A 57,671-nucleotide genomic window follows, 5' to 3' on the forward strand; every position below is an offset into this window, starting at 1 on the left:
TAATTCCGTAGGTAACGTAGAGGGAGGCAGTTGCTCGGTTTTGGTGTTTAGCATGGCTGTTTTTTCAACAACAACGAATTCAGAAAGTGAATCTTCTCGTTTTTTAGGCAGGTTGACTAAGTGGTGTAGTTTGCGACGGTTGTTATCAAATGTTTTTGGATGAAGATTGTGCTCTAAACAAAACTGAGCGGCAGACTGCTCACTATTGTAATACTTCTGAACAAGGCGTAGCCATTCTTGCTGAGATCTATGCTGAGACATTTTCGAGTACCTTTAACGATAAAAGTTAAAGGTTACGACGTTTATTAAAAGGATTGAATGAGTCGATTTAAAGACGCTTACTCTTCACCTCTGAAAAATGTCCCAAAAACTCATCATCTTTGAATTGAAATCTAAACATAACTTTTCGGTCTGCTGCTTTTGCTTCATTTTGATTTGCTTCAATGGGTCCACGACCCGAAATTACAGCTTTTTCAAAAAATTGATGCTTATGGTCAAATTTCATTGAATTTACAAATGCAATCACACTGTTTGCACGTAATACACTCAATTCCATATTTCTATCAAAAGCCCCTTCTGAACTTGAATGTCCTTCAATAACAATGCGGCTTACTTCATCGGCTGTAGCATCCGACTGAAAAATAACATTTGAGTAAACAGGGATAAACTTTTCGAGGAACTCTTGTCCTGATAGCTTCAGCTCGTGGTCATTTAGGTCGAAAAGAATCGAATCCGTGATTGATATATCACCCGTTTCTCCATCAGCTTTAACTTCAATACCTGCTGACGTTAACGCATCATTAATGCCTTTGATTATAACTACTCTAGTATTCTGGCTCTCTTCGTATACTTCCGAAATTTGTACTAAAGCACTGATCAATAACAAAGCAAATATCATCAATAGGACAGACATTAGGTCACCAATAGATAACCAAACCCCTGATTCATCAGTGTCACCTGCGTCAGAGGAATTTCTAAGCGCACGCATTATGCTTCAGCCTTATCTTGAACGACTTCTTGACGTACCTCTTGAGCACTGACCAAATAGTTCGCAGCTTGTGCTAAACGGTTATGGATCTTACTCGAGGCATGATCAAAGTCGTTGAAGAATGTTTCAAAGCTTTTAGTCGCACGTGCATAGTAATCGTCCATTGCTTTTGGTAGTTCTTCTGTCACTTGAGTGAATGCTGCCGATGCAGTCGTGTATTCCTTCTTCAACGAACTTATTTCTTGGCTCATTGTCGTGGCTGCATTTTGAAGTTCTGCCATTTTTGACGCATCATTCAGACCAATAGCTTTCGCTACTCGTTCTAATGTCCCTGCTGACTTCTCTAAATTCTGGTACTGAGCCGTTAGTTCTTTAAGTAAGGTGTGGCGAGTTTGATACTCTTCCTCAAATACTTTACGGAAATTATCTACAACGCCGTTTAAACCATCACGCTGCTTGCCTAAGTTACTATCAAGCAGATCATTTTGCTCTTTGAAGTATTTAGTTAAGTTTTGTTGATACTGTTCACGGAACACTTCTAATTCTGATTGGACGGTTCTAGACATAGACAACACTTTATCATCGATATCACCTAACCCTTGTTCTAACTCTTCACGAGCTGAAATCATTAGTTTACTTGCTTCAGCGCCAGTCTCTTTTAAAGTAGTTGTTTGCTGTTGGAAAATACCTTGAGACTCCGTCAGTAGCTGTGAGATTCGATTCTCCATTTCAGTGAATAGTTGTTTTTCACCTTCACGACGGCTTTCAACTGACTTCTCAAAATCGGATTGGGCTTTGCTCATTAATTGTTGAGCAGACTCACCGACTTCTTTGATAGTATCTGACTGTTGTGTAAATGCAGTTTGAGTACTCTCAAGCAAATTGCCTATTCTCATCTCTACTTCGCTAAACAACTGCTTTTCACCTTCGCGGCGGCTTTCAACTGACTTCTCAAAATCGGATTGAGCTTGGCTCATTAATTGCTGAGCAGACTCACCAACTTCTTTGATTGTGTCTGACTGTTGTGTAAATGCAGTTTGAGTACTCTCAAGCAAATTGCCTATTCTCATCTCTACTTCGCTAAACAACTGCTTTTCACCTTCACGGCGGCTTTCAACTGACTTCTCGAAATCGTTCTGAGCTTGTGTCATTAAACCACTAGCTACTTCACCCGTTTTAGTGATGACTTGCGTTTGATTATCGAAAGAATCTGAAACTTCACTTAGCAGTGTATTGATTCGACTAGTCACACTCTCAAACATGGTCTTTTCAGCCGATTGACGTTCGCTCAGCGCACCGTCCATTGACTCTTTAATGCCCTGGAATGCTGAAGCTGCTGTTTGAGAGCTTTGCTCAAAGGCAATTCTCTGCTTTTCCATACCGTCTGTTGCATCACCAAGCATCCCTTTTACTTCCGAGGCGATTGTTCCCATAGCTCCTTGGGTTTCTTCACTGAAGCTCGTTAAGATTGTTTTTAATGACTCAGCAAATTCTTGAAGCTTCACCATAGTTTCTTTTTGGAAATCGTTAATCGTACTGACAGTGGCAGCCGTACTTGTTACGACTTTTTCTACATTGCGGTTCAATTCTGCGGTCACTTCATTACTTTCTAGCACCGCCTCACTTGTTTTTTGAAGTTCAACTGTAACAGGTTCGATTAGTTCAGATTTCATCTCTTTCACAAGTAAACTTACTAGCTCTTGCTGAGACTGTTCCTTGATATCTTTTAAGGTACTTAGCTCGGATTTAATTGCATCTAGCGCTGGAACCATTTGGGTTTCAATTGCTCCAGTCATGGCTTCTGATACTTTACTCGCGATTACATCACCATTGAATGAGTCACCAACACCCCCAAAACTAGATAAGGCATCAGCGATATTTGCCCCCATCAACTCAATGGTATCCGCGGAGCGCAACTGTGCATTAATAGCATCTCGCTGACTTTCGCTTCCCATGTCTTTCAGGTAATAGACGGCGCTAGCCTCAAAGTACTCTTTTGATATATTAACTAGAAAACGTTGCTGAGCATTTGAAATAGAGCTTGATGACCACTTTAGTAATGCCATGAAAATAGCTGATGTGCTTAAGCCAGCTAACGAGGTATAAAATGCCGTTTTTAATCCTTCAAGTAACTCTGCCGCAGAGGATAATAATGCTTTCGAGTCACCTGCCATACTAAAGTGACTCAGACCGATAGTAATACCTAAGAAAGTACCAGTTATACCGATACTCGTTAGTAATGCTGGCACCAACTTATATCGATTAGTGTCACAGCTAGGAACCATGAGTGAAATTGGCGATTTGCTTAACCATTGCTTGCCATCGGCTTCAATTTTAAAACCATCGTCCACTTGTGAATAAATCAGATGCTCGGTCACCCAGGTCAACTGCACTGGCGTTAGCTGTTCTGGTTTAAGTACTAATGCATCGCTCAATTCCTTGATTTTAATAATGCTTCGTAACTTTGCTTTCGTGCTGTAGGTAGACACAAGTGCTCGAATGAAGAAAAAAGCAAACAAAATGAGGGTTGCAGTAATGATTAGATCGGTTATCCAATCTCCAGAAATATAAGCAAAATGATCAAACATGGGTAACCTTTAAGTTCTTAAGTATTTTGTAATTTCTTGTTCAGTAAAAATTTGTTGCGCAATTTTGGCGGGTAAGTGTTCAGCATCGATTCTTGGAACACCATTAATCTGCACCTCGCGATTTAGCCGCACACTATACATAGTCTCATCGTGCTGTTCTGAATCGCTCGCAATTTTCAAATAGACTTCGTCAGGAAAATCACGAATGAGCGTGGCTTGTAAAGAGGATTTAGTATCACGAAATGAATTGGTCGCAGCAAAATCGCGCCCAAACTCGTCTCGTGATAGTTTCCACGCATGATTGACGGCAATAATCCTTTCCAGGATAGTCTCTAGTGTAATTTCCATCGATTATGCTCTTAAATGATGTGCTCGCGTACGATAATTTTGCAAGAAGTCATTGACCGATACGACCTCCCACCCGGCTTCTTGTGCGTCTTCAATATCATTCTCTGAAATCGCAATTCCAAATTTGTTTTCAGGCCAAGCTAATTCAAGTCTTGCAGCAAAATCACCAAATCTATCAATTATGAAGTGATTTATCTCAGGGCGATTCAAATAGGCTTTTTTACATGCGTGAAGCACACCATGGACCCCTGGATCCGAATAATCAAATAGTTCTTGCCAACCACTTAGATCATCTAGTAACCCTTGTTCTTGACGTAAATTGTTGATCAACTGCCTTTCGGCGTGGCTAAGAGCCATGTGGGAATGCATAGGTTGTTTGCTATGACAATCAATACAGAGCGCTTTTAGATTTTTGGGGCGGTTGTCAGATTTAACTCCGCTAATATGGTGGACATGTAACAAATTTCGGTGTGCTCTAAGTTTCAAATGACACTGCTGACAAGTAAAATCTCGCTCGACACGATAGTGTGAAGATACTTTCGCCCAATCTTCTGTATAACCGGTTTCTGCGGTTTCAGCTTGCCTAGAAGGTAGATGGGGAAAGAATGAACTGTAGGTTGCAAAAAATTGAGCCATGTCGAATTGTTGAACAATCGAACTTATCAGTGTGCCTGTATTGCACCCTTTGTAATTCAACTGTCTTAAACAGTTCTGACAGACTTTAAGCTTAGCCTTCGTCTCTCCATAGCCAGAAGCTACTATAAACTCACCGGATGTATCATTAGTAACGACATAGCGTTCAAAGCGACCGTTCGCTCTCATACTCTGTAACGTTTTACAATCAGCCACGTGGAAACGAGCACTGCTGCCGTTTGCTTTAATATAGAGAGAAACATTTCGCCCTTTGTAACTCAATAATCCCGAATCTACATCAACGTCTTTTAATTCAACGTCTTTACCTTCAGCAAGCTCTATATCGAGCTTTTCCATTTGCGTCTCTTGTAACTCAAGCTTGAATTCGCCTTTTTGATCAGGCTCCATCAAGTTAATCGCATTTTTCAAACTGCCAAAACTTATACTCAACTTCATGAAGCACCCAAAATCTTACGGATCTGTTCTTCAGCATTAGTGATGACACGGAAAGACACGCGCCTAGAACGATCTTCGTCTTCAAGGCCTTCTTCATTTGTTGCCAACTTAGAAGATGAATAACCTACTGCTGCTACGTTAGCTTTTACCCAGCTATAATGCTGTTCAGCAACGTTAGGCAACAACATTACATAACCTAAAACTGCGCGGGTTCGCGATTGAGACAAGCGCATGTTATTGAAATAGGCTTCATAGTCCGTAGAATCATGATTCCACTTACTTGATGTATGCCCTTCAATTTTTATCTCTTGAATAATAGGCTTGTAGCTGTCGAGCACTTTCAAATAGCGTGGAAAGAAATCATCTAAGATAGTTTGAAAGTTACCTGTAAGGTTCGCTTTACCATTAGCAAACAAAACGTCAGGAGCTGTGAAGTTGACGCTCAATGTATCGCGGTCAATCTCAGCCCCCCACTTTTTTAAATCAACCTCGAACTCTTTAAAAAGAGCAACATAGATAGCTTCTTGTGTTTGCTGATAAGTCTCTGCGACCTCTTTAATCTTATCGCGCTCAACCATCGCGTCTCGCATAAGCGCAACAGAGATGAAAAGAAAGACCATCATTAAGCCAGCCATCAAATCTGAAACTGACATCCAATGTTCACCGCTATCACTAGGGCGTTTTGAAGAACCAAATAGCTTTTCCATAATTACGCTACTCGACTGCTAACTACGTTATTCATTTCACGCACAAGATCTTTGTAATCGCGAGTGAACTGTTGAGTAACAGTCGCTAGAGCTTCGCCCATTTCGCTTATTGTACGGTTCAGTTCTTGTTGCATCTGTAAATCAAGAACTTCCACCTGCTTCTCTACAGCGCTGCCAGTCTTACCTACCGACTCTGTGATTTGATCTTCTAAGCTATCGAATGTACGTCTTACAGCTTGGGCTTGAACTTGGAAAACATCCTCTAATGTGGTTTCCAATCGGTCATGCAGCTTGGAGATAGCTGAAGTCGTTTCTACCTGAAGTTCTTTAGTACTTGAAATTAGCTCTTGATTAGCCTCCTTAAGTACGCGGCCTGTTTCTTTTGAATCATCTTTAATATCTGCGACTAAAACTCGTAACTGACCATTCAATTCTGTAATCGAATCTTCAAGGTGTTGGCGGATTTGTTCTGTTGTATCAGTTAAGTGACTTGTTACATTACTTAAACCACCAGTCGCCGTGCCTACTTGCTCCTGAATATCAGATGAAGCTTCTGCAAGTTTGCCGCCGATATCTTGAGCGCTTTCTCTTAACTGAGTAGAGATATCCTGAGCACCCGATTCCAGATTAGTTCTCATGGTGTTCATACTTTCTTCAGTCGTTGCCGTAAACTGCTGAGAAGAAGCGCTTAGTGTCGTTGAGATTTCTTTCGTTGTTGTATCTAAGTCTTCAGCAATTTTCTTCACGCCAGCTTCAAAGCTCACTTTAATGTCTTCAACGCCTTCTTCAGTTACCTGTGTAAAGTCTTCGCTAGCATCTGCTAACTGGGTACTAATTTTCTCTGCGCTTGTTGTGAGTTCCTGAGCTAGTTTGGTTGCGCCCTCTTCCAAGTTAGTACGCATAGCATCAACACTTTGGTTTGCGGTAGAGCTAAAGTTGTCGATGATTGTCTGTGATTCATTAAACATTGATTCATAATGTGTTGAAGCCGCTTTAACTGAATCACCAATAACATTCATTGTAGTATCCATTTGCTCACGGATTTGTGGCATAGCTTCAACTGCTTTATCACGTAGATCTTTGAACGCTTCCAAACGCTGTTCAAGCTCAGTCACTTGACCATGGCCAAGCTCCATTACCTGGTGCAGTTTTTCCATAGTTACCGGGATTGCCTCCGCTCGCTCATTTATATGAGCAACAGATTTCTCAGTAGATGAAATAGCATCAACTCCCAGCTGGTACTTAGTCGCCATATCTTCAAGCTGATGACGATAGTTCTCTTGCCAATCGACTAGTTTCTTAACTGATTCATCCAAACGCTTAAAGTTCTCACCAAATTGCTCCGTCAACTTCTCGTTGAAATCAACAATTACTTCTTTTAGCGCATTGATTACTTGTTCTGTTGCTGACTTAGACAGAAGTTCACCGAACTCATCCATTTTCTTCCATAGTGTGCTCTGGAATTCAGCATTGCGCTCTGTCGTTTGCTTAAACTGTTCATTTAATGTTCTTTGACCATCATTAATGTCAGTTCTTAGGTTCTTAATTTGGGAGGTCAATGATGAGTCTTCATCACCTTTAATCGCCGATAGCAACTCGTTTGAAGCGTTCAGCTGTTCGGTCGATGCCTGAAGCTGTTGAGACATAACAGAAAATATTTCTTCTGGGCCCACTGCTTTTGATTCTTCTAGTTCTTTTTGAGGGATCAAACCTAATGCAGCTTTGTAAAAAATAGAGCCTGCCATACCCGCTAAACTTGTCAAGAACGCCGTTTTTAGACCACCAAGTAGTGATTCGATACTGCCATCAATGTTTTGTGGATCGAAGTCCATAAGACCAACCACGATGCCCGCAAACGTACCAAGGATACCTAACGATGTTAAAATATTAGTCGTGCTTGCCGTAAATCTAGGAGCCTTCCCCAATACAGCCAATAAAATCGAACTAACCAATAACAATAAGATTAGGTAGATAAAGCTATTTGAAATGGACTCTGCAGAAAATGAAGCAATAAATGAAGCTAATAGTCCGGTCATATAAGTAGTTCAGTAGTATGTAATAAGACGACGGCATTCTAACTTAACAGAACGCCATTCACAAACCTCCAAATAGAAGTTTGATAAATTATTTACTTGAGCAATGATTCAAATCAAATTTATAAATACTAGATTTACAGTGGTTATTGATTTGTGCGTGCTGCGTAATTTGCGTGTAAAATAGCCGATACCAACCATGATTCAACTGATCATTTGTCAAAAACTATTAATGAGATTGATATCAAAAAACATAAGGTCCTTGGTTCAAGTCCTTTTTATCAGACTAACTAATTCCTCAAACATCGACTCTGGAACGCCAGGCATCGCAGCCTTAAAAAACTCTTTCTCAGCAACTGCGTAGCAAACTAAATATCGCTCTGTTTTTTTATCTAATGAATTCAATCTATTATTGAAGGTATTTTGATCAATGGCTTTATTTAGCCATTGGCTCATTAAGCCACTTTTAGTTTTCTCTACATCTCTTTGTAGCTTCTGCGGTTCATGCTTTAAGTTGCTTCTAAATGTTAAGTAACCCTCCCTGATGGAGTCGAGGTTATCAACAACATAACGACAACTCATAATGTTACAAAATATCGAATCAAGGTCTTTATCATTTAACGCCAAACTTTTTGATACATGATCACTTGAGTTAACTGGAAGATCTTCAATATCGATGGTTTTCTCAAGTGGATAACATGAAGGCACTGTAAACCGAAATGTTTTAAGATCAGTTAGCTCTAAGTGCCCAACATGTACTTGATCTGCTTCATCCAAAAAAGATACTTCATAGAACTGATAGCGACGTCTAGTAACCCAAAGTAAAAACTCAGAAATATCCAACTTATGGATATAACAAGTTTGGTAACTTAAAACTAACCAGCGCAAACCTAGTGCCGTCGGTCTAACCGTGTTGATAACCTCCTCCCCTGTTTGCTCATGAAAAATCAGATTCGAGCGAACCAAAAAGTCCATGTTGATATCATACTGAAGACAAACTTGCTCAAACTGTAGATATTGCTCAGCTTCTTTTTCGGCTTTATCTTTTTCTAGGTTCATCGCGGATTAGCGGGAACTAAAAACAAAAACGGTAGTAAGTGATATGGTTTAGTCGCCAAACAAAAATCATACACAAACTACCGTTTTCATGCCGAATCATACTTTCCTATCTTCATTCTGGGAAGGCTTTAAAATAGTAAAGTCTCACCAGACAGCATCACTTATTACACTGACTCTTAAACCGAACTCTGAGGCTAAATGCCTTTGCGGTCTTGAAGCCGAGGCTATCCATGAGTATCAATGGCGTCATGTGAAAGAGGCCATGTTGTTCAATGTTCCTGTTGAACTTTCCGTTCAAACTCGAAGGATTAAATGCCATGACTGCGGCATAAAAACAGAGTCTCTATCTTGGTTGGAGCCTTATGCTCGTATAACGAAGCGCCTAAAAAGCTATATAGAACAACTACTGCCTCTTCTTCCCATTAAGCATATCTCCCAGTTAACGAGCGTTCATTGGCACACCATTAAAGAGATAGATAAACGTCGACTTCGCCATCTTTAAAGGGCACCGATATGCCACAGTTATCGCTGATGCTAAGACTCACCAAGTCATTTGGATAGGGTTAGGCCGTAGCCGCAAGGACATACGACCGTTCTTCGAGCAGTTAGGCAAGCATGGCAACAATATCGAAGCGGTCGCGATGGACATGAATACGGCTTTTGACCTTGAAGTTCAAGCACACTGCCCGAACGCAAAAATCGTTTACGACTTATTCCATGTTGTTGCTAAGTTCGGTCGTGAGGTGATGGATAGAGTCAGAGTCGACCAAGCCAACAAACTCAAGCAGGATAAAAAAACGAGGCAATGGGTCAAGCGCTCACGCTGGGTATTGTTGAAAAATAGAAGCAACTTAAATCCACGGCAAGATAGCTACCTTACCGAAATATTGAATATCAATAAGGACTTAATGACCACTTATATACTCGGTTCACAACTCAAAGAGCTTTGGTATTGTGAATCAGAAGCACATGCTAAGGGGCTCTGGGAGGTATGGTGGGCACAAGTGCAAGAGAGTGGAATTAAGCCATTGAAAGAGTTCGCACGAAAACTGAGGCCTTATCTTCACGGTATTATCGCATCGGCAAGTTATCCGCTCAACACCTGCACATTGGAAGGGATAAACAACAAAATAAAGTTAATCAAGCGAATGGGGTATGGGTATCGAGATACAGACTACTTCTTCTTGAAGATAAAAGCGGCTTTCCCCGGAAAGCCGCGATGAACCTTTTTCTAGCGCACCAAAATAATCTTGGGTCAAACACACAATGTAGTTCTCTTATATTTAAGGTAAACGATAAGCAACAGCTCACCGTCTAAGTTCTTACCGCTAATACCAAGCAGCTAACAGTAATAAGTTAATTGGGTTCCGCTCTAAGCTGCTTCCAAACGAGAAATGATCGCTTCTAGAGGTAAGTCTTTATTACGAATTAACTCAACGACGGCTTCGATGTCTCGTTCGCGGTTCAAAGCTAACGCATGATTTAAGTCATCTATGAGTGTTAGCGCCTGCGCTTTGGTCAGATTTCGTAACAAGCTAACTCGATTATCCGTAGACATAATCATCAACTCTGAAGCGGAATCTTTGGTTTGTTTAACCGAATGAGCTATGTCATGCTTTTGTCGCTCTTTAGAAGTAGTCAAGCGTTCACCTTTCTCAACCTCTCTTGAGGATGAATCTATGTTCACTACAGTCGTAGCTCGAAACTCTTGAACATCAGACTCGTTCATCACTGTTTCTGCTGGTAAAGGTTCAAGACTTTTCTGACTATATTTGTTTTTATTTACTAGAAGTTCAGAGTAATAAGCCATTGTTGGTAGCATGAAATTTAAATGTTTTAAAATTGCTTGCTCAATCCCTTTCATCTCATTTCGTTTTATATAGACCCCGTCTTTGCGCGCTTGCAGCGCGAATGAGATGGAATGCTTTACCGCTTCTAAGCGATTCGGGTTGATACCGCCTAGCTCTTGAGTCTCTAAAACAAGAGACTCTTCTTGAGATTTCAACAGGGGCAGGTTTCGAATCATCCACTTCAGCTTTACTTGATCTAAGTTCACGCTTTACTTCCGCCATAAAGTTGTTGATTGATTTACAATCAGATGGCGTCGACCCTGTAAAAATGGGCTTAGGAACACCATCGATAAGCACTTTAAGGTGATTCGTCTGTGTTCTTTCATAAGAGAAAGGCGAATCTGTACCAAGTTGGTCATTTAAAAATTTGATTACACGTTTTTGGTATTTGCTGTAACTAGATTGTTTACACATGGTAGGCCTCTCAAACTAAGTCGTTTCGTTGAGAAGCATAATATTTGAAGGGGTTTCGAAATGAGGTTTATAAGCTTGTGAAAAACGTGTCTACTAAAAGGAGGTTCATAAATGTGGCTAAAACCGAAGCCTTAGTTAGCTTTGATTATCGTGGTATTCAATATCCACTTTCATAACTAAACCTTTTACCATCGCATCCCATAACGCAGGAGCATATGTTTTAAGAATAACTACAGCTGAGTTTCGCTGATTACTGGAATCAGAGGCTCTATCAATTTCCAACCATTCTTCAATAGAATATACGTCTGCACCTTGATAAAGCCAATCTCCAACGTTGCGTCGAATAGAGTCTTCAGTTCCGGTTTTTATATAGATATGTCGACCTGCTCCTGTCGCTATATAATCGATCACTCCAACTTTAAGCATATTAACCCCTTTTAAATCTCATTTATTTTTAGTGACAACCGCAACGAACATTCGTGCATAAGTAACAATAATATTTTAGCCCCTAGATTCGAGCGAACATCGACGTTCTAGGAGCTATGAGCAATAAAGCTAAGCATTCAATTTACATATCGTTTTATTGACTTATCAATTGATGCTTCAATAACTTCAAGTACCCAATCAGAATCCCGCTTTATAGGCTCATTCAAGCAGTGATGAAGCACCGTTACTACAACTTCCGCCACCTCACTCACAAACCTATGCTCTCTTACATAATGCATTGGGTATAATGACGTTCTTTCTCTTACCAAACAATAGACTTCTTGATAGCTTTCATCGATATCCTGATGTGACATGGCTTTGAAATGTTGCCCTTGAATCACATCGAAGCACAAACTAGTGCAATGGATTGTCAAAGGAGAATACTTCATTTATCACCTCCTAACCCACCACTATTAGCTTTTTTCAATAGACGTTCAAATGCACTTCCATCATTCCGCGTTAAATTAGGAACGAAACGGCTGTATGTCTGAAAAAGCATCTTGGTCGTCGTATGCCCCATTTGCCTAGCTATCCACTCAGGGGCTTCACCAGCGGCCAGCATCAGAGTGGCATAAGTATGGCGCGTTTCGTATGGACGACGATACTTTAACCCCATATCTTTTAACGCAGGCTTCCAAATTCGATCACGGACATTCCCTTTATCCAAAGGGTTCCCTGAAGCATTAGTAAAAACGAACTCTCCTTTCCCTGTTAACTTGAATTGCTTTTCCAAAGCCTCATAAACATGAGAGTTCATTTGAATATCTCTAGCAGAACCTGTCGTCTTAACTGTATCCATTCGCCCATGCACATAAGTTTCACGAACAGAAATTGTTTTCAAATTAAAATCTACGTATTGCCACTTCAAACCATCAATCTCTGAAGTCCGCATACCAGTGAAGAAGCGTGTGGTGAAATACGTCTTGTAGTCATCCCTAATTTTATCGAGAAAATGCATTACTTCCTCAATACTAAACGGCTGAACGTCTCTTCTATCAATTCTCAACGCTTTAATATTTTCAAAAGGAGTTCTAAATTCATAACGATCTGCAGCTTCTGACAGCATCATCCTTAATGGCGTCATCACGTGATTAATAAACTCTGCTGACAGTTTCTTACCCGATTTTGGTTTAGCTAATTCGGCTCTGAACTTCAAAATATCTGGCCTAGAAATCTGATCAATAGAAGTACTTCCAAAGTGTGGAACAAGGTATCTGTAAAGGTATAAACGAATACTCTCCTTATAGCTTTCTTTCCATCGACTCTCGTTTTCTTCATACCACTCAGCGGCAAAGTCTTCTAATGAAATAAGAGAAGTACCTTGTGCTTCGTGTATTGCACTTTTATAACTCCCCAACATTTCTTGCTTTACCTTTTCGGCCTTACAGTCCTCCTCAAGAAATCGAGCCGCTCTACTTGAGCTTGGAAAGTAATCCCTGTAGACGAAAGACCCCAGTCTTATGTCTGCATCTATCTGATTGAGCAGCTTTTGCAACTTCCTGATATTTTGAATGGTATTAGGTAAGGCTGTCTGTTCTCTGCATCGGATATCGTTGTACCTAAAATCCAGAAATAGTTTTCCATTTCGTTCTCGTACTTTACCCATAACAGATACGCCCTCCTGCCATTGGAATTATATTTTGATTTCGAGATGCAGATTGATACAAATCCCGCTCAATAGCTTCCCAAATGTAGAGAATTTTGCGACCATTGAAAGGTCGGATGTAATGCTTACCTTCGATGAAAAGAGAGTCTCGCAATGTCGCGTTAATATAGTTGGCGCTAAATTTGATTCGACTTGCGAGCTCTTTTGCAGTCAATAATGTTTGGTCCATAATGACCTCCTTATTTGCTAGCCAAGAATAACTTTCGTCCTGACAAGACAAACTATAGAGTCATTAATTCGTCCCATCAAGACGATTTATATACCAAATAATTATAAATAAATGATTAAATATAAGATTAAAGAATTAGTAGAGATTAAATCGTTACGCGAAAAACGTAAGGTTACTTTATCTGAAGTTGCCGAAGCCGTTGGAGTTCAAAGCTCCGCGATGTCAAAGCTTGCTAATAACAAAGGTTATACAACCACAACGACCACTTTGAATGAATTGTGTAAATTCTTCGACTGCAAGATCGAAGAGCTTATAGAGTACATACCAGAATAAGAGCCAGTTAGATAGGTATCTAGATCATAGCGTTCTCTCAACTATCCCACTTCAATTTCCCCTTCCAGATGATCTATTTTTTGGAATGGGCCCCTGCTCTAAAAGTACAGTTGCTGCTAGTTTATTGAGTACAGCAAGTCGCTAGCTTAGCTTTGCCCCAAAACAAGTTAGAATAAGGTGATCAAAGAAATAGTAAATGAGTTGTCTGCCTTACCATTTCTAATATGTGTTATGTATGAAAACATTACTCAGCTATGCCAACAAAATCGTGCAACATAGGTCTTAACTCTTCATCTCCCATGATGCACCAACTTATAAATGCACTGTATGGAGAAGTAGCTTGATGCGCTCAACGGCACTTGCTTTTTCTTCCGGTAAAGCAACAGGGTCATAGTAATTGTTTAATTGCTTTAAGAACAGATTGTATTGATCAAACACTCTCTTTCTTAGGAACGAAGCTGAAACCGCTTTGTTAGGTGTGTGCTCACTGTTAAAAACTTTGTCCAAGAGTTCCGCTGTTAGCTTAGTTTTATAGTCATCATGTTGAGCTTCAATTTGAAGCTGTTTTACGTATGGAGTTGATGGTGGTAAATGTTTAACAGCGCGAACAACATCAGTATCTGGATCACAGCAGTCGAGAAGATCATCATACTTAGCAAGTTTTATGTTGTTACAACGTCCACACGAGAAGTAAAAGTTATTCCAATTGAACTTTAAATCTTGTTACCTGTTAATATTGTTATCGCACTGATATGCTCAACGGACATAATGCAGGCCATCGCCAGCCTGAAAAGAGAATATGAATCTAACAGCCAAGAACCATGCACTTTCTGCAGGGCAGAGAGATGTTTATCAAAAGTATCATGATGAACTCATTGCCAAATACACACTAGGAAACGAAAATTTCGAGCAAATAATCTTCAAATTCGTTTCCCAGTGCTCAATCGAGGAACACCTAGAGGGCAAAACTCCCGCCTGCGTACAGGAGACCCCCCCTTACAATAACCGGGGTGCTAAAGGACAGTCCACAGATGAGCTATGCGATAACTGGCTCAACAAAATGAGGGTTATCAAACTCCTAACCGCAGTTAGACTAGAGATTCTAGGTAGCCGGGCTCCTAAGGGTTTTCGTCCGTTCCGAGTCTGCCCAGCGATTAGAAAAGATAGAGGTGTTGAGCTAAACCTCCTAGAGATTGAACCTGAGAAATTTATTGCTCTATTCGATGCTCAAACCCAACTAGTCGAAATACTGAAACTAAATAGTCCTAACCCTCCAATTCATTTTCAACAAGTTTTTGATTCACTTACAGGAAAAACCAATTCGGGCAGAATCAGTAAAGAGCAGTTCAGCAAATGGGCTAACTGGGCTAAAAAAGTTGATGATGAAATCGCCTTCGGGGACTGGTTCGAAAAGCATTGCCAATCCGCACGCGGCCAACGCGTCATTGAATTGATTTATCGTCTAGTTGGACGGTCTCTTAAATTGAATCACCAGAACCGAAATACAGACAACGACCACCGGTTAGAAGAGCTTAAACAACGCTCAAAATTCCATGAGTTCAAAGGGGCACCCGTGGAATTGGCACTGGTTATTCCAGATCACAGTACGTACATTATAAAAAATCGACGGCAAATTGCCAATGCGCTCAATCTAGCTACCGGCATAACCAACAAATTCACTCCTGATGTCATATATGATTCAATGCCAGAGGCAAGGCTCCTTCCCCTAGCCAAGAAATTGATCGACCTGTATATCGAAAAACACAGCCTCAAAGTTGAATTCCAATCCGCTATGTCTTACCGGGATCTGATTAAGTCATTAACATCTGATCATACAAATAATAGGCTAGGAACATGTGGTAAATTCATAACGGATGGGGCGATCATAATTAATAATAAGGGGCAAATTAACTGCAGGCTGTTGGAGATCTTTATGTGCCGCAGTGCCATTGCAGGTGACTCTATTACGGAGGGTTACATGGCATCTCGTAATCGAAAATTTGACGCTATAAATAAAATTGAAGCCTTTTGCCGCGATATAAATATTCAACTAAGTCTGATGTCAATCGAACTCCAGCCAACGGATCAGCCGATAAAAAAAGAGCTGAATATCAACGACACCAAAATCATTTGGACCAAGCAAATGCTCCCTCTAATTCAGGATACTCTCCCTGCGCCCACCCTGAGCTTACAAACTGCTGATGTGGACAAGATTCTGGCTGCAGCAACATATGCAAAAATCCCAGACGTCGTCGAGCAAACTGAGCAAGCAAAAAAGGTTTTCCCAGAAGTCAATGACAAAATACTAGCCAAGATCTCAGAAGCTGTCCTGCAGCCCGACTTACCAGCGATTAAGCGGGAGCTTCAGAATATCAGAAAAGAGCTAAAATCTTCTGCACCACATTCGCGCAAGCATCTACTCACCAGAGTCTGGCGTCATAGCCGTACAACCTGGGGAACTCAATTTATCGACGGCTCAAGAAAACTAGTCAATGATGCACAGCATAATTATTACTGGGCAGATTCACTGAAAGAACTCAGGAATATGATTGATCAAGACAAAATTAACATGAGCATTATCCCCATTCCATCAACAACTGATCTTGGGATAGTGCATCTGGATTTTAATCAGGATTGCACAACAATAAAAAGTACCGCAAATATAAAATTCCCGAATAGTTGTAGCGACGGGACTCGCCGTCAGCTCCGCGATGGGAATGGACTGACCATGAGCCTGAAATCTCGTCTAATGCAGCTTCTGGAGATCATCCAGAAAGAAATTGGTAAAATCCTCACCAGCCACCGAGAACAGTATGGTAAAACCCGATATTGCTCAGAATCGGGTCTACATGAACTGATAATCACCAACACAGGCGATCTTGACAGGTTAGCCACACTTCTGGCTCGTGACGCATTACTAAAACTCAAGATTGATCCATTTCCCAATGTTCGTCTGCCTGGAAAAATCGATTTACTACCTGGCGGATTGGTCGCTGGTGTAAGTTTCAACAAAAAATCTAGGGATAGGTTCCTAGCTGAACCACAGGATATTAAGGACGAAATCCTGAATGCAAAACTAAAAATCAATGAGGATAACCAAGGGTGGAAAGTTTCTGAACTCCTGAATAACGAATTACGAAAAAGCAGTCCTGAACGGTATGAGGAGTATTTCACAACTTTCGATATATCAATATCGGCAAAAAACGGTGGCCCCAGAACCGTCCACCGAAAATTCATCTTGTTACTAAAAAATAGAGATATAAAATATGTCGAGACAGCAGCAGAATTTATTGCGACTACTTGCTGGCAACTCCTGAGCGAGAGGTATAAAAATGAACACTAACCGAATCAATGTACTGTCGCTTTTGCTGATGTTCGACTCTTATGATCCACCTCTTGCTACAGAGTGAAACTCTGAACATGAAGCTGCAAGACAAATATATGAAAACTCAACTCCCGTAAATGTAGAGTGCGTAAGTATGGTTGTTGAAGCCTGCGTCATTATAGAATTTAACTTTGGTGTGCTTAACTAGTTCCTGTCTAGCTTCGTGCTGGCTATATGGCTAGCTCAGGTTTGCCCCAAAGTGAGTTAGAACAAATAATCCGAATTAATTATTAATAATTAATTCGGATTAACTTAATCTATGTGATTTATGCAAAAAGGTAGTCTAAATGACTGCCCTTGTCGGGTGGGCATTTGGGTGATAATAGCGTTTTCACCAAACTAGGCTGTTTAACTTAGCCTGATTTTGTAAAGGCTATATGCCCGTTTAATTTACGTTAAAATTTCAGTGCCAACCTATATCGATACACAGTTTAATATCACTTATCTTAATGACCATTTTATTTAAAGTTCTACTATGCATCAGCCCATATCCCCAGCCTTGAATAAGGTTTAACCGAATTAATTCTCCACCATCAGACGAGCTAACTTAGCAAAAATCGAACTCTTACTGCTGTCACTGCTTTTCAGCATATCAAGCGTGAAAGAGTTGAGGTAGACACCGGTTAGTGGGTTGCTGAACACATCCAAAGGTTCGCCCTTAGCATCCCAAATAAGTAGGTTCTCTACCAGGTTGGGGCGCGCCATTGACGGGTTTGCTGGTTGAGAGTCGCTTACCAAGACATAGAGTCCGTAGTCATGCGGCTGCAGGTACGTATGGTGATGCTTCATCTTCTGCGACTTAGTCAGCGGATCGTGAATCGAGCGACCAGGCGACATCAGGTAGGGCAGCACGTTCAACTCCACCTTGGCCGAGCGTGTGATAGTGTAATCGCTGAACTTACCCCCATCGCGTTCGGTCTGCTTCTTTTCCTGCTCCTGAAAGGAGTACAAGTCCACCACGTCTAGGTGGCTTGGGCCTATCAGGCGCGGCACCCGCACACTGTTGTAGGTGGTGAGCAGCACATCCACAGCGTGGTCATAAAGGTAGAAACTATTGTTGAATAGTTTCTTCAACCTCGCCAGTGCCGGATGCTCGACAGCCAGCCACTCCAGATCACCCTCTGTGACCCCAGTATTTGCCACTCTCAGCTGGTTACCATCTGACATCAACTCGACGTGCCCAAGCAACTTGGTGCCGTTATCCGTCGAGCGCACTGCAAACGCTGTATAGCGCCCTGCCGCGATGTTCGGCAACTGGATATGGCACTGTGTGAGCAGGCTCTCTTTGAACCACAGTTCAGTCTTGGTGCGACAGATCTTGCTATTTACCAAGTTAACCGCAGACTTCAGGCGGCTTCTGGGCTTTGCCAGGTCGGCACTGTATTGCTCTGGGTTGGCTTTGGACAGCTCATCGATATAGTTGATAGCTTCAAGCAGCTTGCTATCGATGTTCATGCCTTGCAGGGCCACGTGTAGTGGTTCTTGTTGCAACCACCCATGCAGACGATCTAGTTTGAGCTGGGTGTAAGTGTCCCAACGTAAACCAGATTGCTTCCGGTCTGTGTCATACGCTGCAAAGAAGTTGCCATGTTCAGCAGTACCATCACAGAGCTGGCGAATACTGTTACTGGTATCATCTTCCACCGGGTTAAGCACCATTACCGAGGTATTTGACGGCAATTCGGAGAATCGGGTTTTCTTCGCCTGCTCCAACGAGTCTACGGGCCACAGCTGATACCCAGGCAGCTGCGTGGCCAGAGCGTTGAAGAAGTAGGCCTCTTGCGTGGCGCTAAAATCTACGCCGTTGTTCACTACCAGTAGAGTATTGGCCAGTTGCTGATCTAGGTCGGTTACAAATTGATTGACCTCGTGGGTAGCCTGAAATGGGATTGGCGCGTGGGGGATCTCTAGTTCGATGAGACGTTCGACCACAGCATTCATCACTACGTTGTAGGTGTAGGCCTGACAATCACCATAGCCGCTGCGCTCGCGGAAAAACTCCAGCTTAGTGTCACGGGCATCGAGCTTGCGTCGGGCTTTTACCCGACCACTATCGGTGTTGAACCATACCTTGTCGTCATTCAGAGCCAAGTGCAGCTCTTCAGCGGGCTCGACCAGGAATTTGCGCTTGTACAAGGTGAACGCGAGCTCACGCTCCTCTGAGGCAAACACATCAAGTTCGAAAGCCTCCATCACCCCAGTACCATTTTTCTTGGTGACCGGTTGGCTCAGGCGGGCGTTAAGGTACATTACCGCGTTGAAGTAGACGGGACACACTGGGAAACGGTCAGCTGCTTGTTCCAGAAGTATCATCTTCAAGTGCAGACCGAACAATCCCTGGATCAAGCGTGCCAGGCTCTGCTCGTTGGCAGTCAGTTGATGGCATACTTGTTCAATACGCGTCGATAGCGACTGGTGAGCCGGCGTGTGTCGTGCCGCGGAAGGTGCCAGGTAAAAATAGACGTGCTGGCCGCTGGGCAGGCGGTGCAACTCATACTTCACGTCGTCTTTGGCATCTAGCCCCAGCGTCTGCCGCAGTTGCACCTTGACCTCACGATGAACGCGTGCGTGATAGTCTCGGCTCTTCTCTTTTCGCTCCTTGTTGAAACGCTGCAATCCAAAATCGATCACGTACAGATCAGAGACAGGCGCTAGCAAGCGGCGAATGGTGGCCAACGGCGCCTCTTCAAGCTGGATCAGGTTAGTGCGAGCAATCGGGGTATCGGTCAGTTTTTGTAGATTGGGGAACATTATTATCCTCAAGGCGGCCCGCAGGCCGCCGGTTATTTGTAGGTTACCGTCCGAGCAAGGTGTCCAGCATCGGGTTGATGTGCAGAGTAGTGTCCAGCTTGGACTTGTCCTGACGTCGTAGACGCTCGCGATCCAGCGGCTGATAATATTGGTGGTCGGCCTGAAGCAGATTTAGATAGTGGATGGTATGATCCACATTATCTTGCCACATCAGGTTGTTCGGGTTCTGGCTGTAGGCCGCGTTCAGGTAGACAAATTTGATGCGCTGGTAGCGACCGGCCAACGCCGCCCGCACTTGCTCTTGACCATCTAGGTCTGCAGCTTGGCTGGCGATGTCACGGATCTGACGGATCTTGTTATCGCTCTTCTCTAGGGTGTCTTCCGCCCGCGTCAAATCGTCCAGCTTGGTTGCCCAACGCTTGACGTCAACACAGACCAGATCATCACCTACCTCGATAAAGCGGTCGAAGAATTCGTACACCAACGGCTCTAGTCTCTCAAAGACTTGCATGTCGTCGAGCGGCAGCACCCCGTAATGAGCCAACACCCTGTCAAACAAGTATTCGCCAACATTGCCTTTGAGTAGTGGCACCAGCTTAGGGTGCGGTACCACCTTGGCAAACGCCGTTTTCTGGATGTCGGCACATTCTCGCATCAGCTCTCCCACCAGGTTTCCTGGGGTGAAGTCGACGTCCTTGCTGTACTGCGGGAAGATGGTCAGCTCAGGGCGGTACTCACGAGCTCCGCCGGCAAAGTCGGACAAGGCCGAGTAGTCAGGATGGGCCAGTCCATCAGGGCCGCGCTTATGACACAACAAGATAGGCTGATTGCCCTGGCGGCGCGAGATGAACAGCTTGTCATGGATCGACTGCATTTGACGGTTGACGGCATACTGGGGATGGGCTTGCAACTTCTCCAGCCAGCGCTCAGGGTTGGCGAAAGAGTCACGATCACGGAACAGGTTGCACAGATCTAGGTATTCAAAGCCACCATCACGCACACGGTTCATCCAATCGGTCTTCAGGACACGTTTGTGGACAGCGTCGATCCGGCGGCCATCGTTCAATACTGACTGTTCAAACGTACGGCGCAACTCCGCGCTGTCGAAAGAATGATTTCGGCTAAGCTCTTCACAGAACTCCTTGAGACGGTAGTTGAGCAGGGACATGCTCTCCAGCACCACCTCGTTGCCAGCGTCCTCGTTTAATCCCGCAAACTGGAACGCCACGTTGTGCATAACGTCACTGGGAAGGAAGATCTTAGTGTTCAGCAAGGTATCACGGCGCTCGACCCGCCCCACCGCCTGGACAATCACCTTGAACAAGCTCATGCCATGCTCGGCCATCAGCAGGCGATAGTTGTCTCCTTGCGCAAAGTTGACACTAAAGTCGGCCATCTGGTGACCGGCGATGTCATCGGCCAGGTGCTTTAGCACGCTGACGTAGTTGGGCAGACTGTTGAGGTTGGCACCGTTGCCCATCACCTCGCTGTAGAACGATGAGTTGATCAGCACTAGGTGCTGGAAGTCGACGTCCAGGCGCGGCACATTTGCATCTTCGATGTCGCCATCATGGTACTTGACGAAGTAGTTGAGGCCGGTACCCGCGCTGTTGTAGGTGCTCATGAACACCAGCACGCTATTGTCGTCCCTGACATAGGTTTCCCGCTTGATATCCTCTACATTGGCCAGCGGCGAGTCAAAGAATACCAGATGGATCGTGTGACGTCCCTGAAACGGGGTAAAGGTCAGGATCTGGTCATGTTGCTTCTCATGCTTTTCATCGCACTTGGAACTCATGCCGTACTGCTTGCGCCATGCGGCCTGATGCTGGCGGTAGGCGCGAGCGAAAGCGTTTTTGAAACCGCCGGAGAGCGACAGGATTAGGCTGTTTTTGCCTTCGTAGGCGGCGAGAAGCAGCGCTTCCAGTTCACGGCAGTGCTGGCGCCGCTTGTAGGGGTTGCTCAGAGCGTACTCCAGTGGTTCACGCAGAGCGCTGAAGATGTCGTCGTACACCGCTCGGAAGGTCTCGCAGCACTGGTAAGTATCGGTCAGTACCGGTAGCTCGGCATCAAACACCTTGAAGTGAGCATCGCGAATACGGGCTCGCAGTTCGCGAAGCTCCTTGAGCATGCTGATGTCTGCCGGCTCGCGCTCGACCACACTATAGCCCAGGTCGCGGGCGTAACGCTGCAGGAAGTGACGGCTGAAATTACCGTTTTTGGTGTGGCTAAAGCCACTGGTGGCACTCAGGCCGATCACCTTATTCTCAGTGCCAGTCAGTAGGCGTAGCAGCATCGCTTCAGGTAACTCTTTCACCAGATCCATCTCGAAGGCCAGGATCACGGTGCGCTCTGCCCCCTTGTTCACGTAGTTCAGCTCGGTCACCGGAGTCATGGTGAACACAGTCTTCGGCTGCAGATAGGTGTAGAAATGGTCAATCAGCAAGTTTTCATCGGTAGTGCGGTCAAAGATGTGGCGCACTTCACCGGCAACGTTGTTGGCGGCATCGACAAACTGGCCCAGAGGGGTGTTCTGGCTACTAGCGTTATCCTGGCCACCGTTCTTCACCCAGCGCTTGAAATGGCGGTTAGTGATCTGGGCGCAGGCAGCCAAGATAGCTGAGATCAGCTGGAACAGATCGTGCAGTGTGGGGTTAGCGTCGGTGGTGTCGCCCTCGATCTCGTAATACAGCTCCGTGCGGGTGACGTCGTCTTCGCTGTTGCGCATTCGGATGCGCTTTAGCCCCTCTTCGTTGACGTACATCTTGGCATTGAAGCTGAAGACATTGCGGGTGATTGAGATTATGCGCTCCGCAGCGTCACCATTAACTTCAAACGCACCCAGCTGGTCACGGAACATTTCCAGTACAGAGCCCAGAGTCGTTCCTGGTGACAGCTCGCACTTGTCGGCAAGCAGCTCGCGCAAGGCCGTGATGAACTTGACCTTCTCCTGCTCGAAGGTAGTTTGCTCTTCGTGAGGTTTTTCCCGGCGATCCAAACTAAGAACCGCGTTGTAGATGCGCCCGGTGACCGAGAGCACATGCGCCAGATTGTTTTCCTGTTTGACTAGTTTGACATGGCAGCTGTCTTCGAGACGGGTATAGGCTTCGTGCAGTTCGTCTACCACCACGGTGAAGCGAATGTTGTTGCGGCGGAACGGGCAATCCGGATTGCTCTTGAAGTGTTCGTTGCGCAGATAGTCGACCTGCACCGCGTGACTTTCAGCAGCGACGGTGCTGATCTGTGGCTTTTCCGGCTTCACCTTGCCACCAATCAGCAGGTCGAAGCCCACCGACTCAAAGCGCATTCCTTCACCCCGCTGACGCGGCGCCAGACGGTAGGTCGATGTGTCGAACTTGTTGGTGGTCATTAGCAGTACAGAAGGGCGGAACTTACAGACCTCGAACGGCAATACTTGCTTGATCAGCTCGAAGTAGACTTCGTGCACGCTCATCTTCGGTTGATTCTTGCCCTCGGCCTCAACTTGTTCGGTTTTGTGCAGGCGTTCGCGGCGAGCCTGAATGCCGCGGCCAACGTAGTCACGGATTGGATTTTCCGAACTGCTTGCATCAAACAGCGCCTTGCAGGCGGACTCGATAGTGGAACGAAGGCTGTTACGGTAGCTCTTGAGCTGATCTTCCGCCATCTCTTTGTCTTGGATCGCGTCTAACGTGCCGAAGGCAGAAAGTCTCTCGATCTGCTCTTCACAACGGTCGATTTGGATCATTAGGTAGTTGAGTGTGCGCATCGCGGACTTGATGTAAGAGCTATCCTTCGCTCCCTCGTACCACTGGTTATAGCGTTTGCGGTTTTTCTTGCCAGAGGCCCAGTCCACGAAGTCGAGGTCAGCGATGTCCTTGCGTGCCAGCACGCAGATGAACTCACCGCCGGCGGTCAGAATTTTGTTTTTTTGACTACGTTCGAGGTCGATTTGCGACTTCTGTGGCGACATGAACAGCAGATTGGTGAAGCCACCCTCTGGGAACAGGTAGTCAGAAGCCTGGGTTTCTGCGAAGCGTTCGATGTACTCAACGTAACCCTGGATCACGCCGTAGCTCTTACCAAATCCGGTGCCGTCAGAGCTGAAGAGCACCTCTGCGCCGTCACGCTCGTGCACATGGTATAGCTTTGAGGCTCGAGCGCGACATTTATTGATGTCGTCGACGAGCTTGGCGGCCGGAGTCTGTTTGATGATCAGGTCGCTAAGGCCGAGGCTAGCTCGCGCAGCTTCAGCTCGCTCACACTGGCGATAGCGATTAATGACCAGCTGGTTGTGCTCGATAAGCACTTTTTCCACCTGCATCGGCACCAAGAATAAGGTTGCAGAGATCTCTCCGATCGTATCGGAAAGCGGCTGATGCGGGTCGCTCACAGAAAAGTGGTGTAGTACCGCATTAACAGTCTGAGGGTTCAGCGCCCGCTTCAGCGTAGGCAGTGTGACGCTGTAGTCATACAGCGCCAGGTCGTCCGCGAGCAGGCAGCGAAAGCGTTGTTTGTTGGCGTCACCCGTTGGGCGGCTAGCCTTGGCCAGGATCTTGGCACCCTCAAGGCGAAATAACAGCGCTGCTGCATCGCGGTGTGGCGAATTGAAGTCGATATTCAACTGTTGGCTAAAGGCCATGCCTGCATCCAGTCGGGTGTGCTTGACCAACTCCGGAAAGCGTTGGCGAACAATGGTTAGGAGTTTTAAATCTTCTTCAATCGTCCACTTCATGGGTAAACCTGCTCAATTTTAGTACGGTACCAACATTTTATTCGAATCATTTGATACTGTAAACCATTGAAGATGAGTGTCATTTGGAATATGATGCAATTATTTCAAGAATTTATGGAGAACCAGATGTCGACTAGCATGGAAAGAAATCTGCGCTGTGTTGATTTCTACTTGGCGTTCTGCGGGCAGGTTAGCCGGAATGACCTGATGGAGTTTGCACAAATCAGTGTGGCTACCGCATCGCGCACTTTTGGCGAGTATGTCCGCCGCTGGCCTCACAATCTGACTTACAAGCACTCAGAAAAGCTCTATATCGCCGAATCTTGCTATATTCCGGTGTTCTCGCATGATCCCCTGGCGGGCTTGGACTTAATCTCAACCGGTCTAATAACACGATACATATCGTCGCCGCTTGTTCCTGCCAACTTACCCGCAGGAATTGCACCTGCGTTGGATCCGGAACAAGTACGTACGCTGACATCGGCTGCATGCCGTAGCTCTGCGGTTACCGTTCAGTACTTATCGCTGAGCTCAGGTGCGTGTGAGCGCCTTTTAGCCCCAACCCACTTTTTCAACAGTTTGGGTAATTGGTACTGCCGAGCCTTTGACTTTTCAGCCGGTGAGTCAGGTGAGTTCCGTGTGTTTAGGCTCAGCAGGTTCAAACAGGTAGTTGACACTGTTCCGATCCCGTCGCCACTTCCTGTGGACAGTGAGTGGCTTACCGAAGTGGTTCTAACTTTGGTCCCTCACCCGAATCATCATCAGCCAGAGGCTATCCGGCTGGATCTCGGCTTGGAAAACAAACCAGTTTTGAATCTACGTATCAGCGCAGCTATGGCCGGGTATTGCCTGCAAGAATGGCGTGTCGATTGTTCGGCCGAAGCTGCACTACCTGCGGTGCAGTTTCCACTGCACCTAGCTAATCGCTATGAGCTGGCCAGTCTGACGTCCATGTGCTTAGCGCCAGGCTTTGACACTTCAGATAAAAATACGCATATCAGCCTGAAACCTGTCTAACACATAAGAGAGTTTCGATTTTTGTAGACGTTAATAAACATTATCTAGGTCTACGTATGGCTAACAGTGAGCCGAAAAGTACTGGAGCTATCTAAATATAATGCTGCTAACCACTCGTCACATTAGTTACTTGATTAATTATTTCGTTTGCTGCTGGAAAAAGTGTAGTGGATAAGGGGGTATCTCCAACTACATGTAGGCGGAGCGAATGATGCAATACTAGAAGTAATCCGAAAAATCAGAGTACTCTCTAGTTCGTAACTCACTTTTGTCCAAGAGTATGCTGAGATTTAAGTTCTTAGTGGTGAGAGCGTAGCGGCAGCCTAAACTAGCCGTGTTAGTTGAACGTGGGCACTGCATGGGCACGAAAGGAACTAATTGTGCCTAACCAGACAAGAGTCAGCTGAAACAAAACCATTGAGGCTGATACGAAATGAATAACTATGTAAATGTGACAGGTACAAAAAATCCCACACTAGGTGGGCTTTTTTGCTTGTTCATAAAGAACGAATTTGGTGCCCGCTACTGGACTCGAACCAGTGACACCTTGCATGTCATGCAAGTACTCTAACCAACTGAGCTAAGCGGGCGATGTTCTAATTTTTTATTACTACCATTGTGACAAACTCAATAGTTATGCAATAAAAACTAAATAAGGAATGGTGCGTCCGAGTGAACTCGAATCACCGACCCCCGCCATGTCAAGGCGGTACTCTAACCAACTGAGCTACGGACGCATTCCTTTAGAACGAGAAAGATATTAACGACTGATTTATCGTGGTGCAAGTTAAAATTACACTTGAATCAACCGTTTGCTCTTATTCGCATCAATACGTTGCTTTTTTAGACGCAAAACGTAAATAAAGTTGAGTTGCATCACACTCAATGTGCGCCCTACTTTGCTTTATTCGTCATCCACATCGAACACCACATTGTAGTTCTCGGTATACGTACAGTTTGGCTGGCGGCTACAAGTGAAAAAGCGTCGACCTTTATGGTCGCCTTGACTTGCTAACTTGATGATCATCGGGCTGCCACATTTTTTACAGAATCGAACTTCTTTTGATGGTTCAATTAAATCAATGTGTGCTGCCAGTAACCTCTTCAAACGGCTCACTTGATAGCTGTGTTTAATAGATGCACCAATCAGTGGTAAGCCTGCCGATTTACACACGTGAATCAGTAGTTTTTCTCGATCGGCCTTTCCCTTGTTGAGCTCTTTGCCGTTATCAAGTTCAATGATCACGCGGGGCTCTAACGTCCGCGGGTCGCAGACGACAAAATCAAAGTAGCTACGTGAGATTTTGTTGTTGGCGATAAACCAATTCTTCTTGTTATTAGCCTTAGCGGGCACAAGAACATTCGACATGCTGACCTTGGCAAACACTTCACCATGGTTGCCCACAGCGGATTTAAGTGCGTTATAAAATGTCGCCTGTTGCGCCGACATCAACGACCCTTTTTTCTGATAAGCATGATCTTTGGTATCATCATGCTTCACTAGATACTTTTGGATAAAGTAAAAGAACACAACCAGAACAATTACAACGATAAAGATATTAGTCATTTTCCAACACAATCACGTCTGTATAGGGATTAAGATAGTGGCTAGCGTATGTAGAAAAGCATCACGTGGCAAGCAAAAGAGCGAGAGTTGCCAACCAGAATCACGACCTTTGAACTCTGTAATCACCAAGAGGTCGCTCTTACGCTAAACACATCTCTCCTATTTGCTAATCAAATCATCAATCACACTTTTAGATTAATTCAGATCAACGAATCTAAACTTGTGATTAACCAGCATAAAGTGCTCCATAAATCATTCTTACCTCAAGAAAATCAGAATGACTTTTTGCTTCCTAATAAGCGATCAGCTTTCAGCGATGATGACTTGATTCCTACCCGACTCTTTCGCTTGATACAATGCATCATCCGCGGCTTTGAGGTACTTCTTGTAAGTATCTTGATTGAGTTGCTCATGAGCAATACCAATCGACGCCCCTATCGATGTGGTGAGGTCTAAAGAGCCGGATTGCGTAGCAATGGGGGTTTCGGAAATGGCTAAACGGATAACGTTCAACTGTTGCTCAGGATCAATGGAACCAGACAGCAGTATAACGAATTCTTCACCACCCCAACGAGACACTACGTCATTTGGGAATAAGTGTTGATTTACTCGCCTTGCGACTTCCACTAAAACCTCATCACCAACATCATGTCCAAAGGTGTCATTAACGCGTTTAAAGTGGTCAAGGTCTAGAATGACGAGACTGATCCCAAACCGTGAAGTATTAAATGGCATTGGCTGAGTTAACAACTGCTCCAGATAGCGTCGGTTGTATAAACCCGTTAGCGCACACGTTGTAGATTGAGTGACCAGCGCTTTATTTTTACTTTGTATGCTGCGAAGCCTAATCGCCAGTAATCCAGCACTAATACTGACCATTATAATCAATGTCACCACGATTCTGTTTCTCAGCTGTTCCTTTTGAAGCAGCAACTCATTGAGGTCTTTTTCTGTATTGAGTAAGTCATTTTCGTTAGCGAGTGCCTCATTTGCATAGTCTTGTTCTAGTAGAAAAATGTCACTCTGCCTTTTATCAAACAATAGTGCTTTGTTGCCATGATAATATTGTTTGTAGTAACTCAGTGCACTATCAAAGTCGCTCTGAGATTCGTAATATTCAGCCAGTGTTTTTAAGCCTAACACCTTCCAACTTCTGCTCCCTACCACTTCAAAGATTGCAAGTGCTCGTTCAAGATCATCCAATATATCGTCATCTTGATCTAGTCCAATGTTTGCTAACGCGCGGCTTAGATAACACTGCCCGTTTTGAAGTGTGTACTTCTTAATATTCGGCGCTTGAAGACATTGATTAGCCACTTGCAATGCTTTGCTGAAATTGCCCTCTGATAGCAGTACGTCACTGTAGGTTCTCAGTAATAAGATTTTGTATCGAGCACTGACTCTTTTGCTATCGAGTGCTTTTGCTTTCTCATAAGCAATTCGGCCATTCGTCACATCACCACTGCTTAAGTACACAAATGACTCGTTTATGTAGAGGATGCCAATCGCGTCATCTTCAAGTAAGCCACTTTTAAAATAGAGCTTTTTTGCTTTATCAATAATACGCAGGGCTTTAGGCCAATCCTCTAAATAGATGTAGAGTAACGCCATGTTCGACATCAGCTTGCTATTATAAATGTGCGTTGGATACTGCTTGCCAAGTTGCAGTCCTTTATAAAGAAAGTACTGAGCGTCTCGCAAGTCGTTTCGCACGTTATTGATTGCTCCCGCGGTGTTATACGCTTTAACCAATAACTGCTCGTAACGAATAGATTCAGCAATCCCTATCGCGGATCTAATTTCAATTTCAGCGATTGCAAGTTCCCCTTCCTTAAGGTATTCAACCGCAGATTCAACCAATAATTCTGACTTCAACCACAACATATCTTCATGCTCAGACAACGCTTTTATTTGTTCGACGTAGTCCATCAGGGCGTCGGCATCTCGTTGATGTTGAGCCACATTCGACAAAATCATAAGTCGATAAGCTTGGTATATTGCTTTGTCATTAACGCCTGTGGGCGGTCGAAGTAGATCAAGTTGATGTTTTGCAACAGATGGGGAACTGCGTGACAAACCGAGAATATGAATTAACTTTTTTCCATATTCAGTTTGAGAGAGTTCTTTTTCTGGAGTGTAGACAGAAGTACTGTCGGCTTGAGGAGGGCTCAAGTCCACATCACTGAGCGGATACAGTAAATAAAGTCCGAGTACGACACTGATGGTCACAACGAGCAGAAACGAACCTAAAACGTTGTTTTTATTCATGTATTAAGAACGTTACAAATTGAATGATCATAGCACTGTTGTTTATCCATATTAGAAACTTATTATACCCGAGCCCTACACAGATTAAAATGTTATCAGTTCGACGAACTGAACAAGGTTACTCTCACTAATTAGAATAATCAGGCAACTTTCTTGATTTAACTCAGGCATTCATCTGGCACATTGGCGTTATAGTGATTTTCCTGTTCCTTAGCCGTGACTTCTGACGAATGAGCGGAAACATAATGAGAATTAACAATGACCCAAATTAATGAACAACGTCTTGTCGACCATTTCTGCGATCTTGTGAAAATCGATAGTGAATCACGCAACGAAAAAGCCATCGCGGAAGCACTGGCTGAGCAGCTAGGCGAACTCGGCTTTGACGTACATAAGCTGGCCGTTCCGGCAGAAGTGTCGAATGGTTTCAATATCTATGCTCGTTTAGATGGCACACTTCCAGGTAGCACAGTATTCAGCTGCCACATGGATACAGTAACGCCAGGTATCGGCATTGAGCCAATCATTGAAGACGGCGTTATCCGCTCTAAAGGCAACACGATTCTAGGTGGCGACGATAAATCGGGCATCGCGGCTATCATGGAAGCAATACGTTGCATTCAAGCTGAAGATCAAGCGCACAAAACCATCGAAATCGCATTCACCGTATTCGAAGAAGGCGGTTTATTCGGTTCTCTAAACTTCGATATGTCTTACATTCAATCTGAGCACGCTATCGTTCTAGATACAGGTGGCCCGATTGGTACGATCGTAAACGCTGCACCAGGTCAACAGAAGGTAACCGCGACAATCAAAGGCCGCCCGGCTCATGCTGGCTTAGCACCAGAAGAAGGCATCAGCGCAATTCAAGTGGCTGCAGACGCAATCACCAAGATGAACCTACTTCGTGTCGATGAAGAAACAACAGCAAACGTGGGTATTGTTGAAGGTGGTCAAGCGACTAACATCGTAATGCCAGAACTTAAAGTAGTGGCTGAAGCTCGCTCACTAAACGGTGACAAGCTAACAGCACAAGTTGAACACATGATCTCGACATTCGAAGCAAGCGCGAAGCCATTCGGCGCTGAAGTAGAAATCGAATCAACTCGTGCTTACGATGCATTCGTGATTGCAGATGATCACCCGCATATTCTTTCTATCAAATCGGCATTCGAGAAACTTGGCGTAACGGCAAACACCAAACGTACAGGTGGCGGTAGCGATGCAAACAACTTTAATGCTAAAGGTCTAACAACCGTTAACCTTTCTACAGGGATGGCAAAAGTTCACACCACTGAAGAGTACATCGCGGTTAAAGACATGGTCGCAATCACTGAGTTTGTTATAGCTTACGTAACACAATAATCTTACTTGTGAGCTAGATGGTGAACATCATCTAGCTGATATCAAAAAGCCGAGTCTAGTTTGGACTCGGCTTTTTTGTGTTTCAACATAGCTAGAATTTTGAGCTTAGAAACCCCTACGCTTCCAAAACTGTCCTTCATCTTTTGCCACTAGGTCGAATGTCTTGTCGGCGATGATGTTACCTTTTAGCTCGACTGTCATGCGCCATTTACCGAGCTTGTTTGAGACTGGAGCCCAAATGGTATCGCCTAAATAGAAATCCCAATCGTTGTTGCCGACATACTCTTCACCATCGAATGGTTCTAGCACTTCGCCTTTGTCTGTGGTGATGTTCGGGTGATAAATACAGTAGTGGACCTTTTCGCCTTTGGCTTTTTTAATATTCAGAATATAACCAAACTCTACGTCAATTTCGGCATCAACGATGGTGGTGAACTCTTGGATTTTGGGAAGATCTTTAGATTTAGAATCCCACGTCGTGTAGATGCCGTAAGATGTCATGTCGACGATAGCCGATCGCTTTGCCATGTGTATTACCTAATAATTGTGTATTACCTAATTTTTCTTCGTTCTTTGCATTAACTCATTAGCCAGAAAGAGAGCGTTATTCTTGCCAATCTTTTGCCATGCGCTTAATCACGGATGGTTCAATGTCGTGAATGCTGCCAAATTGCTCTCTACACACTTCTATAATCAAATCTGCTTTATATTTAAGTGCGAGTTGGCGGTAAGCCTTCATTTCCCACTGCTTGATAAAGGTATTTGATACAACAACATCTAGCCCTTGTTTCAGGCCTTTTTCCACTGTGTTCTGACACCACTCATGAGCCTGTTGTAATCGCCTAGGATCAAACTGATACACTCCTTGACCATTCACAAAATACATATCAGCTTCGACATGCAGTGCATCGTAGGTTTGCGCTTTTGTTGACTTGCCGGAACCGGGCAGCCCTCGAATGAGTATTAACTTCATCTATCACTTTGCAGGCTAATTTGAAAACGTAAGTTTATCTTAAATGTTCGTCGCTTGCTCTGATAACTACCTTGCGTCACTTACAAAAATCACCCCCTATATCCGACTCGGATAGTCGTTCGACATGATGGTAAGCGACTTGAAATCGACGGATTGTTTCTGATAGAAGACACAAATAATTTACAACTATCCATTTTGTATATCGACAAGCGTGTCAAACTATTATAAATTTAGATGTATAGACGTCTACATATCTAGCTTAGGGAGAAAGCTGTGCCTATTCGTATTCCAGACCAATTGCCCGCATCCGATGTTCTTCGTGAAGAAAAAATTTTTGTTATGCCGCTATCAAGAGCATCGACACAGGAAATTCGTCCACTTCGAGTCTTGATCCTCAACCTAATGCCTAAGAAAATTGAAACCGAAACTCAGTTCTTACGCCTACTATCAAACAGTCCATTGCAAGTAGATGTAGAACTACTGCGCATCGACGACCGACCAAGTAAGAATACACCCACGGAACACCTTGATAACTTTTATCGTCAATTTGAGATGGTAAAAAGTCGTAATTTTGATGGGCTGATCATCACTGGTGCGCCGCTTGGTTTAGTTCAATTTGAAGATGTTATCTATTGGGAACATCTACAAACCATCATGGAATGGGCAAACAAACACGTTACGTCGACTCTATATGTATGTTGGGCAGCTCAAGCTGGTTTGAAATTGCTGTATGATTTGCCAAAGCGCACTCGTAAAGACAAGCTGTCTGGTGTTTACAGTCACGAAATACATAACCCATTTCACCCTATTTTACGTGGCTTTGATGATACGTTCTTAGCGCCTCATTCACGCTATGCCGACTTCTCTCAAGAATACTTAGCCGAGCATACCGACCTTGATGTACTTGCGACTTCCGATGCGGCTGGTGTGTATCTGGCGGCAACCAAAGACAAGCGGAACGTGTTTGTAACAGGTCACCCGGAATATGATGCTCATACACTTCATAATGAGTATATTCGTGACTTAGGTGAAGGCATGGAGCCGGTTATCCCTATCAACTATTACCCAAACAACAATCCAGACAATAAGCCTATTGCAAGCTGGCGTAGTCATGGTCACTTATTATTTTCAAATTGGCTAAACTACTGCGTTTACCAACAGACACCTTACGATTTGGATCACTTCAGCGAAGACAATTTCACCAAAGACGATTAAACGGCAAGTTATTTTTGTCAGCCATAGAGATCTGTATTCAATAGGTTGTTGATAATAAAGCCAATTGGATGCGGATTTTTTATGGTAAGTGGCTCGCATTCCATAGCAGATTTAATACTTCGACTTATTCGATTCCATATGATGGGCTGGTGTTCATAAGGAGCTGCACATGCCTGCCAAGTCACTTTTATCAAATTTCATATTATTCACATCTCTTTCACTAATAGGCTGCGTCTCTGTCACTGAAGGCCCACCTAAAATAGAAAGTGACCCAATTGCGATGTCTGAGTCCCGCATTGAGTTAGGCTTAGGTTACATGGGTCAAGACAATATGGTTAGAGCTCGTGAAAACCTAGAGTTAGCGATCAAGCATGCGCCTAGTTATTACAGAGCACGACTCTCTATGGCGCATTACTATGAAAAAGTTGGCGAAGTAGACGAAGCAAGATCCACATATCAAAAGGCGCTAAGTTTAGATTCAAGAAACGGAAATGTATTGAATAACTACGGTACGTTTTTGTGTAAACAAGGCGAGTATGAGCAGGCCGATAAGTACTTCAACCGAGCCATCGACCAACCCTATTATTATTTAGTCTCTGCCAGTTATGAGAATGCGGCCTTTTGCGCATTTAAAGCCGGTAATACTGACCAAGCAAAGTATTACTTCACACGTGCTATTGACCACGATCCGAATCGAGCAAAGTCGATATTACAGCTATCAAAGATTGAAGTAAGTGAAGCAGATTATAATAACGCGCGGCTTCGTCTGTTCAAGTTCCACCAGCGCTATGGCTATCAAATTCCATCCCTTCAAATATTGGTCGAACTGGAAAACAAAGCCGGAAACAGTGCGCTTGAGAAGAAGTACCAAACCAAATTAGACGAGTTGCTCTCCACTTAGACTCGCTGGAATATAAAAACGGGCTTGTTGAATGAACAACAAGCCCTTTTCTTATGTAATCTATTAGATACTTTCTGGTATTGAAGTGTTATTTAAGCGCAATCCACTCTTGTCTCTGCTCATCATCCATAAAGCTCCACGCAACAAAGCGGCTCACCTTTTGGCCTTGCGACATCTCTATTACTTTCACTTGTTTTGCTCTTAACTTACCAAGCTCTGAACGAATCATATCAACGTTGTCTTTCTTAGAAATCAACGTAGTAAACCACAGTACTTGCGTAGCAAACAGTTGGCTCTCTCTCGCCATTTTCATAATGAAAGCCGCTTCACCACCCGGACACCATAACTCTGCTTTTTGACCACCAAAGTTCAACGTTGGCTTATCTTTTTTCGTCTGCGATTTTTTAGATTCAGGCTTGAGTGACTTACCTGCTTTCTTAGCTCGGTTTGCCGCTAGATTATCGAGCTTACGTTGCGACCCTTTTTCCGCTTCTTCTAAAGAGCCGTGGAATGGAGGGTTACAAATAGTGACATCGTAACGTTCATTGTCTTTAATGACACCTTTAAAAATAGCTTCAGAGTCTGCTTGCAATCTCGCTCGGATCTTACCTTTTAGGTTCGCGTTACTTTCTGCAATGAAGTTAGCCGTTTTGATGGATACAGGATCAACATCTGTACCCGTACAACGCCATTTGTATTCTGTCGTGCCAACAATTGGGTAGATACAGTTTGCGCCAACACCAATATCTAATGCTTTCACAGACGCGTGGTTATATGGTTCGCCTTGGCCATCGCTGTTAAGGATGTCTGCCACTCTATGAATGTAATCTGCTCGGCCTGGAATTGGCGGACATAGGTAACCCGCGGGAATATCCCAGTGCTTAACGCCATAGTGATATGCTAGTAGCGCCTTGTTAAGTAACTTAACGGCCAATGGATCAGAAAAATTGATTGTATCTTCACCGACAGGGTTCTTAATCAAGTGCTCTTTCAGCTCAGGTAACGCAGCAACCAATAACTCGAAGTCGTAGCGACCTGTGTGTTGATTTTTTGGGTGCAGTCCACCCGCAGGCTTAGCCGTATTCTTGTTACGTTGTAAACCGCCCGTTCGTTTCGGGCCTGAAGGCTTTTGCGAACCGCTCGATCTTTTTGGTGCGCTCTTATTCGAAGTGCCTTTTTTAAGCGGTGCTTTACCCGCTCCGCCTTTATTATTGGTTGGTTTACTAGAAACTTGCTTGGCTTTATTCTGTCCCGCCGCTTTTGAATCCGTATTGTTACGGTTTTTATCAGAGGCGCTGTTTTTCGACAGGCTTAGCGTGGTTCTATTTTGTGATTGGCTCATTAGGCTACTTCTTTAAATCTAAATACATCATGAATAAACGGGCATCCAACTCAAGTTGGTGATATTCCGGTTCCATGTGACAACATAGTTGGTAAAAGGCTTTGTCGTGCTCTTTCTCTTTGATGTGCGCCAGTTCATGCACTACCAGCATTCTAAGCAAAGGTTCTGGTGCATTTCTAAAGACACTGGCGATACGAATCTCATTCTTCGATTTGATCTTGCCACCGTGATTCTTCGCAACATAAGAGTGGAGGCCTAATGCATTATTGATTAGGTGTATCTTCCCGTCGTAAATCACTTTTCTGATGGGTGGTGTTTTCTTCATGTAGCGATTTTTAATCTCAATCGCATAATCAAACAGGGCCTTCTCGCTTTTTATTTCATGATTATTTGGATAGCGAGCTTCAAACCAAGGCACTAATTTACCTGACTCTACAAGTTGAGTCACAGGGTCGATAATGTGCTTAGGATAGCCTTGGATATAGCGTAAAGAAGGATGCATTCTGAAAGACCGTACAAGTTACGCCACGACAATACGTTGTGGTCTTGAAGTTTGAGCCGCATAGTGTAACTGATCACACTTTTCTAATCACCTAGGATTCGTTACACTTTAACGAGATTCACCAAGAGCTAGATTCAGCAAGAGAATGTAAAAATGAAACGTGTTGTATTGTACGTCGCAGACAAATGCCCGCACTGCAAAGATGCCCAGCGCTATTTGGACTCTAAAAAAATTGAATACCGCCTAACGAACGCAAAGATGCAGCGTGGCCGTAAAGAATTACAGGCAATGGGTGCTCGCTCTATCCCTGTACTGAAAATCGGCGACCAAGTGATGGTCGGATGGAATCAGAAGAACTTCGATAAGATGTATAACTCAAAGAACACATAACGAGCTTTGAGCTAGTCATACTTCCATACAACAAAGCCCGCAGATCCAAACCAGGATCTGCGGGCTTTGTTCTGTCTATGACATTCTAAATCACACATACTGCTTCACAAAATTGATAAAGGTTCGGTCTGCTTTCGACAGGTAACCTTCTTTTCTCCAAGCCAACGATAGGTTGAGTTTTACAGGCTCTTTAAATGGAACACCTACCACGTCTTCTTCATACTCAGTGACTAAACTGAGTAGCGCAGTGATGGCAAATTCTCGCTTTACAATGGAAAGAATCATCGGTAGCAAGTTGGTCTCGAACGCAATGGTCATATCCAAATTGTATTTTTTGCAAGTAGCGTCGATGAAATCGCGGTGGAAGTAACCCGACTTAAACATGATCAGCTCTTGAGCGAAAAACTCTTCAAAAGTGATGGATGGCTGTGATGCTAATGGGTGCTCTTTGCCTACAACGGCTAACATCTCTGAACTTAGCAGATGGTCGGTTTCAAGATCGTCAGGCACATTTTCATGATTGATAACGCCGATATCGAGTTCACCGTTTAATAGCATCTGGCGTATCGAGGCTGTACCCGCATCAATTAGTGTCAATTTTAGGTTTGGGTATTGGCTTTTAAAGGCCATCACCACTTGTGGGAAAAAGTAACTCCCCATCATGCTTGGCGCCCCTAAGCGCACCTCTCCTTTCTCTAACCCCTTTAACTCGTTCATCGCAAGCTGAGCGTCATCAAACTGCTGAGAAATCCTCCTGGCATGCTCGAACAACACCTTGCCCTCTTCCGTTAACGTCACGGATTTGTCTCCGCGCCGAAACAGAATTAACTCCAGTGTTTGTTCAAGTTTCTTAATGGAAATACTCAATGCAGGCTGTGCAATATGCAGCGCTTTAGCCGCCTGAGTGAAGCTACCAAACTGAGCAACGGCCAGAAAATGTCGAAGGGGTTTTGATTCAAGCATATCAATATATTAAATATATGGAGGTGATATTTTTAATATATTTCTTTAATCACCTTCGTACTGATAACTTGTTCACAAATAGATTACTTGTTCAAAAATAACTTAATTAATCGCACAGGCGTATGCAAATGTTTGATAAAGGCAGTACTCAATACAAACGAATCACCCAATCATTAGCGATTGGCTCGTTTATCATTTTCTGTAACCTCTACCTTTTTCAACCTATTTTGCCGCACATGGCGGAGCATTTCCAAGTATCAGAAACCCAAATCAACTGGCTGTTTGCCGCTACGACACTCGGGCTATCCATTAGTTTGGTGCCTTGGGCTATCGCATCTGAAACCTTTGGTCGAAAACCCATTATTCTATTCAGCCTGTTTGCTATCCCATTGATAGGGCTAAGCATGGTGTTCACAACGACCTTGTTGCAACTCGTGATAGCCCGCGCATTCATGGGCGTTGCTGTCGCGGCTTTCGCTGGTGTGGCAGTTGCCTACATGGTCGAAGAGTTAACCCCCAAAGCCTTTGCCGTCGCCATTGGTGGTTACATTGCGGCTAACTCGCTTGGCGGAATCTTTGGGCGTGTACTTGGCGGCTTAATCACAGACTATTTCGATTGGCACGCAACTGTTCTATTTTTCGTGGTCGGTTCATTGCTAGGTGCGCTCTTTATCGCCTACCGTTTACCTGAACAACAGAACTTCAAACCTCAAAAAGGGCTGTTCTTTCACCACAATCGCTCGGTAGTCATGCACTTAAGAAACCGTACCTTGTGGCTCGCGATGTTGATTGGTGGTGCTAACTTTGCGCTGTTTGTTAACCTGTATTCTGTAATGGGTTTCCGGTTGGTATCTGAGCCACACTCCGTGCCCGTTGGTTTAGCGTCACTCATATTCCTATGCTATTTAGCTGGTACTGTCAGTTCTAAGCTATCCAACAAATGGACACAGCGCTTTGAACCTCTGAATGGCATCTTAATGGGTGTATGTATCAGCTTAATCGGGATGTTGATTTCTGCTGTTGATAAGGTCCCGTTCATGCTAGCAGGGTTGTTGTTGATTAGCGGCGGCGCGTTCTTCGCTCATACCCTTGCCTACTCTTGGGTCAGTCAAAAAGCATCGAGTGCAAAAGCTACAGCAACCGCGTTGTACCTTGTACACTATTACATTGGCGGAAGCTTGGGCGGGTTCTTACTCTTGTATTTCTGGCAACTGTTCGGTTGGAATGGTGTGATTGCAGGCGGTTCTATCTTCTATATCGCAATATTTGCTTGGGTTTATCAGTTAAAACAGCTTCAAGTCTCGACTTCTAAACTAGCCGAAGCTTAGCTAGACAAGGTATCCAGTGAATTATTGCTTTTGATTAACGTCCGTTCTGATATCCTACGCAAAATTTCATTTCGGAACCTGCTATGTCGAACACTCAAAGCACAGATCTTCAAACCATCCACGACCAAGTCAAACAATGGTTAGATGATGTCGTTATTGGCCTAAACCTGTGTCCATTCGCAGCCAAGCCACAACGTAATAAACAGATTAAGATCTTTGTGAGTGAAGCGAATACGGAAGAAGCGTTGTTGGAAGACATCATGACGCATTGCGTAGAGTTAGATAACACGCCAGTTTCTGAATTAGAGACGACATTGGTAGTTGTACCCAACATGCTGCAAGACTTCTTCGACTACAACATGTTCATTGATTGGATTGAAGCGCTGATCAAACAGGAAGACTGGGAAGGTGTTTACCAAGTGGCGACGTTCCACCCTGACTATTGCTTTGGTGGTGCGGATCCAGAAGACGATGAAAACCTAACGAACCGTTCTCCGTATCCGGTTTACCACTTGATTCGTGAAGCAAGTATGGAAAAAGTGTTGAAGCACTACCCTAACCCTGAAGCGATTCCTGATACTAACATTGCAAGAGTTGAATCTTTAACGCCCGCGGAACGTCGTCAATTGTTCCCTTATCTATTCAGCTAATTGCAAACAGTTGAACACTGAGAACGAACCAGTTTCGGCTTACGAACCGGAGTGTTCTTGATGATATGGACGAGAAATAAACTGATCTCGTCCATTTTGTTTAGCAATGTACAGGCATTCATCGGCAACTTTGATTAGCTTATCTAACGCCGACATCCTTTGCCCTTTAGTATCCCCTGTGCTCAACTCAAAATGACAGGCACCAATTGATATGGTGACTGGCTTTCGATCCAGTGTGATCTTCTTTATCTCTTGTAAAAGAGCTATTAACTTATCTTCAACACCATTTTGTGTACTATTAGGGTACCAAAGAATGAACTCCTCGCCGCCAAAACGCGCCACAAATTCACCTTCTTGGGTATTCTTGCTCAGCAGATTCGCCACTTTTTTTAATACCGCATCACCCATTTGGTGACCATAAGTGTCGTTGACCTGCTTAAAGAAATCGATATCCACAACAGCCAAGGTCCCTTTCCCTAGAGAACCTTTTAACTGTTCCACTTCTGCATTCAACGTTTTGAACAAGCAACGCCTATTCGGCAAGTGTGTTAAAGGGTCGTACAGAGCTTGGTACTCTAGTTTCTCATTCAGATCTTTGAGTTTTCGTTCTTGTTGTCTTCTAACGAGCTCCACTTCGATCCATGAGGCCATAAGTCTCATCACATCAATATCGAACTCTTTGAACTCACGATGATAGGCCGCTGGGCTTGAAAAGTTTAAGGTGCCATAAAGCTCATCATTAACGAAAATGGGGATACCAATGTAAGACTCTAGGCCAAAAGACTGATACGCAGGATGCGTCGCATACTGATCGTGTTTACCACAATGCTCAATACAGGTAGGGCCAATAGATTTGCAAGTAATCTCGCAATAGGTCGAACAATATTCGAAGGTATCACCGCGATGGAGATCAACATCTTCAGGTTTAACACAGTGTTCAACAAAGTAAGTGTTACCATCAATTTTAGATAAGATACCAATATCTAAGTTGAAGCGTTCAAGGCCCATATTAAGCAACTGAACAATCTGATTATCGAAGCCCTTTCGATAATCGTTGGTGATTTGATACAAGCGGCGTATAACAACTTCGCTTTCACTAGCTTGGTGCATAATGATATCCCACTGCTGCCGAAGTTAGTGACAACATTAACATTTCTAATATAAACAAGAGTAAAAGGGAGAAAAGTATAATAATCAATGGATTTGTGTACAAAATGCCTCATTGATCCAATGAATAAAGGTCGAGTTCTTCGACTTTGCGTTAGCACCCTATTCCTAGCTTTGGTAAAATACTCTATTAACGAAACAGAATGGATAGGAATATGACCCTTTCTCAACTAAGCCAAGAAATCTACGATCACCTTTACCGCGATATTAAAGAGTTCCGCAGTACTTTTGATCTGCCTGTTGCTGCTCCTGAAACCATGGATGAAAAAGGCGATACGCTACATACCTCTCTAGCGATCGAAGAACTGACAGAACTTGCAGAAGCTGACTCTAAAATCGAGCAAGCAGACGCTATCGTAGACAGCGTTTACGTTTTGATGGGACGTTTGGTTCACCTTGGCCAAGCTAAGGTAGAAGACAACCTAGCAATCAGTTATCTGATCGACTTGCTGCTGAATGTTTCTAAGAACCGTTCAATCGACTTTCTGCCTTGTTGGGACGAAGTACATTCAAGCAACATGAGCAAAGTATGTCGTAACGAAGCAGAATACGCTGAAACAGAGGCCTTCTACGCTAAACAAAACATCAAGCTGATGGCGGTTCAAAAAGGCGAATACATCATCGCGAAGTGTGCGGAAGATTTCGTATCTGAAGGCAAGACAATTCGCCAAGGTAAAGTACTTAAATCAGTACACTACCGTCCTGCGAACCTTGAGCCACTAACGGCTTAAGTACGGCTACGACTGAAGCTGTTTAAAGCACCGCGAGCTAAAATAGCAAACGCCACGTTTAAATAACGTGGCGTTTTATTATCTGCCAATGATTTTTAGCGGCGTGCCTATATCAATCGCGCCATGTGATAAGCCGCGACATAATTACCATTTCTAAAAGCAAAACTCGCAGACTCCCCTTCAATAACAAAACCGAACTTCTTATACAGGCTAATCGCTCTTTCGTTATCGGTATAGACCGTTAACTCCATTCGCTTGATGTTAATCCAGTTATCACACAAGTCGATCGCGGTCGCGAGTAACTGACTACCGACGCCTTTGCCTAATACATCGTCTTTAACACCCATACCAAATGAAGCAACATGACGCCTTCTCGGGTTTATACACACTTCCATTCCCAAGTTACCGACAATTTCCCCATCGATCAGCGCGACATAGGAGTATACGTTATCAGGCATATTAGAAATTCGTTTTTGCCAGCTTTCCAGAGATGGATTTGGGAGTTGCAGCGTACCAGTATAAGCATTAGTGCATTCGTAGATTTCTTTGATTCCCTTCGCATCTGACGGTTCAGACCGTCTCACTATAATACTCATCGCAACTCCTACTATTATTCTTCACTAATTGTGATGCACATCCTCAATGTGCACCTAAACACACTAACAAATAGTGAATATTAAACAATAGGTTAATTAAGAATGTTTTTGTTAGAGCTACAGGTTGAATAGGTCATGATCCGAAGAGGACATGAGTTTGAGGAACAAAAACCAGAAACGCATATTTCTGGTCTTCTTTTTTATTATTGTGCAAGCGACTAGGACTCTGTTTCCGAATCACTTTTCTCTAAACTCATAACGTTCAAAACAGCGAAGGAAGCAGCCAAAAATAGACCTAATATCCAAACAAAATACCACATGAAAAACTCCTTAATACAGTGAATGGCCATTACGTTCGACATACTCGCTATCGAGTCGCCCAAACATGGTGCGGTAGCTAAAAGCGGTGTAACACAAAATGATGGGCACCATCACAAATGCTACGCCTGTCATTATGTTCAAGGTTAGTTCGCTCGATGTTGAATCCCACAACGTTAAGCTATGGCTTGGGTTAATACTCGATGGAATAATGAATGGGAACATCGAAAAGCCAGCCGTTAAAACAATGCACGCATTAGTAAAACTTGAGCTGATGAAAGCCAGCGCATCCCACTTTAATCTCGCACTCACCAGCGCCAACAGCGGAATGAGCACACTGCCAATCGGCGCAAACCACATCCAAGGGTAAGTCTCGAAGTTGGTTAACCAAGCACCTGTTTCTTCTATCGCTTGTTTGTTTAACGGGTTTGAAACAGCGCTATGGTTCAACTCATTGACAATCAAATAACCATCAATTTGGCTTATCGCTAAACCGCCAATGGCCATAAGACTGGCCACAAATACTGCACTTACCTGCGCCACCAATCTTGCCTTGTTGTATAGCGCATCGGTGGTTTTCATCATCAGCCAAGCGCTGCCTTGCAACAACGCCATCAATAACCCAACAAAGCCACATAACAGAGCAAACGGATTAAGCAAATCAACAAACGATCCGTGGTATTCAACCATGAGCAAACTATTAAGCGAGAAAGGAAGCCCCTGCATCAAATTGCCAAACGCGACACCAAATAAAATCGGCGGAAAGAAGCCTGAAAACGAAATCGCCATATCACATACTTTTCGCCATTGGTCGTTATCTATCTTGGCTCGGTATTCAAGCGCAAGAGGACGTAGCCACAATGAAATAAGAGCCAAGTACATCGCAACATATAAACTTGAAAACGATGTCGCATACACTAACGGCCAAGCCGCAAACAAAGCGCCGCCTGCGGTAATTAACCACACTTGGTTGCCATCCCAATGGGGTGCGATGGAGTTAATCATCACGCGCCTTTCTGAATTGATTTTACCGATGATCGGTAACAACGCTCCGACTCCCATATCGAAGCCATCGGTGATCATAAAACCAATCAGTAAAATGCCAATCAGAACCCACCAAATTAAACGTAATGTGTCATATTCGAACATGAGTCAGTCACCTTATTGTTGAACTTGTTGTGCCAATTTGGCTTCAAGTGATGTTGTTGTTTGTTCATAGTGATAACGCCCTGTTTTCAAACTGCTTGGGCCTTTTTTAGCGACGGTAATCATTAGGTAGCTTTCTACGATAATGAACACGGTATAGAGGCTAAGAATAAGCGCGAGAGACGTAAGTAGGTTCTCGACGGTTTGCGAAGATGCCGCTACGGTTACAGGAAGGATTTCGCCGACTGCCCATGGTTGACGACCATATTCAGCAACAAACCAACCCGCTTCGATTGCTATCCAAGGTAATGGGATTGACCAAAGTGCCGCCTTCAATAACCAAGGCTTTTGAGTGATGTTTTTACGATAGGTTTGTAAGAAAGCCGCACCAAAGACAAACAACATAATGAAGCCACAGCCCACCATGATTCGAAATGACCAGAACAGAGTCCACACAGTTGGAATTGAATCGTCGGCAGCTTGTTGAATTTGCTGTTCAGTAGCATCAGTTACCGTATCTGTGTATCGCTTGAGCAATAAGCCATAGCCTAGGTCATGCTTGGTTTGATCGAAAGCTTGCTCTGTCTCATGTGAGGTATCGCCAGCTCGCAAACGCTCTAGTAATTCATAGGCGATAATGCCGTTTCGAATACGCACTAAATGTTGATCACGCAAGTCATGAAGACCCGTCACTTGCTCGTCCAAAGATCGCGTGGCAATAATCCCCATCACATATGGAATTTTCACAGCGAAGTCGGTTTTCCCTTCCTCTTGGTTGGGTAATCCAAACAAGGTAAACGCTGCAGGAGCAGGTTCGGTGTGCCACTCGGCTTCAATCGCCGCGAGTTTCACTTTTTGAACGTCGCCCAGTTCATAACCAGACTCATCACCCAATACAATAACCGAGATAATGGCAGCCATGCCGAAAGATGCGGCCACAGCGAAAGAACGCTTTGCAAACGCTACGTCTCGACCTTTCAACAAGTAGTAAGAACTCACGCCTAGGATAAACATCGCCCCGCAGGTGTAAGCAGAAGCAACCGTGTGTAAGAACTTAACCTGAGCCACAGGGTTGAGCACCACTTCGGCAAAGCTGGTCATTTCCATACGCATGGTTTGGTAATTGAACTCGGAGCCAATCGGGTTTTGCATCCAACCGTTAGCAACCAGAATCCAAAGTGCAGAGAAGCTAGAGCCCAACGCCACCAGCCAAGTCACAACAAGATGTTGGCGTTTGGATAGCCTTTCCCAACCAATTCGAAAGCCCGGCGACAATGACTTGGAAAACGAACCACAAAGCATAATCTGTTCGCCAGTATCATAGGCTTTGGCGGGCAATGATGTTTGATTACCAACGTGAAGTTCACGATACACATCGTCTTCGATCATCGGGATCTGATGTTGATTCACCAACTCGGCCAGTCGTTGCTTGTTGCTGTCACTCATCGAATAACCGACTGGGTTTTGTGATTCCGTCATGAACCAGCACGCTTTAATGTCCATTGACGCGAACACCGACTCCAACACATCAAGATCGATTCCGGTTTCAGGGTCTGTTGGTATCTCCACTGCCGTTAGGTTTAGCCTTTCAATGGTCTGCAACACACCATAAAACGCTGGATACTCGATAGCGACCAAGTCACCCGGTTCTGTGCAAGATTGCAAACAGAGATTAAGCGCTTCCATCGCACCAGAGGTAATCACGATGTCATCCGGTAGTACATTTAAACCATGCATTTGGTAACGCTGAGCAATTTGTCTGCGAAGTGTTTCACTGCCCGGAGGTAAATTGGTGAGCATGCTGTTATCCGGCATTTGACGGCTAGCGTTGGCTAAGCTGCGCGACAATGCTTGATGCGGGAACAAAGCGGGATCTGGAAACGCCGAGCTAAGCGGAATAATGCTAGGGTCTTTCGCTCGTTGAAGTACATCGTAAAGCAGATCACTGATTTTAACGGAATACGGCTTGATGGCTTTGTGTTGCGCGTTTTTTAAAGTGAATACATTTCTGCGAGGTAACACGAAATAGCCTGACTTCGGCTTTGAGCGTACATAGCCTTGGTCTTCGAGCTGTTGATATGCTTGCAATACCGTCTCGATACTAAGTTTGTACCGCTTACACGCATCTCTAATTGATGGGATCTTCTCGCCACTCAGCCAAATGTTTTGCTCTATCTGATTCTTGATTGTATTGGCGAGTATCTGTGATTTTTTCATCAATAAATTCTTTTCTATCTAATGCGCTTAAAGATTACCAAACTCTGGATACTCGGGGTATTCAGACATTCAAGTTAAACCAAAACCCTACCCTAAACTCAATTACCTCCGTGGTCGACTTGTTTATTTCCCCCATAAGAAAAGGCACCACACTCATCAATCGAGTGCGGTGCCTTAATAACTTAGCTACTTAGTTACTTTAGTTTGGGTTAACTAGCTGACTAGTTAGCTGGACGCCAAACGCCCCATTTGTCATTCTCGTAGGTCGCTTGAGGGTTTTTACCACCTTGAACCCACCATTGTGCTTTCCATGACTGGTTCGAGTAAGTCACGACTTCACCACCAAGGTAAACCTTGGACGAGTCCCACGTGCCTAGGTCTGGGTCAGGAGTCGGATCTGGATCCGGCGTTGGATCTGGATCTGGTGTTACGCCAATGTCATCAGCAATCACTTCGAACGTAAAGGTTTCAACACTGTCGCTTTCAATTGAGCTAGCCATAAACGACAAAGTTTCGTTCGCTGTAATCGCAGTCGTGTCAACCACAATTGAAGCTGTACCGTTGTTTTGAATGCTAACTGCAGAACCTTGAGTTTGAGTTAATGTCGCCGCTTCGCTTGTTGCAATCACAACTTTGTCGCCAGCATTCACTACGTTGTCACTCTTCACTAGCTCATAGATATCGCCTTTCAATGGTTCAACACCACCGTCGCCACCTTCAATCAATGTAAGCTGACCTGAAGCACGGCCATCCTTTGAGTTAAAGAAGTTGCGTGTAGGATCGTTTTGGAAGTACATGTAATGCTGCATTTCATCATGCCAATCACCAATGAACACCGCGCCATCTTTAAACTCTTCATGCCAACCGTTGATTTCAGAAGCCAGCAAACGAGCCCAGTCATTAACGTTTGAAGCGTCGATAGCAATATCAAAACTACGCGCGACTTCACCGTACTTGTTGATGATGTCGTAGTTAACGGTGTCACCGACTTGTGGAGTACCAAATTGTTCTGAAACAAATAGGTCACCACGCACTAGATCAGGCTCAGGTCCTGGCTCTGGTGGAGGGGTTGTATCACCCGCGATAGTGATGTCTGAGCAGTTGTAGAAGCCTTCACCCGCGGCATCGTCACGTTGCCAACGTACGTATAAGATTGCATCGCCAGAACGGTCAGAAGGAATCGTCACGTTGATACGGTATTTGCCACCGCTAACAGGAACATTGCCCACTTCTTGGATAAGCTCTAAGTCTCCCCACTCTAGGCCTTTGCTAAGGTCTGCATTTGGTTTCGTTAGGTAGAACTCCCAGAATGAAGGGTTGTGCGGTGCCGTCGCGTTGAATACATATTCAAATGTACCTGTACTTAGCTCGGTGCGAGTCCAACCAGTGTGAGGCGCACCCATGCCGCGTTTTTGCGAATCATTGGCATAACATAAAGTGCCGTCAGGAATCGCCGCTTTTACAGCATTGATGTTGTTGAAATCTTGAATGTTTTTTGCGTATTCATTACGTTGAACGAACGGGTATGAGCCAGAAATATCTTTCGCTTGAGCACATGCCGCATTTGGGGGTGTACCCGACCAAATACCACCTTGCTCATAACACGTGTTCTGACGCGCGCTTGGAAATTCAGACCAACCATGAGCATTTGCCACTGATGGCACACTCGATAGCATAGCCACACCCACTGCTATTTTTAGAATATTGTTATTTATTGCTGTCACTTTCCCACCCTCTATTAGTTTAACTCTACACACAGCACTAACATTGGCTAACCAACCACCAATACTGTTAGAAGATTTATAGTTTTGACTTGAAGAACAACAAAAAATATATACATCAACACCGTCTATAACAGCGGGGGTTATATTAATAGGAATCGGAATCACACAACTCAAGTAAATGTGTTGTCGATAAATGATGTTGCTTCGAATTATCGATTTTTACCGATACCAAATAATCTTTCTAGCCAAACAAAAGATAACTTTGGTTTTTGACGGAGATGCTTGTTACTTGCGTGTTGAACACAGACTCAAGTTGCTCTGGAGCCAGCACTTGTGCCGCAGAACCAGAAGCTTGTAAAACGCCCTTGTCGAGCAGTAGCACTTGGTCAGCATGTCTCAAGGTCCGGTTCAGATCGTGGTTTGCCATGATCACCGCAATGCCTTTTTGGGCAACTCGTTCAATGAGTTTGTAGAGCAAAGCTTCTTGTGCAATATCCAACGGTGCCGCTGGCTCATCGAGAATCAATAACTTTGCGTATGGGTTAAGTGTCGGCCAAATCTGTAAACACATACCCGCCAAGCGAACACGTTGCCATTCGCCACCAGATAAAGCTTGGATTGAACGATGAAGCTTATCTGCAATGTCTAGCATCTGGCTGATCTCAGCCAAAGCAACATTAATTTCAGCATCAAGGCCATGTGATGAGCTTGGCAGAGACAACGCAAGATATTGGAACACTTCTAAGTTGAAGGCGGGTCTTGCGCTTTGGCACAAGTAGGCACGATGCAGTGATAAGTCTTGCAGCGACAACTCTGATAAGTCTTGCTCATCGAGCTTGATATCGCCTTTGTGCCCATCACCAATGCCCGAGATAGCCTCAAGTAAGGTACTTTTCCCGCTGCCATTGGGGCCGATAACGTGAGTCACCTGCCCCTGTTTGAGCTCAAATGAGAGCGGTAATAAACGAGCGCCGACGCTCAGGCTCTTAATTTGAATCATGATTTTTAATTAACATCCAAATGAAGATAGGCGCACCGACACTGGTGGTCATCACACCCAAAGGTAATTCTGCAGAATCTAATAAAGTACGCGCGCAAATATCAGCAAACACCAACAATGCAGCACCCGCAACAGCAGACAAAGGAAGCAGGTATTTGTTGTCAGTACCAATCGCTAAACGAAGTAAGTGTGGCACAACTAAGCCCACAAAGCTGATCACGCCGCCTAATGCCACGGCACAGCCGACCAAAATAGACACAGCGAAGATTAAGCGCCAACGTAACTTAGGTACATTCACGCCCAACTGAGCAGCGTGTGTCTCCCCTATCATCATTTTGTCTAGCTTACTGCCTTGCAAGCACAACCAAATGATCACGGGAATCATCATTAACGTCAGCGAGTGCTGGTACCAAGTCACGCCACCTAAGCTGCCCATTAGCCAGTACATCAATAAACGAAGGCTGAGGTCGTCACTAAAATAGAACGCCCATGTCACCATCGCACCAGAAAGAATGCCTAATGCGACCCCCACCAACAGCAGCTTGGCCGTGGTGAGCCGCATCACTTTAACCATGCTCACCAGAATGACGGTGAAACAGAGCGAGCCTAAAACGGCGGCAATCATGAAGAGTTCTGGAGTCGGAGCAAACGGTAAGAAGAACAGTACTATCACCATGGCTAGGCTTGCACCGCCAGAAATGCCGAGCACACCTGGTTCTGCCAATACGTTGCCTAATAACACTTGTAAGCTTGCGCCAGATACCGCTAACCCTGCCCCGATAGCAATAGCGGCCAATAATCGAGGTAAGCGTAAATCAATCAGTAGTTTTTGTTCTAACGTGGACAAGGTGCCCAGAGGGGAAATGAAGAGATCGCCAACCATTAAGTAAATGGCACTCAGCGCGACAAGCAGTGCTGCCATCAGATAAATGGCTCTAGTCCATTTGCGCTGTTTTTGGTGAAGAAGTTGTTGGAAATCCATATCAAGCTACTTTGAAAATGTTCGCGTAACCTTACCTGTATCCCCAAATAAACTCAAGGCTCACACCGTAATGTGAACCTTGATATTTCAACCAGTTGAGCGGTTGTTTTCGTCGTTTAAACCCGTGTCGATATTAATCGTACACAAGCTGACCGTGGTCGAATCGTGTTTCAACTTCACACACCATTAGGGCCGCTCGTTGACCAATAGCAACATTACGGTTAGGGAACACCACGGCTTCGTTTTCATTCTTCGCCATTAACGGTTTATCACCATCATGGCCGAAGACTTCACCGTGCTTGAACGCGGTAAAGTTCTCTACAGAATCTGAGAACATGAAATCGAAATCATCATGCAAACGAACAATGGTTCGGCTCACACGATAAGTAATCGTTCGCTTGGGTAAATGCTCTGGCTCAACTTCAGCAATCAAGTTACGCATCGCCAAGTCAAAAGCCGTTAGTTTATCAAGTTGGTTCTCACCAATTCTCGCGACCTGCCCTAGCTCCATTGTCAGAGCTTGCGCTTCGAAGTTTTCAGCGCTGTACCAACTGAACGTGCTGGTTGGTGCATTCGACAACAACACCGCTTCAACGTGAGCACTGTTAATGAAATCAAACAGCGCTTTGCTGCGGACTTCGTGGCGAACCTTAGGGCTCACTGCGAATGAGTAATGCTTAGATAAACGGATTGCACAGTGCAAATCTAGATGCCAGCGAGTGGCAGGTTCCGTATTCTTGTAAAACTCAGTCACCAAGAACTTCAAGTTCTTCGCGATATCCACTTCTCGATTACTCTCGTGCTGTTTTTCATCAAACAGGCGATTCATGTTCACATCAAGAAAACGAGTATGTGCGTTGGTTGCTTCTGGGTGAGCAATGATGAACAAACATCTTGCTGCCACTACTTGGAAGCCTGTTTCAATATCCTCAATGAGCTTATCGATCAGCTCCATTGGTGAAGTTTCGTCACCATGAACACCGGTTGAAAAAATGATGTTCTTGGTTTCAGAATTAAAATCCGCGGGAATCACTTCCAAGACACCGCGTTGATGAAGCTTAATTTGAACACCGTTACTCAGTACGGTCTGTCCTGCAAACACTTCTTGCTCAAGATCTAGGCTGTCAAAAAGAAATGATTGGCGAAAGAGGGTCTTCGTCATGCGCTACTCCTTAATTGCACGGCCGTATGTTAATAAATTGTACATAGAAATTGTGTTGCTAGGATCGCACTTATCAACAGAGACTCCGTTTTCACTCACAAATACTACCCATATATTTTTATATTACCTGATGATCTTTACTCACCGACATCTGTTCCAAATAACTTTCTCTATTTAGAGTCACTTTTAGCTATCTCAGCAAGATAAGAGCCACGTAAGCTAACACAGCTCTTACCTGCTATGAACAGATTGAGATCAATTAATCTTCCTGATTGAGCAATCTTTCAAATTCATCAATTTGAACTTTGACCATGTCGATGCTTTGTTGCCAGAAATCGGCCTGAGTCAGGTCCATTCCCAAATGTTTTTGAACCACTTCTTCCGCCATCATGCTGCCAGTATCACGAAGTAAAGAGACATAATCTTCGTAGAACTGTTCACCTTTTGCATCTCGCTGCGCGTAAACACCTTTGCTGAACAGGTAACCGAACAGATATGGATAGTTATAGAAACTCACTTGAGAAATGCTGAAGTGCAATTTGCTCGCCCAGAAGTAAGGATCAGCTTCTGTCATTGCATCGCCGTACCACTCTTTCCAAGTGGTTTCCATCAAGTCGCACAACTGTTTAGCTGTCAGTTCGCCTTTCTCACGTTGCTCGTAAAACGCTTTTTCAAACTCGAAACGCACTGGAATGTTCACCATCAAAGCGAGTGAAGAAGAAAGCTCTTCCCACAACATTTCGAGCTTCTCATTGCGTGTTTGTGCTTGTTGTAACAAGTGGTCACGAACGATATTCTCAGCAAAGATAGAAGCGGTTTCTGCCAGCGTCATTGGGTAGCGAGTCTTACACAAAGGCATGTCACGCATTACCCAATTGTGAAAAGCATGGCCGAGTTCATGCGCTAAAGTCATTAGATTTGAGCGGCTACCACCCCAAGTCATGAAAACGAGCGGCGTACGTGTAGCAGCAAATTTAGTGCAGTAAGCCCCTAAACGCTTGTTGGCAGCAGGTGCAGCATCAATCCAACCATTCTCAACCATCAAACCCACAAACTCAGCCATCTCTGGATTGACTTCATCAAAAGCAGTTTTGATTACTTCAATCGCCTCATCAAAAGAATAAAGCGTAGACTCGCTGTCACCGAGCGGTGGCATTGCCGCTAAATGGTTCCAAGGTTTCATTTCATCTAATCCGTGAACTTGTGCCATTAACAGACCGGCTTTCTGTCCAATGTTACGATTAGCTTTTGCCACCGACATCATGGTGTCTAGTGTTTCTGGCACGATGCGGCTGCCGTGTAGGCTTGGATCAAGAAAATGCACATCACTAATTTTCGAGCGCTTTTTGTTTTCTGTCAGTCGCCATCCCGCCAATGCATTTAGAATCGAAGCAAAAGATTCTTCGTGCGTCTTCATTGCGCTTTGAACCGCTCGCCATGCCGGTTCTTGTTTCTCGAATTCACTGCCATACAGTAAACTAACCGCTTGGGAAAAACCGAGAGCTTCTTCTTCACCTTGAACCTTTAAAGACAACTTCAAAGAACCCGTTAGGTTGTCGTATAAACGACCCCACGCGTCACGACCATCAACCTTCATTGCTGCTAATAGCTGCTCTTCAGCCACACTAAGTCTGCTGCTCGATAATTTTCGTGAACTTTCAATCGCAAAACGTTGGCCTGCGACATCCACACTTTCATGCTCTAGAACGGCATCAATAAATTCTGGTTCAGCGTGAATCAATGTGTCTTCATACGGGCTAAACGCTTGAGACATTTCAGAGTTCAACTTCGCGACACGGCCAAGCAATGCTTTGGCTTCTGTGTGTGTTGCATCTACCGATGCGTGGCAGTTGGCGAAAGTATTGATGGTGCTCAGTAACGTGCCAGCCGCTTCTGAAGTCTGAATGGCGTTTTGCATTGCTAGAATGACATGGCGTATTTCAACATGCTGGTACAACAGCTCAATACACTGTTGAATGAGTTCAATATCCTGTTCGATTTTTGCATCATCTAGATCGCGATAAGCAATACTGAGATCCCAACTTGGTGTGGTCATGACTAAATTCCTTTCACGTGGGTAACGGCTAAAACCACCGTCTTACACTTTTAATATATTAAAAAATTGATATCACTGTGTATTTTTGATTGCTTACAGAACAGGCAGCCCTATCGCTTTAACGCTGATAAAGCTTTGTGCAAACTGAGTGACTTGAATATGGGTAATTGAGGCATTCTCAATCGATAATTTCGAGTACAAACTTGGATTTTTCCAATCAATATCAAGGCAGTGCGCTAGCAGAACTCGAATCACACCACCATGAGTAATCAACAATAAATTATCACTTGGATCGCTAAAAAGTTGCGCCCAAGCTTGAGTTACTCTGTCGTGGAAGCTCTGTAAACTTTCGGCACCAGTCAGTTGATGGTTTGCAGGGTCTTGCCAAAACGTTTCTAGCATCAACCATTTATCTTTAATCTCATCAAATGCGACACCATCAACCTCCCCGAAATTCATTTCTTGAAAGCCTGATGCCGTCGACAGAGGTACAGACATGCGCTGTGCATACAGGTTTGCTAGATCACTGCATCGTCTTAATGGCGAGGTAACCACACCATCAAAAGAGACATCGTGTTGCACCAAGGCTTCACAAATCTGCTGTTGAAGGTTTGGGTTAACCAATACGTCAGATACACCGTTCAGAGCCGTTTTACCTTCTACTTTTCCATGCCTCAGCAAGTAGATATTTTTGGTTGTTCCATTTTCCATGTGTGTACCTAAACTTAGGAATGAGTCTAACAATTCGACGATTTCAAGATCAATGGCAACCCTGCGGCGACCAATGTGACTCGTTCAACCACGCGAGCTAATGCTTGGTTCATGCGCCCCGCATTATCAACAAACAAGCGCGATACTTTTCCTAGCGGAACCACACCAAGCCCAACTTCGTTAGACACGATGATAATTTGCGCCGGACTTTGCCCTACGACTTGCACCAAGTCTTCGACCATTACTTCAACCTGTTGATTGGTTGCGTCATCGCCCAATTCAAAGATGATGTTGTTAAGCCATAGTGTTAAGCAATCAATCAGCACCACATCACCTTGATTAAATGACAGCAGTTTCGTGGCTAATTCGACAGGCACTTCATGCTCAGTCCACTGTTCACTACGGCGATCTTTATGATGAGCGATGCGTTCTCGCATTTCATCGTCTAGATAGGTGGCAGTCGCTATGTAATGCAAACGCCCATTTGAACATCCAGTCAGGGCACTTAACGCTTGTTGCTCTGCATAACTCGATTTACCAGAACGAGCGCCACCTAAAACAAGATGGTGATTAAGCTGATGATCTTGATTATTCGTTGTCATAGTTCGCCCTTAAAGCTTCGAGTCAGCATAGGAATCCGTTATAAAAAGCAGCGGTAAATACAACGTAAATCATCAACTCCATCAATTGTTGAGCCGCACCCAAACAGTCACCAGTAAAGCCGCCAATTCGTGCCATTAGCCACTTTTTGAAGCTCACTCTAAACAAACAAGCAATCACAGCTAAAACAAACGTAAACGCCAACCCAAACCACAAGCTTGGCAACAGACCAACCAAAATAAGGAAAACAAGTTCGCCCTTGGTTTGTTTGTTGGCCAGTGGCTTACTTTTACTGGTATCTAGATCGCTCACATAAGGCATGTCATAAATCAGTGATGCGGCAATCGCGCGGCTAAAGGTGTAGCTCGTGACGATCACCATAAACAGCCCGGTCATGCTGACAAGCTCATTCAATAGCACCCATTTTCCAAACAGAGCCATGACGAGAGCAGATGCGCCGTATGTACCAATGCGACTGTCTTTCATAATGGTCAATCGGCGTTCCAACGTCATGCCGCCACCAATGCCATCCGCCATATCGGTTAAACCATCTTCATGGAACGCACCGGTAAGCATCAAGCTAAAACTCATCATCAAGAAGATGGCCACTGCACTCGGCAGTATGGCATCGAGTAGCAAAAACACACCGCCACACAGAACACCGAGTAACAAACCAACCGTTGAAAAGTAACGCCCAGAACGGTTCATTCGCTCCGATGAATAGGGTGTATTCTTCGGCATTGGCAAACGAGAAAAGAAGCCCATTGCCAATGAAAACAGTTGCCATTGATAAACAGCGCGATCTTTCAATGATCTTTCTGGTGCATCACTCATTAAACAGTGACTCCTGCACTTTCGAAGCTCGCCATGTTGTTATAGAACTCGGCTGCCGCACGAATAATTGGCATAGCTAGAGCTGCACCCGTGCCCTCGCCCAATCTCAATCCAAGATCGAGCAGCGGTTCAGCGTCTAGCAGCTCTAATAAGATTTTGTGCCCGGACTCTTCAGAGCGATGTGCAAAGATCATGTAGTCACGGCAATTCGGTTCAATTAAGGTCGCGACATACGCAGCGACTGACACAATAAAACCATCGACCAATACTGGAATTCTGTTTTGATAAGCGCCAAGGAAAGCACCGACCATTTGCACTATTTCGTAACCACCGACTTGAGCTAAAATCGATTTAGGATCGAGTCCTTTGCAGCGAGCAACACCTTGCTCAACCACGGCCACTTTGCGGGTAAGCTGTTGGTTGTTGATACCGGTACCTAATCCAACACATTCAACCGCAGTCCGGTTTGTTAGCGCACTTAAAATCGCTGAAGCGCTGCTTGTGTTGCCGATACCCATTTCACCAAACATGATGACATTCGAACCGTTCGAAATAGTTTTGGAAACAAGCTGAGCGCCGAGTTCTATGCCTCGTTCCACCGCTTCTAAGCTCATCGCCGCTTCATTAGCAAAGTTATTGGTTCGAGTACCCAAACGCTGGGATATCAGCATCGGGCTCTCAGATTCGACTGGTAACAAAATTCCTGTGTCGACCACCTTAATATCGATATCATTCACTGCACAAAAACAGTTAATCGCCGCGCCGCCGTTTAAGAAATTCAACACCATCTGCTGTGTAACTGCACTTGGAGCAATACTCACGCCTTCATCAGCAATACCATGATCGCCTGCAAAAATGATGATGCTCGGCTTATTCAATTCGATGTGTTCAACCGCAGACTCTTGACCCTGACTTTGAATTAGAGCCAGTTGATGAGCGACCTTTTCCAGTAAACCAAGAGCGCCTATCGGCTTAGTTTTTTGGTCAATGCGATGTTGGATGTGCTGTGAGTATTTTGTATCTAGCATAAAATTAGTGGCACTTAGGTTAAGGTATGAGGTTTAGCGCTCTTATTCGGCTGAAGCTAAAATAGATAACGCTTACTTAGGACGAGCGACAGAGAACACATTGGATAGCGTGGCGTATTCACCCCCACCCAATCGAGATAAAGGATCCAATGCTAGTGCATCAATCTTCAAGCGATCGCTCTCTTTATCGATCACACCTTCAGAGATATACACCAGTTCAACCTGAGCAAAGATAAGGCTTTGCGGTACTTCACCGACTTCTTTAACTTCATACAATGTGCAACCAAAAGCCACAGCGCACTGCTTCAATCTAGGTAAAGAAAAGCCTTCAAACTCAACCAACTCGATATTATTCGCGGTTACTTCAGACTCACCATGATCGAGCGTGGCTGCCGTGGCCGTCATTACTTCGGCAGAACTTGATGAAGCGATATGTATGACCAACTTGCCCGTTTCAAGGGCATTTCGAGTGGTGTCTTTGATTTCTCCCGACGGCTTTTTACCAACCGACAACATAAGTAATGGCGGGTTACTTGAAACAGGCGTGAAATAAGAGAAAGGCGCTAAGTTGAACGCTTGATCAGAAGATTCCGTCAATGCCCATGCAATAGGCCTAGGCACAACAGTCTGTGTCATTAGATGGTAGATCTGAGTAGGAGCAAGAGTATCAAGTTTTAGGTTCATAGCTCATCCTTGGTCTATGTGGAATATGAGTCAGTTTACGTGTTAAGCAACCCGGTATCTATGGTTATGTAACAGAAACGCAGAGAGTGTTCTTAATTTAAACAGTTCAGCTTCTTTTCTGAACAAAACAATCATAAAACATAAAATTCATACCAACTAACCGCAAATCTCAATCACTTACCTTTGTCACTTTTATCTCTGATACAAACAGCTCGCATGAATCATAATATCTCTATTAATAAGCACTCTATAAATAAACTCGAGATTAATAAAAGCTCACACCTTAACTCCCGGCAGTCTTTTGGCTTTCTATCTCACCACATTTTTTAAAATCTGGTTTACTTATTAAGCAACCTTCAAAAACTATCTTTAAATTTTATTCGCTTAAAATTAAAACACTGTTTATATTAAACAAGCACTTGCAAGCAGGTTAAGGATAGCTATGAGCATTTCTGGAGACAAAACATCGGTCGTTGTAGCTGGCGCTACAGGGCTAATCGGCCGTCATGTAATGAGCTTGCTCATCGATGAACCCGCGGTTGACCATATCTATGCCTTATCCCGAAGAGCATTAGATTCACAGTATAACTCCGACAAACTTCACACACTCATTCACAGTGATCTGCAAGTCACGAGTTGGGACGATACCAAAGCAACGCCTAATCTCGGGGTTATCTGCTTAGGTACAACCAAGAAAAAGGCAGGTTCAAAAGAAGCACTACGCAAAGTCGATGTTGAACTTGTCAGCCAAGTAGCCCAATCCATGAAGTTTCTCGGCGTCCAACGAGTTGCAGTGGTGTCAAGTTACGGCGCGTCGCCAGATTCTTATTCACATTACCTTCGCTGCAAAGGGCAAATGGAGCAAAACCTAAAACGTATCGGTTTCAAACAACTTTTTATAGCGCGCCCGGGGCCACTGATTGGTGATAGAGATGAACCAAGGGCCGATGAAAAACTCCTACACAGTGTCTTTCCTCTGCTGTTGCCATTGATGTTTGGCAAATTCAAAAACCTTCGCCCGATTCAATCAAAAGATGTGGCACAAACCATGTTGTTCCGATTATTCGATAATAACTTCCAAAATGTCGAAATTTATTCTTCAAGTGACATGCTCAATTTATTAGCAAAATATCGCTAAAAAGCTCATCTATTAATCACAATGTTGGATATCCATGCTCCCTAATGTGTGGATATTACTTATCGTTCTAATAAATTACTTTTCCTTATTTTACGTTTTGTTACAGAACGTTATCTTACCCTGCAGTATTCGCGCTAATACCTTAGCGCTCTATTAATTTGAAGTTATTCATAAGGAAATTAAATGTCATTCCCAGCTATCGCTGCCCTAGCGATATTCATTGGTATTCTCTTCTTTCTATATGGACAGCAGAAAAAAGAAAACACTCTTTCTCGACTTGTTTTACTCGGCTTAGTTTTTGGTAGTGTATTCGGCTTAGGCCTACAGCTGTTATTTGGTGAAGGTAACCCTATCATCAAAGAGACGTTAGACTGGGTAAATATTGTTGGTCGTGGCTACGTTGGCCTACTAAAAATGGTGATCATGCCGTTAGTATTGGTATCAATGATTGCCGCTGTTGTGAAGCTTGAAAAAGGCGGTTCACTCGGTAAAATTTCTAGCATCACAATTTCAGTA

The 57,671-nt window shown here is 44.2% G+C and carries 47 protein-coding genes, 2 tRNA genes and 4 pseudogenes (2 of these 53 cut by a window edge); 13 read left to right on the plus strand and 40 right to left on the minus strand.

Annotated elements, in window-relative coordinates:
- The 8 genes from tnpA to OCU50_RS07380 all read right to left on the minus strand — a co-directional run.
- Positions 1 to 261: the 5' portion of an IS66 family insertion sequence element accessory protein TnpA gene (tnpA, locus tag OCU50_RS07345; protein ID WP_055451982.1), read on the minus strand. Its footprint begins 93 nt before the window's first position; 261 of the gene's 354 nt are visible here — the first part of the coding sequence; it begins with the start codon at positions 259 to 261; its stop codon lies off the left edge, out of view.
- Positions 262 to 328: 67 nt separating this feature from the next.
- Positions 329 to 988, minus strand: coding sequence for an OmpA/MotB family protein (locus OCU50_RS07350; RefSeq protein WP_060467621.1), 660 nt, complete (start codon positions 986 to 988; stop codon positions 329 to 331).
- A complete protein-coding gene (locus tag OCU50_RS07355) occupies positions 988 to 3,576 on the minus strand; it encodes a hypothetical protein (RefSeq protein ID WP_065311205.1) in 2,589 nt (862 codons plus the stop codon). Before OCU50_RS07355 ends, OCU50_RS07350 begins: the two co-directional genes overlap by 1 nt.
- A 9-nt stretch (positions 3,577 to 3,585) precedes the next feature.
- The gene (locus tag OCU50_RS07360; RefSeq protein ID WP_060467619.1) at positions 3,586 to 3,924 is read right to left on the minus strand and encodes a hypothetical protein; all 339 of its coding nucleotides are present in this window, start codon (positions 3,922 to 3,924) and stop codon (positions 3,586 to 3,588) included.
- Positions 3,925 to 3,927: 3 nt separating this feature from the next.
- Positions 3,928 to 5,013: an HNH endonuclease gene (locus OCU50_RS07365; protein WP_060467618.1), complete on the minus strand. Its 1,086-nt coding sequence runs from the start codon at positions 5,011 to 5,013 to the stop codon at positions 3,928 to 3,930.
- Complete coding sequence (locus OCU50_RS07370; protein WP_060467617.1) at positions 5,010 to 5,720, minus strand: OmpA family protein; 711 nt, start codon at positions 5,718 to 5,720, stop codon at positions 5,010 to 5,012. The genes OCU50_RS07365 and OCU50_RS07370 overlap by 4 nt, the downstream gene beginning before the upstream one ends.
- A 2-nt stretch (positions 5,721 to 5,722) precedes the next feature.
- Complete coding sequence (locus OCU50_RS07375) at positions 5,723 to 7,756, minus strand: apolipoprotein A-IV repeat region-like domain-containing protein (protein WP_060467616.1); 2,034 nt, start codon at positions 7,754 to 7,756, stop codon at positions 5,723 to 5,725.
- A gap of 264 nt (positions 7,757 to 8,020) precedes the next feature.
- A complete protein-coding gene (locus OCU50_RS07380) occupies positions 8,021 to 8,812 on the minus strand; it encodes a hypothetical protein (RefSeq protein WP_060467615.1) in 792 nt (263 codons plus the stop codon).
- An 88-nt stretch (positions 8,813 to 8,900) separates the two neighbouring features.
- Here OCU50_RS07380 and OCU50_RS07385 point away from each other — a divergent pair.
- A pseudogene (locus OCU50_RS07385) lies at positions 8,901 to 10,035 on the plus strand (ISL3 family transposase).
- 149 nt (positions 10,036 to 10,184) lie between these two features.
- Here OCU50_RS07385 and OCU50_RS07390 read toward each other — a convergent pair.
- From OCU50_RS07390 to OCU50_RS07410, 5 genes and pseudogenes are all read right to left on the minus strand, one after another.
- Positions 10,185 to 11,076: pseudogene (locus OCU50_RS07390) on the minus strand (hypothetical protein).
- A 135-nt stretch (positions 11,077 to 11,211) separates the two neighbouring features.
- The gene (locus OCU50_RS07395; RefSeq protein ID WP_060467792.1) at positions 11,212 to 11,502 is read right to left on the minus strand and encodes a hypothetical protein; all 291 of its coding nucleotides are present in this window, start codon (positions 11,500 to 11,502) and stop codon (positions 11,212 to 11,214) included.
- Positions 11,503 to 11,639: 137 nt separating this feature from the next.
- On the minus strand, positions 11,640 to 11,951 hold the full coding sequence (locus tag OCU50_RS07400) for a hypothetical protein (protein ID WP_060467793.1): 312 nt from the start codon (positions 11,949 to 11,951) through the stop codon (positions 11,640 to 11,642).
- The gene (locus tag OCU50_RS07405; RefSeq protein WP_060467794.1) at positions 11,948 to 13,168 is read right to left on the minus strand and encodes a site-specific integrase; all 1,221 of its coding nucleotides are present in this window, start codon (positions 13,166 to 13,168) and stop codon (positions 11,948 to 11,950) included. Before OCU50_RS07405 ends, OCU50_RS07400 begins: the two co-directional genes overlap by 4 nt.
- Positions 13,161 to 13,397 (minus strand): hypothetical protein, encoded by a 237-nt coding sequence (locus OCU50_RS07410; protein WP_017070423.1) that lies wholly within the window; start codon positions 13,395 to 13,397, stop codon positions 13,161 to 13,163. The genes OCU50_RS07405 and OCU50_RS07410 overlap by 8 nt, the downstream gene beginning before the upstream one ends.
- Positions 13,398 to 13,508: 111 nt before the next feature.
- Between OCU50_RS07410 and OCU50_RS07415 the strand changes: the two genes are divergently transcribed.
- Positions 13,509 to 13,730, plus strand: coding sequence for a helix-turn-helix domain-containing protein (locus OCU50_RS07415; RefSeq protein WP_060467795.1), 222 nt, complete (start codon positions 13,509 to 13,511; stop codon positions 13,728 to 13,730).
- A gap of 799 nt (positions 13,731 to 14,529) precedes the next feature.
- A complete protein-coding gene (locus tag OCU50_RS07420) occupies positions 14,530 to 17,073 on the plus strand; it encodes a hypothetical protein (RefSeq protein ID WP_060467796.1) in 2,544 nt (847 codons plus the stop codon).
- Between the two features lie 561 nt (positions 17,074 to 17,634).
- Here the strand turns inward: OCU50_RS07420 and OCU50_RS07425 are convergent.
- Positions 17,635 to 19,866, minus strand: a complete 2,232-nt coding sequence (locus OCU50_RS07425; protein WP_060467797.1) for a hypothetical protein — start codon at positions 19,864 to 19,866, stop codon at positions 17,635 to 17,637.
- Between the two features lie 43 nt (positions 19,867 to 19,909).
- Positions 19,910 to 24,580, minus strand: coding sequence for a hypothetical protein (locus OCU50_RS07430; RefSeq protein WP_060467798.1), 4,671 nt, complete (start codon positions 24,578 to 24,580; stop codon positions 19,910 to 19,912).
- 93 nt (positions 24,581 to 24,673) lie between these two features.
- Between OCU50_RS07430 and OCU50_RS07435 the strand changes: the two genes are divergently transcribed.
- A complete protein-coding gene (locus OCU50_RS07435; protein ID WP_060467799.1) occupies positions 24,674 to 25,597 on the plus strand; it encodes a WYL domain-containing protein in 924 nt (307 codons plus the stop codon).
- A gap of 513 nt (positions 25,598 to 26,110) precedes the next feature.
- Here OCU50_RS07435 and OCU50_RS07440 read toward each other — a convergent pair.
- From OCU50_RS07440 to OCU50_RS07455, 4 genes are all read right to left on the minus strand, one after another.
- A tRNA-Val gene (locus OCU50_RS07440) sits at positions 26,111 to 26,187 on the minus strand.
- Positions 26,188 to 26,257: 70 nt separating this feature from the next.
- A tRNA-Val gene (locus OCU50_RS07445) sits at positions 26,258 to 26,334 on the minus strand.
- A 167-nt stretch (positions 26,335 to 26,501) separates the two neighbouring features.
- Positions 26,502 to 27,164 (minus strand): DUF2726 domain-containing protein, encoded by a 663-nt coding sequence (locus tag OCU50_RS07450; RefSeq protein WP_046224114.1) that lies wholly within the window; start codon positions 27,162 to 27,164, stop codon positions 26,502 to 26,504.
- Between the two features lie 303 nt (positions 27,165 to 27,467).
- Entirely contained in the window at positions 27,468 to 29,432 is a 1,965-nt protein-coding gene (locus OCU50_RS07455; RefSeq protein ID WP_060467800.1) for a tetratricopeptide repeat-containing diguanylate cyclase, read from the minus strand.
- Between the two features lie 258 nt (positions 29,433 to 29,690).
- Between OCU50_RS07455 and OCU50_RS07460 the strand changes: the two genes are divergently transcribed.
- On the plus strand, positions 29,691 to 30,797 hold the full coding sequence (locus OCU50_RS07460) for a M20/M25/M40 family metallo-hydrolase (protein WP_060467801.1): 1,107 nt from the start codon (positions 29,691 to 29,693) through the stop codon (positions 30,795 to 30,797).
- A 105-nt stretch (positions 30,798 to 30,902) separates the two neighbouring features.
- Here OCU50_RS07460 and OCU50_RS07465 read toward each other — a convergent pair whose 3' ends face one another.
- Positions 30,903 to 31,325, minus strand: coding sequence for a DUF3859 domain-containing protein (locus OCU50_RS07465; protein WP_060467802.1), 423 nt, complete (start codon positions 31,323 to 31,325; stop codon positions 30,903 to 30,905).
- Positions 31,326 to 31,401: 76 nt separating this feature from the next.
- Positions 31,402 to 31,770, minus strand: coding sequence for an ATP-binding protein (locus OCU50_RS07470; protein WP_060467803.1), 369 nt, complete (start codon positions 31,768 to 31,770; stop codon positions 31,402 to 31,404).
- 273 nt (positions 31,771 to 32,043) lie between these two features.
- Between OCU50_RS07470 and metA the strand changes: the two genes are divergently transcribed.
- Positions 32,044 to 32,985, plus strand: a complete 942-nt coding sequence (metA, locus tag OCU50_RS07475; RefSeq protein WP_060467804.1) for a homoserine O-acetyltransferase MetA — start codon at positions 32,044 to 32,046, stop codon at positions 32,983 to 32,985.
- A gap of 169 nt (positions 32,986 to 33,154) precedes the next feature.
- Positions 33,155 to 33,886, plus strand: a complete 732-nt coding sequence (gene pilW, locus OCU50_RS07480; protein ID WP_060467805.1) for a type IV pilus biogenesis/stability protein PilW — start codon at positions 33,155 to 33,157, stop codon at positions 33,884 to 33,886.
- A gap of 88 nt (positions 33,887 to 33,974) precedes the next feature.
- Here the strand turns inward: pilW and rlmF are convergent, their stop codons facing one another.
- Both rlmF and OCU50_RS07490 read right to left on the minus strand, forming a co-directional pair.
- Positions 33,975 to 35,228: a 23S rRNA (adenine(1618)-N(6))-methyltransferase RlmF gene (gene rlmF / locus OCU50_RS07485; RefSeq protein WP_060467806.1), complete on the minus strand. Its 1,254-nt coding sequence runs from the start codon at positions 35,226 to 35,228 to the stop codon at positions 33,975 to 33,977.
- Positions 35,229 to 35,232: 4 nt separating this feature from the next.
- Positions 35,233 to 35,730 (minus strand): YgjP-like metallopeptidase domain-containing protein, encoded by a 498-nt coding sequence (locus tag OCU50_RS07490; protein WP_060467807.1) that lies wholly within the window; start codon positions 35,728 to 35,730, stop codon positions 35,233 to 35,235.
- 153 nt (positions 35,731 to 35,883) lie between these two features.
- On the opposite strand from OCU50_RS07490, the gene OCU50_RS07495 reads away from it, so the two are divergent.
- Positions 35,884 to 36,120: a glutaredoxin family protein gene (locus tag OCU50_RS07495; protein WP_004734934.1), complete on the plus strand. Its 237-nt coding sequence runs from the start codon at positions 35,884 to 35,886 to the stop codon at positions 36,118 to 36,120.
- Between the two features lie 90 nt (positions 36,121 to 36,210).
- On the opposite strand, the gene OCU50_RS07500 is transcribed toward OCU50_RS07495, so the two are convergent.
- On the minus strand, positions 36,211 to 37,083 hold the full coding sequence (locus OCU50_RS07500) for a LysR family transcriptional regulator (protein ID WP_060467808.1): 873 nt from the start codon (positions 37,081 to 37,083) through the stop codon (positions 36,211 to 36,213).
- 128 nt (positions 37,084 to 37,211) lie between these two features.
- Here OCU50_RS07500 and OCU50_RS07505 point away from each other — a divergent pair, with 128 nt between their 5' ends.
- Both OCU50_RS07505 and OCU50_RS07510 read left to right on the plus strand, forming a co-directional pair.
- A complete protein-coding gene (locus tag OCU50_RS07505; RefSeq protein ID WP_060467809.1) occupies positions 37,212 to 38,411 on the plus strand; it encodes an MFS transporter in 1,200 nt (399 codons plus the stop codon).
- Between the two features lie 83 nt (positions 38,412 to 38,494).
- Positions 38,495 to 39,061 (plus strand): DUF1415 domain-containing protein, encoded by a 567-nt coding sequence (locus OCU50_RS07510; protein WP_060467810.1) that lies wholly within the window; start codon positions 38,495 to 38,497, stop codon positions 39,059 to 39,061.
- 39 nt (positions 39,062 to 39,100) lie between these two features.
- Here OCU50_RS07510 and OCU50_RS07515 read toward each other — a convergent pair whose 3' ends face one another.
- Entirely contained in the window at positions 39,101 to 40,171 is a 1,071-nt protein-coding gene (locus OCU50_RS07515; protein WP_060467811.1) for a sensor domain-containing diguanylate cyclase, read from the minus strand.
- Between the two features lie 212 nt (positions 40,172 to 40,383).
- Between OCU50_RS07515 and OCU50_RS07520 the strand changes: the two genes are divergently transcribed.
- Entirely contained in the window at positions 40,384 to 40,959 is a 576-nt protein-coding gene (locus tag OCU50_RS07520) for a nucleoside triphosphate pyrophosphohydrolase family protein (protein WP_017057415.1), read from the plus strand.
- Positions 40,960 to 41,066: 107 nt separating this feature from the next.
- Here OCU50_RS07520 and OCU50_RS07525 read toward each other — a convergent pair whose 3' ends face one another.
- The 15 genes and pseudogenes from OCU50_RS07525 to OCU50_RS07595 all read right to left on the minus strand — a co-directional run bounded on the left by OCU50_RS07525 (position 41,067) and on the right by OCU50_RS07595 (position 56,017).
- The gene (locus OCU50_RS07525; protein WP_060467812.1) at positions 41,067 to 41,555 is read right to left on the minus strand and encodes a GNAT family N-acetyltransferase; all 489 of its coding nucleotides are present in this window, start codon (positions 41,553 to 41,555) and stop codon (positions 41,067 to 41,069) included.
- Positions 41,556 to 41,773: 218 nt separating this feature from the next.
- Entirely contained in the window at positions 41,774 to 41,875 is a 102-nt protein-coding gene (cydX, locus tag OCU50_RS07530) for a cytochrome bd-I oxidase subunit CydX (RefSeq protein WP_017057417.1), read from the minus strand.
- Positions 41,876 to 41,885: 10 nt separating this feature from the next.
- Positions 41,886 to 43,022, minus strand: coding sequence for a cytochrome d ubiquinol oxidase subunit II (gene cydB / locus OCU50_RS07535; protein ID WP_060467813.1), 1,137 nt, complete (start codon positions 43,020 to 43,022; stop codon positions 41,886 to 41,888).
- Between the two features lie 12 nt (positions 43,023 to 43,034).
- Positions 43,035 to 44,282, minus strand: a pseudogene (locus tag OCU50_RS07540) (cytochrome ubiquinol oxidase subunit I); the annotation flags it as partial.
- Positions 44,268 to 45,236 (minus strand): annotated as a pseudogene (locus tag OCU50_RS07545) (aminotransferase-like domain-containing protein); the annotation flags it as partial. The pseudogenes OCU50_RS07540 and OCU50_RS07545, both read right to left, overlap by 15 nt.
- Positions 45,237 to 45,457: 221 nt before the next feature.
- Positions 45,458 to 46,912, minus strand: a complete 1,455-nt coding sequence (locus OCU50_RS07550; RefSeq protein ID WP_060467814.1) for a lytic polysaccharide monooxygenase — start codon at positions 46,910 to 46,912, stop codon at positions 45,458 to 45,460.
- A gap of 289 nt (positions 46,913 to 47,201) precedes the next feature.
- Positions 47,202 to 47,960 carry a vitamin B12 ABC transporter ATP-binding protein BtuD gene (btuD, locus tag OCU50_RS07555; RefSeq protein WP_060467815.1) on the minus strand — a complete coding sequence of 253 codons (759 nt, stop codon included), beginning with the start codon at positions 47,958 to 47,960 and terminating at the stop codon, positions 47,202 to 47,204.
- Positions 47,947 to 48,942, minus strand: coding sequence for a vitamin B12 ABC transporter permease BtuC (gene btuC / locus OCU50_RS07560; RefSeq protein WP_060467816.1), 996 nt, complete (start codon positions 48,940 to 48,942; stop codon positions 47,947 to 47,949). The genes btuD and btuC overlap by 14 nt, the downstream gene beginning before the upstream one ends.
- Positions 48,943 to 49,075: 133 nt before the next feature.
- Positions 49,076 to 50,104: a succinylglutamate desuccinylase gene (locus tag OCU50_RS07565; RefSeq protein ID WP_060467817.1), complete on the minus strand. Its 1,029-nt coding sequence runs from the start codon at positions 50,102 to 50,104 to the stop codon at positions 49,076 to 49,078.
- A 259-nt stretch (positions 50,105 to 50,363) separates the two neighbouring features.
- Positions 50,364 to 52,160 carry a M3 family oligoendopeptidase gene (locus OCU50_RS07570; RefSeq protein ID WP_060467818.1) on the minus strand — a complete coding sequence of 599 codons (1,797 nt, stop codon included), beginning with the start codon at positions 52,158 to 52,160 and terminating at the stop codon, positions 50,364 to 50,366.
- Positions 52,161 to 52,253: 93 nt separating this feature from the next.
- Positions 52,254 to 52,871 carry a histidine phosphatase family protein gene (locus OCU50_RS07575; RefSeq protein ID WP_060467819.1) on the minus strand — a complete coding sequence of 206 codons (618 nt, stop codon included), beginning with the start codon at positions 52,869 to 52,871 and terminating at the stop codon, positions 52,254 to 52,256.
- 26 nt (positions 52,872 to 52,897) lie between these two features.
- The gene (cobU, locus tag OCU50_RS07580) at positions 52,898 to 53,473 is read right to left on the minus strand and encodes a bifunctional adenosylcobinamide kinase/adenosylcobinamide-phosphate guanylyltransferase (protein WP_060467820.1); all 576 of its coding nucleotides are present in this window, start codon (positions 53,471 to 53,473) and stop codon (positions 52,898 to 52,900) included.
- 22 nt (positions 53,474 to 53,495) lie between these two features.
- Positions 53,496 to 54,305: an adenosylcobinamide-GDP ribazoletransferase gene (locus OCU50_RS07585; RefSeq protein WP_060467821.1), complete on the minus strand. Its 810-nt coding sequence runs from the start codon at positions 54,303 to 54,305 to the stop codon at positions 53,496 to 53,498.
- On the minus strand, positions 54,305 to 55,333 hold the full coding sequence (gene cobT / locus OCU50_RS07590) for a nicotinate-nucleotide--dimethylbenzimidazole phosphoribosyltransferase (RefSeq protein WP_060467822.1): 1,029 nt from the start codon (positions 55,331 to 55,333) through the stop codon (positions 54,305 to 54,307). The genes OCU50_RS07585 and cobT overlap by 1 nt, the downstream gene beginning before the upstream one ends.
- A gap of 72 nt (positions 55,334 to 55,405) precedes the next feature.
- The gene (locus tag OCU50_RS07595) at positions 55,406 to 56,017 is read right to left on the minus strand and encodes a flavin reductase family protein (protein ID WP_060467823.1); all 612 of its coding nucleotides are present in this window, start codon (positions 56,015 to 56,017) and stop codon (positions 55,406 to 55,408) included.
- Between the two features lie 442 nt (positions 56,018 to 56,459).
- Here OCU50_RS07595 and OCU50_RS07600 point away from each other — a divergent pair, with 442 nt between their 5' ends.
- Together OCU50_RS07600 and OCU50_RS07605 are read left to right on the plus strand one after the other, a co-directional pair.
- Positions 56,460 to 57,155, plus strand: coding sequence for an NAD(P)H-binding protein (locus OCU50_RS07600; RefSeq protein WP_060467824.1), 696 nt, complete (start codon positions 56,460 to 56,462; stop codon positions 57,153 to 57,155).
- Positions 57,156 to 57,338: 183 nt separating this feature from the next.
- On the plus strand, positions 57,339 to 57,671 hold the 5' portion of the coding sequence (locus OCU50_RS07605) for an L-cystine transporter (protein WP_060467825.1). The gene runs 1,041 nt beyond the window's last position; the window shows 333 of its 1,374 coding nt (coding positions 1-333); it begins with the start codon at positions 57,339 to 57,341; the stop codon falls past the right edge of the window.

It is taken from the genome of Vibrio toranzoniae (assembly GCF_024347655.1).
GTDB lineage: Bacteria > Pseudomonadota > Gammaproteobacteria > Enterobacterales > Vibrionaceae > Vibrio > Vibrio toranzoniae.

Excerpts from the sequence above, each read along its gene's own strand:
- OCU50_RS07550 (WP_060467814.1), bottom strand. The coding sequence starts at position 46,912 with ATGCTATCGAGTGTGCCATCAGTGGCAAATGCTCATGGTTGGTCTGAA.
- OCU50_RS07600 (WP_060467824.1), top strand. The coding sequence starts at position 56,460 with ATGAGCATTTCTGGAGACAAAACATCGGTCGTTGTAGCTGGCGCTACA.
- OCU50_RS07570 (WP_060467818.1), bottom strand. The coding sequence starts at position 52,160 with ATGACCACACCAAGTTGGGATCTCAGTATTGCTTATCGCGATCTAGAT.
- OCU50_RS07465 (WP_060467802.1), bottom strand. The coding sequence starts at position 31,325 with ATGGCAAAGCGATCGGCTATCGTCGACATGACATCTTACGGCATCTAC.
- cydB (WP_060467813.1), bottom strand. The coding sequence starts at position 43,022 with ATGTTCGAATATGACACATTACGTTTAATTTGGTGGGTTCTGATTGGC.
- pilW (WP_060467805.1), top strand. The coding sequence starts at position 33,155 with ATGCCTGCCAAGTCACTTTTATCAAATTTCATATTATTCACATCTCTT.
- OCU50_RS07405 (WP_060467794.1), bottom strand. The coding sequence starts at position 13,168 with ATGGGTAAAGTACGAGAACGAAATGGAAAACTATTTCTGGATTTTAGG.
- OCU50_RS07355 (WP_065311205.1), bottom strand. The coding sequence starts at position 3,576 with ATGTTTGATCATTTTGCTTATATTTCTGGAGATTGGATAACCGATCTA.
- OCU50_RS07510 (WP_060467810.1), top strand. The coding sequence starts at position 38,495 with ATGTCGAACACTCAAAGCACAGATCTTCAAACCATCCACGACCAAGTC.
- OCU50_RS07585 (WP_060467821.1), bottom strand. The coding sequence starts at position 54,305 with ATGAGTGATGCACCAGAAAGATCATTGAAAGATCGCGCTGTTTATCAA.
- OCU50_RS07365 (WP_060467618.1), bottom strand. The coding sequence starts at position 5,013 with ATGAAGTTGAGTATAAGTTTTGGCAGTTTGAAAAATGCGATTAACTTG.
- OCU50_RS07500 (WP_060467808.1), bottom strand. The coding sequence starts at position 37,083 with ATGCTTGAATCAAAACCCCTTCGACATTTTCTGGCCGTTGCTCAGTTT.
- OCU50_RS07395 (WP_060467792.1), bottom strand. The coding sequence starts at position 11,502 with ATGCTTAAAGTTGGAGTGATCGATTATATAGCGACAGGAGCAGGTCGA.
- OCU50_RS07490 (WP_060467807.1), bottom strand. The coding sequence starts at position 35,730 with ATGCATCCTTCTTTACGCTATATCCAAGGCTATCCTAAGCACATTATC.
- OCU50_RS07520 (WP_017057415.1), top strand. The coding sequence starts at position 40,384 with ATGACCCTTTCTCAACTAAGCCAAGAAATCTACGATCACCTTTACCGC.
- OCU50_RS07450 (WP_046224114.1), bottom strand. The coding sequence starts at position 27,164 with ATGACTAATATCTTTATCGTTGTAATTGTTCTGGTTGTGTTCTTTTAC.
- rlmF (WP_060467806.1), bottom strand. The coding sequence starts at position 35,228 with ATGAGCCAATCACAAAATAGAACCACGCTAAGCCTGTCGAAAAACAGC.
- cobT (WP_060467822.1), bottom strand. The coding sequence starts at position 55,333 with ATGCTAGATACAAAATACTCACAGCACATCCAACATCGCATTGACCAA.
- OCU50_RS07435 (WP_060467799.1), top strand. The coding sequence starts at position 24,674 with ATGCAATTATTTCAAGAATTTATGGAGAACCAGATGTCGACTAGCATG.
- OCU50_RS07575 (WP_060467819.1), bottom strand. The coding sequence starts at position 52,871 with ATGGAAAATGGAACAACCAAAAATATCTACTTGCTGAGGCATGGAAAA.
- OCU50_RS07420 (WP_060467796.1), top strand. The coding sequence starts at position 14,530 with ATGAATCTAACAGCCAAGAACCATGCACTTTCTGCAGGGCAGAGAGAT.
- btuC (WP_060467816.1), bottom strand. The coding sequence starts at position 48,942 with ATGGATTTCCAACAACTTCTTCACCAAAAACAGCGCAAATGGACTAGA.
- cydX (WP_017057417.1), bottom strand. The coding sequence starts at position 41,875 with ATGTGGTATTTTGTTTGGATATTAGGTCTATTTTTGGCTGCTTCCTTC.
- cobU (WP_060467820.1), bottom strand. The coding sequence starts at position 53,473 with ATGACAACGAATAATCAAGATCATCAGCTTAATCACCATCTTGTTTTA.
- OCU50_RS07410 (WP_017070423.1), bottom strand. The coding sequence starts at position 13,397 with ATGGACCAAACATTATTGACTGCAAAAGAGCTCGCAAGTCGAATCAAA.
- OCU50_RS07360 (WP_060467619.1), bottom strand. The coding sequence starts at position 3,924 with ATGGAAATTACACTAGAGACTATCCTGGAAAGGATTATTGCCGTCAAT.
- OCU50_RS07505 (WP_060467809.1), top strand. The coding sequence starts at position 37,212 with ATGTTTGATAAAGGCAGTACTCAATACAAACGAATCACCCAATCATTA.
- OCU50_RS07595 (WP_060467823.1), bottom strand. The coding sequence starts at position 56,017 with ATGAACCTAAAACTTGATACTCTTGCTCCTACTCAGATCTACCATCTA.
- OCU50_RS07460 (WP_060467801.1), top strand. The coding sequence starts at position 29,691 with ATGACCCAAATTAATGAACAACGTCTTGTCGACCATTTCTGCGATCTT.
- OCU50_RS07525 (WP_060467812.1), bottom strand. The coding sequence starts at position 41,555 with ATGAGTATTATAGTGAGACGGTCTGAACCGTCAGATGCGAAGGGAATC.
- OCU50_RS07425 (WP_060467797.1), bottom strand. The coding sequence starts at position 19,866 with ATGTTCCCCAATCTACAAAAACTGACCGATACCCCGATTGCTCGCACT.
- OCU50_RS07400 (WP_060467793.1), bottom strand. The coding sequence starts at position 11,951 with ATGAAGTATTCTCCTTTGACAATCCATTGCACTAGTTTGTGCTTCGAT.
- OCU50_RS07565 (WP_060467817.1), bottom strand. The coding sequence starts at position 50,104 with ATGACGAAGACCCTCTTTCGCCAATCATTTCTTTTTGACAGCCTAGAT.
- OCU50_RS07350 (WP_060467621.1), bottom strand. The coding sequence starts at position 988 with ATGCGTGCGCTTAGAAATTCCTCTGACGCAGGTGACACTGATGAATCA.
- OCU50_RS07495 (WP_004734934.1), top strand. The coding sequence starts at position 35,884 with ATGAAACGTGTTGTATTGTACGTCGCAGACAAATGCCCGCACTGCAAA.
- OCU50_RS07375 (WP_060467616.1), bottom strand. The coding sequence starts at position 7,756 with ATGACCGGACTATTAGCTTCATTTATTGCTTCATTTTCTGCAGAGTCC.
- OCU50_RS07515 (WP_060467811.1), bottom strand. The coding sequence starts at position 40,171 with ATGCACCAAGCTAGTGAAAGCGAAGTTGTTATACGCCGCTTGTATCAA.
- OCU50_RS07455 (WP_060467800.1), bottom strand. The coding sequence starts at position 29,432 with ATGAATAAAAACAACGTTTTAGGTTCGTTTCTGCTCGTTGTGACCATC.
- OCU50_RS07380 (WP_060467615.1), bottom strand. The coding sequence starts at position 8,812 with ATGAACCTAGAAAAAGATAAAGCCGAAAAAGAAGCTGAGCAATATCTA.
- OCU50_RS07470 (WP_060467803.1), bottom strand. The coding sequence starts at position 31,770 with ATGAAGTTAATACTCATTCGAGGGCTGCCCGGTTCCGGCAAGTCAACA.
- OCU50_RS07415 (WP_060467795.1), top strand. The coding sequence starts at position 13,509 with ATGATTAAATATAAGATTAAAGAATTAGTAGAGATTAAATCGTTACGC.
- OCU50_RS07370 (WP_060467617.1), bottom strand. The coding sequence starts at position 5,720 with ATGGAAAAGCTATTTGGTTCTTCAAAACGCCCTAGTGATAGCGGTGAA.
- OCU50_RS07430 (WP_060467798.1), bottom strand. The coding sequence starts at position 24,580 with ATGAAGTGGACGATTGAAGAAGATTTAAAACTCCTAACCATTGTTCGC.
- btuD (WP_060467815.1), bottom strand. The coding sequence starts at position 47,960 with ATGATTCAAATTAAGAGCCTGAGCGTCGGCGCTCGTTTATTACCGCTC.